At 44.9% G+C, this 56089-nt stretch carries 61 protein-coding genes and 1 tRNA gene (2 of these 62 only partly in view); 24 read left to right on the top strand and 38 right to left on the bottom strand.

Features of this window, described 5'->3' with window-relative positions; translation table 11 throughout:
• From ACLWOR_RS08990 to ACLWOR_RS08975, 4 genes are all read left to right on the top strand, one after another.
• Positions 1–801: the 3' portion of an ABC transporter ATP-binding protein gene (locus tag ACLWOR_RS08990; RefSeq protein WP_413940364.1), read on the top strand. Its footprint begins 168 nt before the window's first position; the window shows 801 of its 969 coding nt (coding positions 169–969); its start codon lies beyond the left edge, outside the window; its stop codon occupies positions 799–801.
• Positions 802–852: 51 nt separating this feature from the next.
• Positions 853–1740 (top strand): PilZ domain-containing protein, encoded by an 888-nt coding sequence (locus tag ACLWOR_RS08985; protein WP_413940363.1) that lies wholly within the window; start codon positions 853–855, stop codon positions 1738–1740.
• Positions 1741–1830: 90 nt separating this feature from the next.
• A complete protein-coding gene (locus ACLWOR_RS08980) occupies positions 1831–2970 on the top strand; it encodes a hypothetical protein (protein WP_413940362.1) in 1140 nt (379 codons plus the stop codon).
• Between the two features lie 54 nt (positions 2971–3024).
• Positions 3025–3834 carry a hypothetical protein gene (locus tag ACLWOR_RS08975; protein WP_413940361.1) on the top strand — a complete coding sequence of 270 codons (810 nt, stop codon included), beginning with the start codon at positions 3025–3027 and terminating at the stop codon, positions 3832–3834.
• Here the strand turns inward: ACLWOR_RS08975 and ACLWOR_RS08970 are convergent, their stop codons facing one another.
• Both ACLWOR_RS08970 and trxB read right to left on the bottom strand, forming a co-directional pair.
• Positions 3835–4332, bottom strand: a complete 498-nt coding sequence (locus ACLWOR_RS08970; RefSeq protein ID WP_413940360.1) for a response regulator — start codon at positions 4330–4332, stop codon at positions 3835–3837. It lies immediately after the preceding gene.
• A gap of 9 nt (positions 4333–4341) precedes the next feature.
• Positions 4342–5286, bottom strand: a complete 945-nt coding sequence (gene trxB / locus ACLWOR_RS08965; protein WP_413940359.1) for a thioredoxin-disulfide reductase — start codon at positions 5284–5286, stop codon at positions 4342–4344.
• A gap of 101 nt (positions 5287–5387) precedes the next feature.
• Between trxB and ACLWOR_RS08960 the strand changes: the two genes are divergently transcribed.
• Positions 5388–5675, top strand: coding sequence for a 2Fe-2S iron-sulfur cluster-binding protein (locus ACLWOR_RS08960; protein ID WP_413940358.1), 288 nt, complete (start codon positions 5388–5390; stop codon positions 5673–5675).
• Positions 5676–5678: 3 nt separating this feature from the next.
• Here the strand turns inward: ACLWOR_RS08960 and trmB are convergent, their stop codons facing one another.
• The 3 genes from trmB to ACLWOR_RS08945 are packed head-to-tail and all read right to left on the bottom strand — an operon-like array spanning position 5679 to position 8436.
• Positions 5679–6380 carry a tRNA (guanosine(46)-N7)-methyltransferase TrmB gene (trmB, locus tag ACLWOR_RS08955; protein ID WP_413940357.1) on the bottom strand — a complete coding sequence of 234 codons (702 nt, stop codon included), beginning with the start codon at positions 6378–6380 and terminating at the stop codon, positions 5679–5681.
• Entirely contained in the window at positions 6358–7389 is a 1032-nt protein-coding gene (locus tag ACLWOR_RS08950; RefSeq protein WP_413940356.1) for a cation diffusion facilitator family transporter, read from the bottom strand. Before ACLWOR_RS08950 ends, trmB begins: the two co-directional genes overlap by 23 nt.
• A gap of 45 nt (positions 7390–7434) precedes the next feature.
• Positions 7435–8436, bottom strand: coding sequence for a diguanylate cyclase (locus tag ACLWOR_RS08945; protein ID WP_413940355.1), 1002 nt, complete (start codon positions 8434–8436; stop codon positions 7435–7437).
• A 328-nt stretch (positions 8437–8764) separates the two neighbouring features.
• On the opposite strand from ACLWOR_RS08945, the gene leuS reads away from it, so the two are divergent.
• Both leuS and speA read left to right on the top strand, forming a co-directional pair.
• On the top strand, positions 8765–11161 hold the full coding sequence (leuS, locus tag ACLWOR_RS08940) for a leucine--tRNA ligase (protein ID WP_413940354.1): 2397 nt from the start codon (positions 8765–8767) through the stop codon (positions 11159–11161).
• Positions 11162–11220: 59 nt separating this feature from the next.
• Positions 11221–13125, top strand: a complete 1905-nt coding sequence (gene speA, locus ACLWOR_RS08935; protein WP_413940353.1) for a biosynthetic arginine decarboxylase — start codon at positions 11221–11223, stop codon at positions 13123–13125.
• Here speA and ACLWOR_RS08930 read toward each other — a convergent pair.
• The 4 genes from ACLWOR_RS08930 to ACLWOR_RS08915 form a co-directional block, all read right to left on the bottom strand.
• On the bottom strand, positions 13070–14128 hold the full coding sequence (locus tag ACLWOR_RS08930) for a hypothetical protein (protein WP_413940352.1): 1059 nt from the start codon (positions 14126–14128) through the stop codon (positions 13070–13072). The two genes, speA and ACLWOR_RS08930, sit on opposite strands and share 56 nt — an antisense overlap.
• A 196-nt stretch (positions 14129–14324) precedes the next feature.
• Positions 14325–15353, bottom strand: coding sequence for an ABC transporter permease subunit (locus tag ACLWOR_RS08925; protein ID WP_413940351.1), 1029 nt, complete (start codon positions 15351–15353; stop codon positions 14325–14327).
• On the bottom strand, positions 15350–16375 hold the full coding sequence (locus ACLWOR_RS08920; protein WP_413940350.1) for an ABC transporter permease subunit: 1026 nt from the start codon (positions 16373–16375) through the stop codon (positions 15350–15352). The genes ACLWOR_RS08925 and ACLWOR_RS08920 overlap by 4 nt, the downstream gene beginning before the upstream one ends.
• 53 nt (positions 16376–16428) lie before the next feature.
• A complete protein-coding gene (locus ACLWOR_RS08915; protein ID WP_413940349.1) occupies positions 16429–18048 on the bottom strand; it encodes a peptide-binding protein in 1620 nt (539 codons plus the stop codon).
• Positions 18049–18197: 149 nt separating this feature from the next.
• On the opposite strand from ACLWOR_RS08915, the gene ACLWOR_RS08910 reads away from it, so the two are divergent.
• Positions 18198–19277, top strand: coding sequence for an agmatinase family protein (locus tag ACLWOR_RS08910; RefSeq protein ID WP_413940348.1), 1080 nt, complete (start codon positions 18198–18200; stop codon positions 19275–19277).
• Positions 19270–19629 (top strand): arsenate reductase family protein, encoded by a 360-nt coding sequence (locus tag ACLWOR_RS08905; RefSeq protein ID WP_413940347.1) that lies wholly within the window; start codon positions 19270–19272, stop codon positions 19627–19629. The genes ACLWOR_RS08910 and ACLWOR_RS08905 overlap by 8 nt, the downstream gene beginning before the upstream one ends.
• A gap of 14 nt (positions 19630–19643) precedes the next feature.
• Here ACLWOR_RS08905 and ACLWOR_RS08900 read toward each other — a convergent pair whose 3' ends face one another.
• The 12 genes from ACLWOR_RS08900 to ACLWOR_RS08845 form a co-directional block, all read right to left on the bottom strand.
• Positions 19644–20555: a DUF72 domain-containing protein gene (locus tag ACLWOR_RS08900; RefSeq protein WP_413940346.1), complete on the bottom strand. Its 912-nt coding sequence runs from the start codon at positions 20553–20555 to the stop codon at positions 19644–19646.
• Positions 20556–20592: 37 nt separating this feature from the next.
• On the bottom strand, positions 20593–22041 hold the full coding sequence (locus ACLWOR_RS08895; RefSeq protein WP_413940345.1) for a methyl-accepting chemotaxis protein: 1449 nt from the start codon (positions 22039–22041) through the stop codon (positions 20593–20595).
• Positions 22042–22250: 209 nt separating this feature from the next.
• Positions 22251–23327 (bottom strand): DNA polymerase IV, encoded by a 1077-nt coding sequence (gene dinB / locus ACLWOR_RS08890; protein ID WP_413940344.1) that lies wholly within the window; start codon positions 23325–23327, stop codon positions 22251–22253.
• Between the two features lie 61 nt (positions 23328–23388).
• Complete coding sequence (locus ACLWOR_RS08885; protein ID WP_413940343.1) at positions 23389–24216, bottom strand: lysophospholipid acyltransferase family protein; 828 nt, start codon at positions 24214–24216, stop codon at positions 23389–23391.
• Complete coding sequence (locus ACLWOR_RS08880; RefSeq protein ID WP_413940342.1) at positions 24180–25055, bottom strand: GNAT family N-acetyltransferase; 876 nt, start codon at positions 25053–25055, stop codon at positions 24180–24182. Before ACLWOR_RS08880 ends, ACLWOR_RS08885 begins: the two co-directional genes overlap by 37 nt.
• A gap of 111 nt (positions 25056–25166) precedes the next feature.
• On the bottom strand, positions 25167–26183 hold the full coding sequence (locus tag ACLWOR_RS08875; RefSeq protein ID WP_413940341.1) for an L-threonylcarbamoyladenylate synthase: 1017 nt from the start codon (positions 26181–26183) through the stop codon (positions 25167–25169).
• Positions 26184–26188: 5 nt separating this feature from the next.
• Positions 26189–28732 (bottom strand): ABC transporter permease, encoded by a 2544-nt coding sequence (locus tag ACLWOR_RS08870; RefSeq protein WP_413940340.1) that lies wholly within the window; start codon positions 28730–28732, stop codon positions 26189–26191.
• Entirely contained in the window at positions 28733–29398 is a 666-nt protein-coding gene (locus ACLWOR_RS08865) for an ABC transporter ATP-binding protein (protein WP_413940339.1), read from the bottom strand. It lies immediately after the preceding gene.
• A complete protein-coding gene (locus ACLWOR_RS08860; RefSeq protein WP_413940338.1) occupies positions 29395–29994 on the bottom strand; it encodes an arylesterase in 600 nt (199 codons plus the stop codon). Before ACLWOR_RS08860 ends, ACLWOR_RS08865 begins: the two co-directional genes overlap by 4 nt.
• A 78-nt stretch (positions 29995–30072) precedes the next feature.
• Positions 30073–30429, bottom strand: coding sequence for an RNA recognition motif domain-containing protein (locus tag ACLWOR_RS08855; protein ID WP_413940337.1), 357 nt, complete (start codon positions 30427–30429; stop codon positions 30073–30075).
• Between the two features lie 133 nt (positions 30430–30562).
• Positions 30563–31048, bottom strand: a complete 486-nt coding sequence (locus ACLWOR_RS08850) for a YajQ family cyclic di-GMP-binding protein (RefSeq protein WP_413940336.1) — start codon at positions 31046–31048, stop codon at positions 30563–30565.
• A 26-nt stretch (positions 31049–31074) separates the two neighbouring features.
• Complete coding sequence (locus tag ACLWOR_RS08845; RefSeq protein WP_413940335.1) at positions 31075–31551, bottom strand: FKBP-type peptidyl-prolyl cis-trans isomerase; 477 nt, start codon at positions 31549–31551, stop codon at positions 31075–31077.
• A gap of 156 nt (positions 31552–31707) precedes the next feature.
• On the opposite strand from ACLWOR_RS08845, the gene ACLWOR_RS08840 reads away from it, so the two are divergent.
• From ACLWOR_RS08840 to ACLWOR_RS08815, 6 genes are all read left to right on the top strand, one after another.
• Complete coding sequence (locus ACLWOR_RS08840) at positions 31708–32241, top strand: HNH endonuclease (protein ID WP_413940334.1); 534 nt, start codon at positions 31708–31710, stop codon at positions 32239–32241.
• A gap of 71 nt (positions 32242–32312) precedes the next feature.
• Positions 32313–32690 carry a GNAT family N-acetyltransferase gene (locus ACLWOR_RS08835; protein ID WP_413940333.1) on the top strand — a complete coding sequence of 126 codons (378 nt, stop codon included), beginning with the start codon at positions 32313–32315 and terminating at the stop codon, positions 32688–32690.
• Between the two features lie 21 nt (positions 32691–32711).
• On the top strand, positions 32712–34352 hold the full coding sequence (locus tag ACLWOR_RS08830; RefSeq protein ID WP_413940332.1) for a hypothetical protein: 1641 nt from the start codon (positions 32712–32714) through the stop codon (positions 34350–34352).
• The gene (locus tag ACLWOR_RS08825) at positions 34349–35596 is read left to right on the top strand and encodes an AmpG family muropeptide MFS transporter (protein WP_413940331.1); all 1248 of its coding nucleotides are present in this window, start codon (positions 34349–34351) and stop codon (positions 35594–35596) included. Before ACLWOR_RS08830 ends, ACLWOR_RS08825 begins: the two co-directional genes overlap by 4 nt.
• Before the next feature lie 93 nt (positions 35597–35689).
• Positions 35690–36799: a 3-oxoacyl-[acyl-carrier-protein] synthase III C-terminal domain-containing protein gene (locus tag ACLWOR_RS08820; protein WP_413940330.1), complete on the top strand. Its 1110-nt coding sequence runs from the start codon at positions 35690–35692 to the stop codon at positions 36797–36799.
• A complete protein-coding gene (locus tag ACLWOR_RS08815) occupies positions 36796–37296 on the top strand; it encodes a hypothetical protein (protein ID WP_413940329.1) in 501 nt (166 codons plus the stop codon). The genes ACLWOR_RS08820 and ACLWOR_RS08815 overlap by 4 nt, the downstream gene beginning before the upstream one ends.
• A gap of 114 nt (positions 37297–37410) precedes the next feature.
• Here ACLWOR_RS08815 and ACLWOR_RS08810 read toward each other — a convergent pair whose 3' ends face one another.
• The 9 genes from ACLWOR_RS08810 to ACLWOR_RS08770 form a co-directional block, all read right to left on the bottom strand.
• Complete coding sequence (locus tag ACLWOR_RS08810) at positions 37411–38013, bottom strand: hypothetical protein (protein ID WP_413940328.1); 603 nt, start codon at positions 38011–38013, stop codon at positions 37411–37413.
• Positions 38014–38077: 64 nt separating this feature from the next.
• The gene (locus ACLWOR_RS08805; protein WP_413940327.1) at positions 38078–39262 is read right to left on the bottom strand and encodes a protein kinase family protein; all 1185 of its coding nucleotides are present in this window, start codon (positions 39260–39262) and stop codon (positions 38078–38080) included.
• 110 nt (positions 39263–39372) lie between these two features.
• A tRNA-Ser gene (locus ACLWOR_RS08800) sits at positions 39373–39463 on the bottom strand.
• A gap of 255 nt (positions 39464–39718) precedes the next feature.
• The gene (locus tag ACLWOR_RS08795) at positions 39719–39943 is read right to left on the bottom strand and encodes a DUF2188 domain-containing protein (protein WP_413940326.1); all 225 of its coding nucleotides are present in this window, start codon (positions 39941–39943) and stop codon (positions 39719–39721) included.
• 77 nt (positions 39944–40020) lie between these two features.
• Positions 40021–40176, bottom strand: a complete 156-nt coding sequence (locus ACLWOR_RS08790) for a hypothetical protein (protein WP_413940325.1) — start codon at positions 40174–40176, stop codon at positions 40021–40023.
• 151 nt (positions 40177–40327) lie between these two features.
• Positions 40328–40912, bottom strand: a complete 585-nt coding sequence (locus tag ACLWOR_RS08785; RefSeq protein WP_413940324.1) for an ImmA/IrrE family metallo-endopeptidase — start codon at positions 40910–40912, stop codon at positions 40328–40330.
• Position 40913: 1 nt separating this feature from the next.
• Complete coding sequence (locus ACLWOR_RS08780) at positions 40914–41297, bottom strand: helix-turn-helix domain-containing protein (RefSeq protein WP_413940323.1); 384 nt, start codon at positions 41295–41297, stop codon at positions 40914–40916.
• A 336-nt stretch (positions 41298–41633) separates the two neighbouring features.
• A complete protein-coding gene (locus ACLWOR_RS08775; RefSeq protein WP_413940322.1) occupies positions 41634–42032 on the bottom strand; it encodes an SRPBCC domain-containing protein in 399 nt (132 codons plus the stop codon).
• Positions 42033–42144: 112 nt separating this feature from the next.
• On the bottom strand, positions 42145–43635 hold the full coding sequence (locus tag ACLWOR_RS08770; RefSeq protein ID WP_413940321.1) for a spermidine synthase: 1491 nt from the start codon (positions 43633–43635) through the stop codon (positions 42145–42147).
• Positions 43636–43899: 264 nt separating this feature from the next.
• Here ACLWOR_RS08770 and ACLWOR_RS08765 point away from each other — a divergent pair, with 264 nt between their 5' ends.
• A complete protein-coding gene (locus tag ACLWOR_RS08765; RefSeq protein WP_413940758.1) occupies positions 43900–44481 on the top strand; it encodes a dihydrofolate reductase family protein in 582 nt (193 codons plus the stop codon).
• A 50-nt stretch (positions 44482–44531) separates the two neighbouring features.
• On the opposite strand, the gene ACLWOR_RS08760 is transcribed toward ACLWOR_RS08765, so the two are convergent.
• Positions 44532–45083 (bottom strand): GNAT family N-acetyltransferase, encoded by a 552-nt coding sequence (locus ACLWOR_RS08760; RefSeq protein ID WP_413940320.1) that lies wholly within the window; start codon positions 45081–45083, stop codon positions 44532–44534.
• A 122-nt stretch (positions 45084–45205) separates the two neighbouring features.
• On the opposite strand from ACLWOR_RS08760, the gene ACLWOR_RS08755 reads away from it, so the two are divergent.
• Together ACLWOR_RS08755 and ACLWOR_RS08750 are read left to right on the top strand one after the other, a co-directional pair.
• Entirely contained in the window at positions 45206–45475 is a 270-nt protein-coding gene (locus ACLWOR_RS08755) for a hypothetical protein (protein WP_413940319.1), read from the top strand.
• Positions 45476–45680: 205 nt separating this feature from the next.
• Positions 45681–46103: a hypothetical protein gene (locus tag ACLWOR_RS08750; RefSeq protein ID WP_413940318.1), complete on the top strand. Its 423-nt coding sequence runs from the start codon at positions 45681–45683 to the stop codon at positions 46101–46103.
• A gap of 51 nt (positions 46104–46154) precedes the next feature.
• Here ACLWOR_RS08750 and ACLWOR_RS08745 read toward each other — a convergent pair whose 3' ends face one another.
• Complete coding sequence (locus ACLWOR_RS08745) at positions 46155–46796, bottom strand: helix-turn-helix transcriptional regulator (RefSeq protein WP_413940317.1); 642 nt, start codon at positions 46794–46796, stop codon at positions 46155–46157.
• Positions 46797–46900: 104 nt separating this feature from the next.
• On the opposite strand from ACLWOR_RS08745, the gene ACLWOR_RS08740 reads away from it, so the two are divergent.
• From ACLWOR_RS08740 to ACLWOR_RS08730, 3 genes are all read left to right on the top strand, one after another.
• Entirely contained in the window at positions 46901–47428 is a 528-nt protein-coding gene (locus ACLWOR_RS08740; RefSeq protein ID WP_413940316.1) for a hypothetical protein, read from the top strand.
• A gap of 78 nt (positions 47429–47506) precedes the next feature.
• Positions 47507–47815 (top strand): hypothetical protein, encoded by a 309-nt coding sequence (locus ACLWOR_RS08735; RefSeq protein ID WP_413940315.1) that lies wholly within the window; start codon positions 47507–47509, stop codon positions 47813–47815.
• Positions 47816–47953: 138 nt separating this feature from the next.
• Positions 47954–49429, top strand: coding sequence for a nitronate monooxygenase (locus ACLWOR_RS08730; RefSeq protein ID WP_413940314.1), 1476 nt, complete (start codon positions 47954–47956; stop codon positions 49427–49429).
• On the opposite strand, the gene ACLWOR_RS08725 is transcribed toward ACLWOR_RS08730, so the two are convergent.
• From ACLWOR_RS08725 to ACLWOR_RS08715, 3 genes are read right to left on the bottom strand one after another with little or no spacing between them, the layout of a single operon-like run.
• A complete protein-coding gene (locus ACLWOR_RS08725) occupies positions 49386–49760 on the bottom strand; it encodes a DUF3565 domain-containing protein (RefSeq protein WP_413940313.1) in 375 nt (124 codons plus the stop codon). The genes ACLWOR_RS08730 and ACLWOR_RS08725 overlap by 44 nt on opposite strands.
• Positions 49761–49770: 10 nt before the next feature.
• Positions 49771–50115: an arsenate reductase (glutaredoxin) gene (gene arsC, locus ACLWOR_RS08720; protein ID WP_413940312.1), complete on the bottom strand. Its 345-nt coding sequence runs from the start codon at positions 50113–50115 to the stop codon at positions 49771–49773.
• Between the two features lie 14 nt (positions 50116–50129).
• The gene (locus ACLWOR_RS08715) at positions 50130–51395 is read right to left on the bottom strand and encodes a DEAD/DEAH box helicase (protein ID WP_413940311.1); all 1266 of its coding nucleotides are present in this window, start codon (positions 51393–51395) and stop codon (positions 50130–50132) included.
• Positions 51396–51667: 272 nt separating this feature from the next.
• Here ACLWOR_RS08715 and ACLWOR_RS08710 point away from each other — a divergent pair, with 272 nt between their 5' ends.
• Positions 51668–52387: a hydrolase gene (locus ACLWOR_RS08710; RefSeq protein WP_413940310.1), complete on the top strand. Its 720-nt coding sequence runs from the start codon at positions 51668–51670 to the stop codon at positions 52385–52387.
• 52 nt (positions 52388–52439) lie between these two features.
• On the opposite strand, the gene ACLWOR_RS08705 is transcribed toward ACLWOR_RS08710, so the two are convergent.
• Together ACLWOR_RS08705 and ACLWOR_RS08700 are read right to left on the bottom strand one after the other, a co-directional pair.
• Complete coding sequence (locus ACLWOR_RS08705; protein ID WP_413940309.1) at positions 52440–52832, bottom strand: DoxX family membrane protein; 393 nt, start codon at positions 52830–52832, stop codon at positions 52440–52442.
• A 57-nt stretch (positions 52833–52889) separates the two neighbouring features.
• Positions 52890–53921: a S66 peptidase family protein gene (locus tag ACLWOR_RS08700; RefSeq protein WP_413940308.1), complete on the bottom strand. Its 1032-nt coding sequence runs from the start codon at positions 53919–53921 to the stop codon at positions 52890–52892.
• A 136-nt stretch (positions 53922–54057) separates the two neighbouring features.
• On the opposite strand from ACLWOR_RS08700, the gene ACLWOR_RS08695 reads away from it, so the two are divergent.
• Positions 54058–54612: a Dps family protein gene (locus ACLWOR_RS08695; RefSeq protein WP_413940307.1), complete on the top strand. Its 555-nt coding sequence runs from the start codon at positions 54058–54060 to the stop codon at positions 54610–54612.
• 56 nt (positions 54613–54668) lie between these two features.
• Here the strand turns inward: ACLWOR_RS08695 and ACLWOR_RS08690 are convergent, their stop codons facing one another.
• On the bottom strand, positions 54669–55706 hold the full coding sequence (locus tag ACLWOR_RS08690) for a c-type cytochrome domain-containing protein (RefSeq protein ID WP_413940306.1): 1038 nt from the start codon (positions 55704–55706) through the stop codon (positions 54669–54671).
• Between the two features lie 255 nt (positions 55707–55961).
• On the opposite strand from ACLWOR_RS08690, the gene ACLWOR_RS08685 reads away from it, so the two are divergent.
• Positions 55962–56089, top strand: partial view of a tryptophan halogenase family protein gene (locus ACLWOR_RS08685; RefSeq protein ID WP_413940305.1) — the beginning only. The gene runs 1474 nt beyond the window's last position; the window shows 128 of its 1602 coding nt (coding positions 1–128); the start codon lies at positions 55962–55964; the stop codon falls past the right edge of the window.

The following is a 56089-nucleotide window of genomic DNA, read 5'->3' as shown; positions in this document are numbered from 1 at the left end:
ACTCTAGGTCGTTGCTTGATCCGTTTGCACGACACGACTTCTGGAAAAATCTCTTACAACGGTAAAGACATCACGCACATAGAAGGCGAAGAACTTCGTGAAATGCGTAAAAAGATGCAAATCATCTTCCAAGATCCGTTTGCTTCTTTGAATCCGCGTATGACAATCGGTGCGATCCTTGAAGAACCATTGATCATTCACAATCTCTTTACGAGCGCGAAAGATCGCCAAGACCGTATCTTGGAATTGATCGACCTTGTGGGTCTTCGTCGTGAACATTTGAATCGTTACCCGCATGAGTTCTCGGGTGGTCAACGTCAACGTGTGGGTATTGCCCGTGCTTTGGCCGTGAATCCTGAATTGATCGTATGTGATGAGCCGGTATCTGCATTGGACGTTTCGATCCAAGCGCAAGTGATCAATCTTTTGATGGATCTTCAACAAAAGTTGGGACTGACTTACATCTTCATCGCCCATGACTTGAAAGTCGTTGAACACGTTTCAACAAAAGTGGCGGTGATGTATCTTGGTAAAATCGTTGAGATGGCTGAAGCTGAAGAGCTTTACCGCAATCCGAAGCACCCCTATACACGCGCTTTGATGTCAGCGATCCCAGTTCCAGATCCAAATCGTAGAGAAGAGCGTATTATTTTGACTGGCGACGTACCGTCTCCAATCAACCCTCCGACAGGCTGTCATTTCCACCCTCGTTGCCCAATGGCGATTGAGGATTGCAAGACTATCGTCCCGCCACTTGAACTAAAGTCGCCAGACCATATCGCAGCCTGCATCCGAGTATAAAGCAGACTCTCTTTTTGTCCGATAAACTCCCTGAAGACCTCAGGGAGTCCTATGAAAGCTCGCGGAAAAGTTTGGATCATTTACGACGCTGAAAACAAAAGTCAGTCCAAGCCTTTATCCGTGGTGCAAACCCAAGTTGTTCTTCTCTCGATTCATCCACATAGTTTTGGTCGCTATTTTCTTTGGACTCCAGGTTGGGAAAAATGGATGAGCTTGCGTGAGTTTTTCGACGAAGATCAAAAATACTTCGTTCTGGCTCATCCACCAAAACCGGCTGACGAAGCTCAACCAACAGGTAACTCAAGCCTTCGCAATCAGGCTCCGAATATTTCAAGCCCTGCATCGAACGAGAGCATGACAGAAGACACCGTCACGGCTCTTATTGTTTCTTTCAGTCAGGAAAATGCATTTACAGAAGTTGAAGACGGCGACCCAGAGTTGACGAAGCAAAGTTCCGACTACGGATATTATCATCGTGATTTCCATGGCAGTGATTTAGATCTTTCTAAGATTCGTAAAATCAAACCTGACACGACGAAAAAGAAAAGTCCGATTCAACAGAAGACGAAAGAACAAAATCCGCCAGACGCAGAACGCCGCCGTCATGAGCGTCATAATTTTAAAATTGAAGTCGTGCTAGTTTCTAAGACTCGTTCTTTCAGAACTTATTCCAAAAATATTTCGGCAACCGGGACATTGCTTGAGAATGAAATTCCAAATGAATTTTTGAAAAAGCCATTTGACCTGATTATCGTAAATCCCTTTGAACCTGACGTGAAAAAATCCCGCCTCCTTTTCAAAGCCAAAATCGTGGGGGACCTTGAAGATCCACGGCGCTTGATGTTTCTTGAGCGCGATAATGAAATGGCAACAAGACTTGAAGCTCTTCTCAAGGCTTACGTCGCGTACCAAGCCCAGATGAAGAAATCTGCTGGTTAGTTTTGCTTAACTTTCCTTAAGTGTTTGCAAGGTCGATCAAGTTTTCTTAACAGCTCACCGATCTCCTTAGTGAAGCACGTGGGAGAACACATGAGTACACTGAAGTACGCTTTCGCCATTGGATCTGCTTTTACAATTTTAACTGCCTGTCAGCCCGAAGTAGAGGAACAATCGAGTAGCTCTCGGTATTTGTATGTCGCCACCGGCGCGTGCAACAATGGCTTCGGTATCACCACATACACAGGAACGAATGCTTCCAACGTAATTTTTCGTCTGAATGCCGAAAGCGGTCAATACGAAGGTCGTATCGCCGATTTTTCAACTGTGGCAGATGCTCCTGCGACTCCCGTTTCGGTGACGGATTTTGATGATGATTATCTTCTCGCTTTGATTGAACACGGAACTCTTCGTCGTGTGGAAAAAATTGAAAAGAAACTTTCTGGTGAGAGAACCACGTTTTACAACAACACTTCGGCAACGGCTCCTATTGGGGCGCTCACGGGAGTCCTTAAATCTATCATCAAAGTTTCAGATGGCTATTTGATTTCAAAAACAACAGCGATTGAAAAACTAAATACATCTTTAACACGCGTACCAGGAACAGGGACGGCTTCGTGGGTGGCCACTCCTGGTGGCGTGTGCGCCACGGCCAACATCAACTTCAACTCCTTAACGACGTATCCAACAACGGGAAATGCCTCGGGATATAACATCGTTTACACTCACTCGGCAGGTGCCTCGAATGCGACCACCAACCGTATTGGCGTGATCAATGGCTTAACCGGCTGGAATGGAACAACGGGTTGCGTATCGAATCAGTCAACTGTAGCAGCCGCAGCCACTCCAGTTGCTGCCGTCTACATGAAAAATCATCATCGTCTTGTTGTTGCTTATGCCGGAACAAATACGACCCCGCAAAACTCGCTCTACACTTATGCGATTGACGAAGCAGCAACGTCTAATGTGATCAGCGATGCTTTTAAAGGATACGATGATCCGAACGTGATCTTCGCAGCCTCGGCGATGTACTATGATGAAGAGACAAGTTCCCTTTACGTAGCAGGTGGTGCCGCTATTGCGACGAACCTCACAACAGGTAACACAGTCTATAAAATCGAAAAGTTCACGTATGATGCCACGACAAAACTGTTTACACGTGTGGGTTCATTGCCATTTTATGCAGGCAATATCGAAACTCGCTGCATTTCATCGATGTTCGTCGGCAATTAAGATTCCCTCTCACATGGACACCATCTTGCAAATAGGGCCTGCGGAGGCTCTCAAATGGTTCTTAGAAGTTTTAAGCTTGCCCTGATGGTGGCACTTTTTGTCACGGCTGTTCCTTTTTACAAAGCTCAGGCCCAATCCAGTGAGTTTTCAGCGCAAGTCGAGCAAGAACGCCAACAACTTGCCTCCTATGGGTTCTATAAATGGGAATGGCTTAAAAACGATTGCAGCAACTGCGAGCTTTTCATTCTAACGACCAAACCTGAACTCCGTACCGAAAAAGTTCAGCTTTTTATTCAATCGCTAGGTCTGCACAAATCAGAACTACAAATGCTCTACAAAATCCACGGTGCTGAATACAATCTGCTCGCCCACATGGCGATTGGAATCTTAGGACGCGAATCTGAATTTTTCACAAGCACTCGCTATCAATTTAAAGAAACTTTCCCCATTTTAGTTCGGGTTGCAAAAATTCTTCGCCACATGATGGATGATTCAGGAAAAAATGTTTCCAACAACAGCCGTGGCCCGACTCAAATTAAAATCGTTCCTAAAAAAGTAGCCGCAGCTTATGGCATAACCCCAGATGATTTGCATATCCCTGACAATGCCGCGATCGCGACAATGGGATTTTTGATCGAATCACTCAATGAATTGAAACGCCGTATTCCACTCAACAAATTAGAAAATGTAACACCGGAAACCTATGTCGACTATTTGCCGTACATTTACTTTGGATCAAGTAGAGCCTTGGTAAAGAAAACTGCGACACCAGATAAGAATCTGTATGTCCAAGCTATGAAACACTACATGTCCTGGGTCGAAGTCTACGAAAGAGAGTCAGTCATGACTCCCCTTCTGAACTAATTAAGGATTCAGTTTCAACAAAGTTTGAACTGTTTTTTTGAGCTTTTCGACATCGAATGGTTTTTTGATATAGTCGTCAGCGCCGATTTCGAATGCTTTTCGCATGTCTTCTTCAGAGGCTTTACCAGAGATGAACACCAAAGGAATCTTTTTAAGATCGCGGTGTTCTTTCAAAAGTTGAGCAAGTTCAAAGCCGTTAATCCAAGGCAAACCGACATCCGTTAGAATCAAATCCACAGCTTGATCATCTAGAGTCGTTGAAAGTTCTGTGGCATCAGCAGCAAGCTTCGTCACATAACCTTCACCTTCGAGAATTCTTTTTAGAGCCAAGCGCATCGTCTCATCATCTTCGATAACAAGAATAACTTTAGGATCAAGCTTTCTTTTTGCTTCACGAAACTGATCCAACTCCACGACATCCTGACTTGCGATGCGGGCTTTCGTCATCTTCTCAATTTTATCGACCAGATCCTTGGTGTTGATACGCTTGTTCTTCATCTGTTCCCTTTAGTGAGCGACTTGGGCTTCCAACCATCTTTCAGCATCAATAGCTGCCATACATCCTGTGCCGGCTGCTGTGATTGCTTGGCGGTAAACGTGGTCTTGCACGTCACCAGCCGCGAATACGCCTGGAATATTAGTGTACGTTGTATTTGGCTGAGTCACAAGGTAACCCGTCTCGTTCATATCCAACATACCTTTGAAAAGGTCCGTTGTTGGTTTGTGCCCGATAGCAATGAAAAGTCCTGTGACTTTCATTTCTTTGATGGAACCATCTACGATGTTTTTTACCAATGCACCCGTCATTGATTTACCATCACCCAAAACTTCCACAACTTCAGAATTCCAGATCACTTCGATCTTTGGATTCTTCATTGTACGTTCGGCCATGATTTTAGAAGCACGGAAATGGTCACGACGGTGAACCACATAAACTTTAGAAGCAAAACGAGTGAGGAATTGCGCTTCTTCCATCGCCGTATCGCCACCACCAACAACGATGATTTCTTGATTACGGAAGAAAGCACCATCACAAGTTGCACAAGCCGAAACTCCACGATTCATATAAGTCTTCTCTGAAGGAAGACCGAGGTATTTTGCGCTGGCTCCTGTCGAGATGATAACAGATTTAGAAAGGTAAAGTTTCTCACCGATCCAAATTTTAAATGGACGAGAAGAGAAATCTACTTTGGTTACGTTGCGAGTGATGAAACGTGTTCCGAATCTTTCAGCTTGTTTTCTCATAACAGAAATCAAGTCAGGACCCGTAACTCCGTGTTCGAAACCAGGATAGTTTTCGACTTCCGTTGTGATCATCAACTGACCACCGGCTTCTTCACCTTCAATCATCAAAGGTTCAAGGTTAGCACGACCTGTGTACACCGCAGCTGTTAAGCCCGCAGGACCAGATCCAATAATAATCACATTTTCAATTTTAGTTTCTTGAGACATGAGCGACTCCATCGGTCAAAGATCACCCCCAAGGCTATCACAACAGGCGCCGTTTTCATTAGTTCTTTGCATGTTTTGGACTGCGTCAGCTAGAATGAGACATGGCGAAAATCTCTTTTCAAAAAGCGAAACCCCCGATTGAGGTCGAAACTGGTGCGAATCTCATGAAATCCCTGCTTGGAGCGGGGCTTCCAGTGGCTTCGAGCTGTGATGGGGATGGCGTTTGCGCCAAATGTAGGATCCAGATCCTGGAAGGGAGAGAAAACCTCTCCCCAGAAACCGAACTTGAGCTTTTTTTGAAAGAGAAAAATAAAATTGCCAAAGATATGCGCATCAGCTGCCAAACCGCCGTGAACGGCGATATCAAAGTTGATGCGACTTATTGGTAGAAACTAAACCTTCTGCAAACGGACGAAGTTGATTTTAATCCCCTCGCGCAAAAAGATTTTTTCAAACGCTGTCTCAAAGTTTTGCGAAGCGTACTCTGAGTTATGCAGGTCTTGAGTTTCAAAAATGATTTTGTATTTCGATTGACGGATTTCATCCATCGCCCACAAGAAATAAACCAAAGAATCTGTTTTGAAATTGATGAAAGAACCCGGCTTTTGCAAACGATAAAGCAAATCTAAATTTTGCAATTGCACGAAACGGTTTTTAGGTTTTTTAGGAGACGTCCAAGGATCCGGGAAGTGAATAAACACATTGTCCAGCTCCCCTTCTTCGAACAACTCATCGATATTGAAAGCGTGGAAACGTGTGATCGCCGCATTCTTGCAACCTGCGTTCACTGCACGTCGAATTGATTGAATCAACGGTTTGTATTTAAGTTCAATACCAACAAGCATACGCTCTGGATTTGATGCCGCTTGGTGCGCAAAGAAAGTTCCGTTACCCGTTCCTACTTCCAAATCCATTGGCATTTTCGCATCGACCTTAAAAATATCAGAACGCCATTTGCCTTTGTTAGCAGGAGCGCGCTGTTCGTCGAAAGCAACGTGAGAATATTCGCCATTTAATGCCAAGGTGTAGGCATTTTGGTTCGGCAAATCAGCAGTGATATTAATTCGGCGTCTAGGAGCGAGAGTCGTTGTCATAGGGGACTTGATTAGTCTCCCGCGGTCCTCCGGTCAAGCTTTTCACGGTAAACGGCCGCAAGGCTTTAAAAGGAGCCAAACGAATCGGGCAATTTTCAACGTTGCACTCGGAACAATAGGATTTTTTACAAGGGTCTAAATGGAAAGCGATCTCCCCATCAAACACATAATCGCGAACCACGGCATCTTCAAAATCCCGAGTTTCACTATGAACTCTTGAAATATCCCAATATTCCGGCACCACCAAATGCGCATCTACGTGGTGAAAACGGCCCGAACGAATCACGCGCAATTCGTGAATATCAATAATGCCAGGACGACGATTTTTATTAAGTGCCGCGTTTAAATTCGACAATGTACTCTCATCGATTTCATCCATGAGGCCACCCATGGATTCACGGACAATTCCATAACCGACATAGGCCAAATGTAAACCGACTAAAATAGCGATCACCGGATCGACCCAGTCCCACCCCGTCAGAAGCACAAGCCCCAAACCAACCATCACACCAACAGTCGTGACCACGTCTGAAATGACATGGGATCCACTGGCTCTCAGAGCGTCCGAGTGATGAGTTTTTCCAATATGCTTAAGATAAAGACCCAGAGCGAGATTCACTAAGGCAGCGGCCCCAACAATCACAAGACCGATTTCTAGTTGCTGTGGTGGCTCGTGATAAATAAGAGCTTTGACGGCTTCACCGATGATCATCAATGAAGCAAAAAAGATCATCCCACCTTCAAATGTGGAAGAGAAATACTCCGCTTTTCCGTGTCCATAAGGATGCTCATGATCGGCAGGTTGCGAAGCAAAACGGATCACAAAAAGGGCAACAACCGCAGCCACAACATTCACGATACTCTCAAGAGCATCGGATAAAACCGCTGCCGAATTTGTCATCCGGTAGGCGGCGATTTTGAGAATGAAAATCAGCAAACTTGCGATGGCGGAAAGCCACGCAGCTCGATTGCGGATTTTATCGCTGGATGTTGGTGCACTCGTACTCATAAGAGCGTTTTATCAATCAGAAAAATTTCGTCAATGAATTATTAATTACTCGCCCGCGACTTTTTTGCGTTGTCGGGCTGCAGGCTGAAGTTCTACGACTTTGTTCGTTTCTGGACGAGCAAAAGCCACACTATTACGGCCACCACGTTTGGCGTCGTAAAGCGCATGGTCCGCACGACGAACCAGCTCACGAGCCGTGATGTTTTCACCAGGAACTGTGATTGCAAAACCCAATGAGGCTGTTAATTGAATAGAGTCCTCACCACTGCGGAATGTCGTTTTAGCGATGGATTCGCGCAAACGCTCGCAAAAATGCATAGCTCCCGCATGATTGGTCTCTGTCAAAACCACCAAGAACTCGTCCCCACCGTAGCGGGCAGGAATATCGATATTACGAGTATTGGCTTTTACAATCTTACCAATTTCAGAAAGGACGTAACTTCCGAACAAATGATCATGACCATCATTCACAGTTTTAAAATAGTCCATATCCATCATGACTACACAGACGTCACGACCAAAACGACGACCCCGCTCAATCTCGAACTCAAGTTTCTGATAGAGCGAACGCATGTTAAAGAGGCCCGTCAAATCATCAATATCGACAAGTTCTTTGAGCTTGGCGTTGGCGAAAACCAACTGCTCATGCAGGTCACGGATACGAAGTTGTGAACGAATACGAGCCAATAGCTCAAGCGGAACAAATGGCTTTACGATGTAATCGTCAGCACCAGAGTCGAGAGCTTCAATAATGGCTTCAGTGCTAGAGTTTTCAGAGACGAAAACACAGGATACATGTGACAGACGCTCACGAATGGCCTTCAAAACTCTCAGACCCGCCATTGACGGCGCCATCCAATCCAAGATCACGACATGTGGAATCCAGGTTTCAATCAGGCGATGAGCTTCAGTATCAGTCGTTACTCCGCGCGCGTCGTAACCTTCCCAACGAAGGGGCTCCATCAAAATTTCAAGGCTGTCCTTGTCATCATCGATAACAAGAATTCTTCTATTAATGGGTTGTTTACTGCTACTTTCGAAACTCATCCTACATACCAGTGTAACGTGTTCTCTACTTCTCGGTTAATTTCGAGAATTGTTGAGTCCACATTTCTGACCTATGGGCGAGTCTAGGCACTCTCGTCTCACTCTGAGACACTGACAAGAGCCGCAATACAACCGCACAATTCTGGTAAGCCCGGACCTGCAAATTGCGCCCGACCAAGATCCATGACGCTTGCTTGAGACGCCAATTTGCCTGCCAAACCGAGCACCAACTTCTATACTATCCCCCTGCATTGAAAGTTGAAATGCAGGCTGTTTTTAGGTATTCAAAAGTTCGCCGATGGGCACGTGAACAACGAAGGAATTATCTATGAGTTTGAACTTCTCTGAAATCGAATCGAAGTGGCAAAAAAAGTGGGAATCGTCCAAAGCTTTTAAAGCAGAAGCAAAGTCCACAAAACCGAAATACTACGCTCTCGATATGTTTCCTTATCCGTCAGGTTCAGGCCTTCACGTAGGTCATATTGCTTCTTACACTCCTGCCGATATTATCTCTCGCTATAAACGTGCGATGGGTTTTAACGTTCTTCACCCAATGGGTTACGATGCGTTCGGTTTGCCAGCGGAGCAATTTGCGATTCAAACTGGTATCCACCCTGCGATCACAACGGCGAAAGCGATCGAAAGTTTCGGCAATACATTGCGCAACTTTGGTTTCAGCTTTGATTGGGATCGCCAGATCTCAACTTGCGAACCGAAATACTACAAATGGACTCAGTTTATTTTCTTGAAACTTTTCGAGCGCGGCTTGGCTTATCAAAAAGAAGTTCCTGTGAACTGGTGCCCGGCTTTGAAAACAGTTTTGGCAAACGATGAAGTTATCGATGGCAAATCAGAGCGTGGTGGTCACCCGGTGATCCGCGTTCCGATGAAACAGTGGATGCTTAAAATCACCGACTACGCTGAACGTTTGTTGCAAGATTTGGACACTGTCGACTGGCCAGAGCGCACAAAAGAAGCGCAAAGAAACTGGATTGGTAAAAGCGAAGGCGCGCGTGTAACATTTAAAGTGGATGGTCACAATGAAACTTTTGAAGTCTTCACGACTCGTCCTGATACTCTATTCGGTGTGACTTTCATGGTGATGGCACCAGAAAATCCATTAGTAAAGCAGATCACAACGGATCACCAAAAACGCAATGTGGAAGAATATGTTTTGGCCACTTCGAAAAAATCAGAAGTCGATCGCAAAGCCACAACTGAAAAAACCGGCGTTTTCACTGGGGCTCACGCGATCAACCCTGTGACTGGCGAAAAAGTTCCAGTGTGGATTGCCGACTATGTTTTGATGGATTACGGAACAGGTGCCATCATGGCCGTTCCGGGCCACGATGCTCGTGATCATGAATTTGCAAAAAAATTCGATCTACCAATTAAACGCGTTCTGGAAGGTGGCGATGAGTTGCCATTTGAAGGCGAAGGCAAATTGGTGAATTCTGATTTCTTGAATGGTCTTTCTAAGTCTGAAGCAATTCAAAAAATGCTTTCACATTTGGAAGCGAAAAAAATTGGCGTGCGCGAAGTTCAATACAAACTTCGTGACTGGTTGTTCAGCCGTCAACGCTATTGGGGTGAACCGTTCCCGATCGTGCACTTCCCGAAAGCCGGAATGAAAGGCGTTCCAGTAAATGAATTGCCAGTTTTGTTGCCTGAAGTGGCCGAATACGAACCATCCGATAAGGGTGAGGCTCCTTTGGCCCGCAATACGGACTGGGTTCGCTATGAAGCAAATGGTGAAGTCGGCGCCCGTGAAACAGACACGATGCCAGGGGCTGCGGGCTCTTCTTGGTACTTCTTGCGTTACACAGATCCTCATAACGACAACGCGCCGTTTGATTTCGAAGCACAAAAATATTGGATGCCAGTTGATTTGTACGTCGGTGGCCCTGAGCACACAGTGGGTCACTTGTTGTACTCTCGTTTCTGGCAAAAAGTGATGTTCGACGTAGGATTGGTTTCTCACCAAGAGCCATTTAAAAAATTGGCGCATCAGGGTATGGTTTTGGGACCTGATGGCGAGAAAATGTCGAAATCTCGTGGCAACGTGATTCCAGCTGAAGAAATCGTGAAAACTCACGGTGCGGATGCTGTCAGAACGTTTGTGACGTTTATGGGACCTCTCGACAAGGATAAACCTTGGTCTCCAACAGGAATCGATGGCGTGAAGCGCTTCTTAGACCGCGTTTCTCGCTTGGTTGTGAACGATGACGGTCAATACGTAGCGACGAAAGAGGCCCCACCTCTTGAAATCGAGAAATTAGTTCACAAAACGATTAAAAAGGTCACTGAAGACATCGAGTCTATGAGCTTTAACACGGCCGTGAGCGCCATGATGATCCTTGTAAACGAGCTTTATAAGGCAGAATGCCGCTCTGAAAAGGCTTTGAAACCGCTTGTACAGATCTTGTCGCCATTTGCTCCTCACATGACGGAAGAATTGTGGGAAAAAATGGGCGGAGAGGGACTTTGCTCTTTGGCTCCGTGGCCAAAATATGATAACACCCTCGTCGCTGATGACACTGCGACAATCGGCGTGCAGGTGAATGGAAAAATGCGCGGCACGATCGAAATTGGAATCGCGGCTTCTGAACAAGAAGCGGTGGCGGCAGCGATGGCTGTTGCGGGTGTTGCTTCAGCTATGGGCGGAAAAAATCCTGATAAAGTGATTTATAAAGCCGGTAGAATTTTGAATATTATTGTGAAGTAAATTAACAGGGGTCGACGTCTTTTTAAACTAAGACCCCATTAAAGTGAGGGTCTGAAGAGATGTCGACTTGGAGTCCTGAAAAAAGCGCAGCGCTTTATGGGATCAACAACTGGGGTAATGGATATTTCAGAGTTAACGGTAACGGCAATGTTGCTGTCACACCCATGGGAGCTGAAGGCCCATCTGTCGACCTTCACGAGTTAACACAAGATCTTTTGGACCGCGGTATCCGCGTTCCAATCATGATCAGATTCCCTGACATCATCAAATCACGTGTTGAGCTTCTCAACGGTTGCTTCCAAAAAGCATTCGCAGATCATGGTTACAAAGGTAACTACTGCGGCGTTTATCCAATCAAAGTAAATCAGCAACGTCACTTGGTTCAAGAACTCGTGAAATACGGAAAAGGTTTCCGTATGGGCCTTGAGTGCGGCTCAAAACCTGAGTTGTTGGTTGTTCTTGCGTTGATGAACACTGAAAACGCTTTGATCATCTGTAACGGCTTTAAAGATGCTGAATACATTGAAACAGCGATCTTGTCGCAAAAACTAGGTCGCAACACAATCATCGTTGTGGACCGTCGCGAAGAGCTTAAAATGATCGTGGACTGCGCGAAGAAATTCAACGCTCGTCCAAAAATCGGTTTCCGCGCAAAATTGAACACGCAAGGTGCGGGTAAATGGGTTGATTCATCTGGTGCTCGTTCTAAATTCGGTTTGACGTCAGTTGAAATCGTGGAAGGTGTTGAGTACTTGAAAAGCGAAGGCATGCTTGATTGCCTTGAGCTTCTTCACTACCACATCGGTTCTCAAGTTCCTTCTATTCAATCAATCAAGTCTTCATTGAAAGAAGGCGCACGTTTCTATACTGAACTTCACAAAATGGGTGCAGGCCTTAAATACATCGACGTCGGTGGCGGTCTCGGTATCGACTACGACGGTTCTGGCCACTCCGAAAGCTCTGTGAACTATTCTGAACAAGAGTATGCGAACGACATCGTGTCTGTGTTGCAAACTCTTTGTGATGAAAAAGGCATTCCACATCCAAACATCGTAACAGAGTCGGGCCGCTTCTTGGTGGCGCATCACTCGGTATTGATCTTTAACGTGATGGGTATCAACAACCTTCACCGTTATGAGCCACCTCGTCCTGCAACGAAGGCAGATCCTTCGATCATGCAAGACATGCAGTACATCTTTGAAAAGGTGAACAAAGACAATATCAATGAGTGCTTCAATGACCTTGAGCAAGCTAAGCAAGAGACATTGCAACTGTTCACTTACGGCGTTTTGAATCTTGAACAACGCGCGTGGTGCGAAAGCATGTACTTCGCCATCGCAACGAAAATGAATAAACTTGCGAAGACAGTACCTGATACAGAAGACATCGTTGCTGCATTATCGAAAGAGCTTTGCGACACTTATTTCTGTAACTTCTCTGTATTCCAATCAGTTCCAGATTCTTGGGCTGTTGGACAATTGTTCCCGGTTATGCCGATTCACCGCTTAGGTGAAGAGCCTTACCGCGAAGGAACATTGGCCGATTTGACGTGCGACTCTGACGGCGTGATCGAAAAATTCATCGACACTGAATCCGGCGAGCCAAAAGAAACAGTTCGCATGCATGATTTTGAAGAAGGTAAGCCATACTACTTGGGGATCTTCCTCACAGGCGCGTATCAAGAGATTTTAGGCGACTTGCACAACTTGTTCGGTGATACAGACGCAGTTCACATCTCATTGAACGGCGTTGGCTACACGATCGACCATTACGTTCCAGGCGACACCGTAACGGAAGTTCTTTCTTACGTTCAGTACGGCCGCTCTGAGATGGTGGACAACGTTCGTCAAGCCACTGAAGAATCAATCCAAAAAGGTTCGATCACAAAACAAGAAGCAAAATTGTTGATCAAACACTACGAAGAAGGTCTTTCAGGTTACACATACCTAGAAGAAGCCGAATAGGTACCTGCTTACTTTCGTATCGAAAAGGTACCAGCAAAGTAAGCAGGTACCTATTGAAGTTCGATGCGTTTCTTTTTCGTTGCGATTTCCATGTGTTCGCGTCGGAGTTGCAAACGCTCTTTGCGCTTGTCGTCGGGATCAGGTGTGTTGATGTTTTGGATGTATTGAGCGAGCATGATGACGTCGACGTAAAACCCGCCTGGCAGCGGGATGATCGGCGGAACGTACCGGGTAAAGAACTTTTTTCAACCTTTGCCACCGCGAGTGGTTTTACATAACGAGCACGGACGAAGTTCAGTTCATTTGCCTGAAAGAAGTTATCGTTTTGCATTTTTGTTTCTGCAAACTCATACGTTGAGAATTTCACGTGAATCGTGATCGGGATTTTGTCTTCTTTCGCCCATAGATTTTCTGGCAATGGTTCTTTGAGCAAAACCAACAACGCTGAAGTCACATAGAGATTCAGCAAAGTCTCTGGTCCTCGGATCAAATGAAAGTCACCTTGGATGCGACCTTTGCGATCGACATACAAATCAACTCGCACATCACCGCGGATTCTTTGCACGGCCATGTCTTCTGGATAATCAAGACCACGATCGATGCGCTCTTGGATTCTTTGCAAGAAGGCTGTAAGCTCAATGCCCTTTTCAATTCCGATTTGCTCAACCCACGCGCCGGAACCTTTTGATCCTGTGGAGCCTTCTCCGAAAATCGTTTCGCCGGCGACTGAGGTTCCCGCTTTGTCTAAATTAACTTTGCCACCATCACGCAAAATATCTTCCGGCGTTGCTTCTGCCGTTTTTTGGGTTCCTGGTTTGGTGCCGCGAGTTTTCCCCTTGGGACCCATTCTTCCCTCTTGGCCTTTTTGCGCAACCGCAGGTTGCTCGGGAAGAACTTCAAATTCGATCGTTTGTTCTGGAATTTCTGGTTCAGATCTTTTCAAAAATAAGAACAGCCCCACGAGAATGTGGAGACCGAATGACAGCGCTAGAAAGAGAATCAACTTGCGATTCTGACTGCTAAGCATGTCCTAACAGACCAAAGCGCAACCGACTTGTCACGCGCCTATGCATATCAATAGAAACAAAGTGAAGACTGATGCTTTTAAGACATAAAAAAACCCGACTCTTTGAGAAGTCGGGTTGAAATCGAAACGAAAAGAACCTGGTACCTTTTCGACACGAAAGTAAGCAGGTACCTTACATTTTTGCGTCGAAGGCGTCGCGGACTGCGATACCGATATTGATCAAAAGGATCAACGTCACAAGAAGTGCTGTCAATGGACCCCAAACGAGCCATTCCGCGATTGTGAACCACTTTTGTGCTTGAGACATCAACTCACCCCAAGATGGAGTTGGCGGCGTCAAACCAAGACCCAAGTAATCCAAGAATGAAAGCGTGTACACGTTTCCAGAGATTACAAATGGAGAGAACGTGATGATCGGAGTCAAACCGTTCGGCAAGATGTGCTTACCGATAATGCGGTTGTGACCGGCACCAATAGCTTTCGCTGCTTCTACGTACTCACGTTTACGCAATGACAGGAACTGCGCACGCATGTACGAAGAGATTCCTGTCCAAGCAAACAATGAGTAGAACACCACAAGCAAAGGCAATGATGGTGTAAAGATCGAAATCATTGTGATCAAAACGAAAAGGATTGGAATCGACTCAACAACCTCAACGATACGTTGGCCCACAAGGTCAGTTTTACCACCCAAGTAACCCATCGCCGCACCCGTCATGATACCGATTGCGTAAGCAACAATCCAAGCACCCAAAGAGAACAACATCGTGTAACGGAAACCGTAAAGAAGACGAGTCATTACATCACGACCGCTCTCATCAGTACCGATCCAGTTGCTCTTTGTAGGAGGAGATGGATAAGTGTCGACAGATTTATTGCTCTCGTATGGATCCCACTGAATGATTGGCCAAATAGCCCAATCACCTTCACCCATTTCAAGTGAGCGATAGTCAGTCACGTAAGCATTCTCAATACCCAAATCAGTTGGATGGTAATCCACCACCAATGGGAAATAGAGTTTGCCATGATATTTCATCACGTGAGGACGATTGTTTGCCCAAAGACCTGCCGTAAAGCTAAAGAAGAACATCGCAAGCAAGATCCAAACCGAAATAACGGCAACCTTGTCACGCTTAAAACGTTTGTAGCGTTTTAAAGTCAGCTCATTAGTAATAAGGTATTTTTGAATTGGGTCGATCATTTGAAATCAATCCTTGGATCAATAAGCACGTAAATGACGTCGGAGAAAATACGACCGAACATCAAAAGCATGGAAGAAATAAACGTCAATCCCATGATCACGTTATAGTCACGAGAAAGAACGGATTGATAACCCAAAAGGCCGATACCATCCAAGTTGAACATTTGTTCAATGATAAGAGAACCTGCCAAGAAAGCTCCGAAGAAGCCACCAAGACCTGTTGCAATTGGAATCAAGGCATTACGAAGAGCATGTTTGAAAACAACAACTCTTTCAGAAAGACCCTTCGCGCGCGCTGTGCGAACGTAATCAGATTTGATCACATCAAGCATCGAGTTACGCATCAAAGTCGAAAGCTCTGTAAAGCCACCGATCACATAACAGATCAAAGGAAGAACAAAGTGATGCAAGCGATCTGTGAAGCGACCCCAAGTCGTCAATGACTCATAGTCATCGGACTGGAATCCCCCGATTGGGAAGAGATTCAATTTACCCGCAAATACCACGATCAAGAAGATACCAAGTACCAGCGGCGGAATCGAATACGTAAAGTTCAGAATCAACGTCGTAATTCGGTCAAAACCAGATCCCGCACGCGTCGCTTTACGTACACCAAGCGGAATACAAACAAGATATGTCAGGAAAAGAGAAGCAATACCGAACTGCAAAGAGACAGGGAATTTACTCTTGATAACGTCGATAACTGGTTCTTGATAAGTGAAGCTTTCGCCGAAATCTAAGCGCGAAAGATTTTTCAACCAAATCCAGTAACGGACATGCATAGGTTTATCAAAACCGTATTGTTTTTTAAGGGCCTCAATAACTTCTTCATTCACGCCGGTATCACCGCGGCTGTGAGTGGCGCCACCGCCACCCCCGCCTGCTGCACCGAAACGGATTGCTTGAAGTTTTTGTTCAATCGGGCTGCCCGGAGCCAAATTAATCAAGGCAAATGTAACAATCGTGATCCCCAAGAATGTCGGGATCATCAGTAGTAAACGACGAATCAGGTAGACGATCAAAGTCCTACTCCCACGCTCAAGTGTGTTGGTTCAAAGAAAAGGGGGAAAAAGCCTTACGGCTTAATCCACCAATAGTCTGTACCAATTTCGTACTTAAATGTCTCTGCTGGCATACCCATGCGTGAAGAATTTGCATAGAAATCGAACTTGTCGTTGAAAAGGAACGCGTATGGAGCGTCTTCAGCGATCTTTTTGTAAACTTCTTTTAGGAGTTTCACTCGTTTTGCCTTGTTCGGCTCAACACGAGCTTCGTCGATCAACTTGTCAACTTCAGGGTTTTTGTAGTTGATGAAGTTAGAACCACCAGCCACTGCGCTTGCAGAGTGCCAGATTTGTTTTGGATCTGGATCAACAGTACCGCCGCCCCAAGCAAGAGTAACAGCGTCGAAGTTGCCTTCATCCAATAGTTTCAAGAAAGAGTTCCACTCAAGATATTTCAACTCCATATCGATACCGGCCTTTTTGAGGTCTTCACGATACATAGTCCAATATTTCTCAGTGTCTTTATTTGGGTAGATCAACGTGAATTTGAATTCAGTTGGTTTACCGTTCACAACTTTTTCCAAGATGCCGTTTTTGTCTTTGTCAGTCCAACCCGCTTTAGCCAACAACTCTTGGGCTTTTTTCGTGTTGAATTCGATCGCTTTGATGTTTGGAGCGTATTCGCTCTTTACGTAGATCGCGCCAGTCGCAAGGTCTGACATGTTGTAACGGAATTTTTTGTTCATTTCTTCGCGATTCAAGAGATGAGCCAAAGCAACGCGAACATCGCGGTCTTTGAATAGATCTTTACGTTGGTTCCAACCTACGAAGCCGTATGATTTCGGAGAGCTGTTTTCAACTTTGTGCTTGATTACAGTTTTGCCCCAAGGAGCGCCTTCTGTTTTCTTCATGAACGCTTCGATACGAAGATCGATGTAGTCCAATTCACCTTTTTTAGCGCGCTCAAGAGTTGCATTTTCGTCTTTGAAGAAACGAAGAGTGATTGTGTCGAAGTTGTACATGCCCTTCCACTCAGGAGCTGTGTTACCCCACCACTTATCGAATTTCTTCAATTGGATCATTTGACCACGATCGAACTTCGTCATTTGGTAAGCACCAGAACAAACGATCGAACGGTTCATTTTTTTAGATTTTTCAACATCGCCGTAAACGTGTTTTGGAATCACGTTCAAAGTGGCAGCTGATTCAAAGTTTTTGAAGTAAAGGTCTTTAGCTGTGAATTTCACAGTGTGAGTGTCGATCACTTCAACTTTTTCGATACCTTCAAAATAAGGGCGCAAGTGAGCCGCTTCATATTTTGGTTCAAAAATCGCGTCAAAAGAGAATTTTACGTCTTCCGCAGTTACTGGAGAACCATCGTGGAAGACTGCGTTTTTACGGAGGTGGAAAGTGAAGACTTTGTTGTCTTTAGAAATTTCCCATTTTTCAGCAAGCTGAGGTCTCCAATCATAAGTCTCAGAATTACGCTTAGCCATGCCTTCGCAGACCATGAGTTGTACATTTTGAGAGTACAAGTCAGTAGCTGTAATCGGATGAACTGTTGGTGGTTCGCCACCCAAGTTCAAAACGAAATTGCCGCCTTTAGGTGCGTTTGCATTGGGTGCAGCTGCCATTGCTGGAGCTACCAAAGCTGAACTCAAGATGAGTGCCAGGAGTGCCTTCATTTTCATTGTCATTCCTCCAAAGGATTTCGCAGGGAATCTAAGTAGTTCCCAAAGTGGGCCTAAAATGGGTTATGCGGTAAAAATAATCAAGTTATTGCTCGATTGACGCCGCGCTTAAATGCTATATAACCAGGGATATTTTGAAGGAGAAAATCATGACCGACAAGAGTCAGAACAAGAGCCCAAACTCAGGTCCTAAGTTCGACCCACAAGCCGCTATTTCCGCTGAATTTGGTATCTTTGGAATTCCGGTGACTGAAGAAGAATCCAAACTTGTTTTGGTGCCGGTTCCTTGGGAAGTCACGACTTCTTACGGTGAAGGCGCTTCTCGTGGTCCACAGATTATCCGCCAAGCTAGCGAACAGATTGACCTTTTCGACATCGAAGTCGGCAAAGCATACGAAGCAGGCTACTTCATGCGTGATTTCCCTGAAGACCTTTGCGCGATGAACGACAAATATAAAGCCATCGCTCAAGAGCTCATCGAAATGCGAACAAGTCTCAGCGAGGACGAAGCCAAAATGGAGGCGTTGGCAGCGGAAGTAAACCAAGCTTGTGAAAAAATGAGCCAATGGGTTTACGATCAGTGCACTGACGTTTTGAACAAAGGCAAACTTTTGGGTCTAGTCGGTGGCGACCACTCCACTCCGTTAGGCGCGATCCGCGCTGTTAGCGATAAGTTCAAGGGCGACTTTGGTGTTTTGCATATCGATGCCCACGCAGACCTTCGTAACGCTTACCAAGGCTTCAAACAATCGCATGCCTCGATCATGTACAACGTGATGACCGATGCTAAGAAACCAAAAAAGTTGGTTCAAGTCGGTATCCGCGACTTCTCTGAAGACGAACATGACTTCTCGGCTTCTCGCGAAGACATCAAAACATTCTATGATATGGATTTAAAGCGCCGCATGCTTAAAGGTGAAAGCTGGGCACAGGTGTGTAAAGACATCATCAAAGAACTTCCACAAAACGTTTACATCTCATTTGATATCGACGGTCTTGATCCTGCGTTCTGCCCTCATACTGGAACTCCAGTTCCAGGTGGCATGAGTGTTGATCAAATCTTCTTCTTGTTCCATGAGATCCATTCTTCGGGCAAAAAAATAATCGCCTTCGACTTAAACGAAGTTTCAACAGGCGGACTTCCTGAACACGAAGTGGAATGGGACGGAAACGTGGGCGCTCGTATCCTTTATAAAATGTGCGGTTGGTTGGTGAAATCAAATGCTTAAGGTTTACGAATACGCAAAATGCTCGACTTGTGTAAAAGCTTTGAAGTTTTTGGATGCGAAGAAGGTAAAGTACGACAAACTTCCGATTGTCGATAAGGCTCCTACGCAAAAAGAACTTAAAGAAATGCTCGCGGCTTTGAAAGAAAACGGCGGCAGCATTCGCAACCTCTTCAACACATCAGGCGTGATGTACAAAGAGATGAAATTAAGCGAAAAACTTCCAAGTATGTCAGAAGCAGAAGCGATCAAGCTGCTCTCTGAAAACGGCAAATTAGTGAAACGTCCGTTTGTTATCGGTGATGACACTCATCTTGTTGGCTTTAAAGAAGACGAGTGGAAGAAAAACTTCTAAGAATCAAAACCCGCCTAAAGCAAAGAGCGTTGGGCGGGAGTCGTATCGACCCACTTCATGGGCGACATTTTCGCGTCGCAGTTTTTGTTTAAATGTTTGATCACGATCTCTGCGAGTTCCGGGGCTTTGATGTCGTCCGGCTCGTGAGCGAAGAAAAATACTTTTTTGATTCCGGCCTCCTGCCATTGACTGAGTCGTTGTGACCAGTTTTCTGCGCGCGGTTCATCGCTGGGATGCAAATCGTTTCCGATAAATCTTAGAACTGTGAATGGCGCCGTGAGGGACGTGTGTAAGAGATCGCGTCTGCCGGCTACATCTAAAATGACAGAGCCTATCTTTTTGCCGCGCAGATAGTTTGCCAGCGCTGGGAGAATTTGTCGGTCTTGAAACCAAGTGGGGTGACGGAACTCCAATGACAACTCAAATTCTGCAGGCCACTCTTGCAAAAAATTAAACAGCACAGCTTTGCGTGAATAATCAAAGTGCGGTGGAAACTGCATAAAGCAAGGACCACGGTGATCTTTAAGACTCTCAAGAAAGCGGAACCATTCTTTCAGCAAAGACTTATCCAGCATTCCTGTTTCTGAGTGCGAGATTCCTTGAAAAAGTTTGGGACAGAATAAGAATTCGTCCGTCACTTGTGAAGTCCACTTTTCTGCCTGCTCAGACGTAGGAATACGATAGTGAGAAGTGTTGAGTTCGATCGTATTAAAATTCTGAGAATAGTAGGCTAAATAATCCGCCGCCTTGGTTTTGGGTGGATAGATTTTTCCGACCCACTCTTTATGACCCCATGCTGGCGTCCCAATATAAAACTGCGCCCTCTCCATTTTTGGTAAAGACTGAAGATAAGACAGGGATTGTGAATCTTCTGGTGGTAAAGTCCAATCGACCTTATCGACAGAAGGCAGTTTTCCGAACTCCATAAGAATTCATTTACAACTGCCTTCGGGTAACTGTCAATTAAGCGGCGTGTTTGTTGTGGCCGATGATGGAGCGCAAATTACGAATGGACTCTTCGACTCCACGAGATTTACTCATGAGATCATCGGCCGTGGCAGAAACCTTCACCGAAGCCTGCGCATTTTTCTGTGTTGTGGAATCCAGGCTTGTCATCGCAACACCGATTTGTGACACGCCGACGTTTTGCTCTTCGCTACCTTGCGAGATCTCATGATTGAACGTGTTCACGTTATTAATCGTTTTCACAAGTTCGGTTAGAGAAGATTTTGACTCATCCGCGCGACGACTGCCTTCTTCGACCAGTGAAAGACTATGCTGAATCAATGAAGAGATTTCTCTGGCTGAAGTCGCGCTTCTCCCCGCCAAAGAACGAACGGCTTCGGCGACAACCGCAAAACCTTTTCCCGCATCTCCCGCGCGCGCTGCTTCGACAGACGCATTGAGTGCGAGCAAGTTTGTTTGGAACGCAATATCGTCGATAATATCGATGATCTCACTCATCTTGCGCGAGCTTTCTGAGAACTTATTCATAGATTCGATCAGTGATGAAACCGATTTTTCTCCACGGTCGGCGGCTTGCAAGCTCTGCTCAGCGACGATGCTAGCGGATTTTGCTTTGTCTGTATTGATTTTTACCATCGCTGCAACTTGGTGAACGGCGGCCGAACTTTCTTCAATTCTTGCAGCAGCTTCACTCGCGCCCTCGGAAACGCTTTGGCTGACCTCTACAAGGACCGATGTGGCCTTGCGAACTTCATTTGAATCATTTGCAAGACGATTGGCAATTTCCGAGATCAAGGACACCAGGCGTGTCGCAAAGAAATAGGCAAAGACAAGCGACATGCCGATTGCTGTTAGCAGAAATGAAATTGTCCAAGTCTTAGAGGTGCCTTCACTCTTTACGGCTCCAGTGACGGAGGTGTCGATACTTGCAAGATAGTTACTCGTTTCTGCAGACAGAGCTTTATAAAAGGCATCCGCTTTTTTCGGGCACACATCGCGAATGAGTTCCGTGATTTCGGTTTTGTGAGCTTCGTAGTTTTTGGATTTTTCAATTAGAATAGTCCCAAATGCCTTGAAGTCGGACCACGAAGTCTCAAGATCGCGAAAAGATTGGCGAGATATTACTGAAGGGTCCGCTTTCTTATAGGCTTCCATTTCTTTTTCGACATTATTAAGTTCTTGGAGTGCGAGTTTCACATAGAAATCGACGTCAGCAGGTGTTGTTCCAATAAAAGCGATGCTGCGAATTTGAATACGCAGTTCGCGAAAGGAACCTTTCAAATCACCGAGCACGCGAATTTGCGGAAGATCGTTTGTGACAATCACGTTGTATTTCGCAGAGACGACATCTAGGAAGTAGTAACCAACAGCACCACTCGCTGCACCCATCACGGCTACTGCCAAACACATTCCCATCAACTTCGTTTTCAGATTCCACTTAAACATACAGTGCGCCTCCGAGTTTCAATTTCGGAGTTGATTCACATAACTAAAGGTTCAAATTCAATACCAGAGCCGCTTTCACACAGATCTGGACCGTACACATAAGACATCTGATCGATTCGTTCAGAGTACGAAGGAAAGATTTCTCATAAAAGTGTGAGAGAAGATTAAGCTTACAAACGAATGTTCGTAAACATGCTTAACAATAGAAACTAAATTGCAAAACGCATTTGTGGAGACGAATCATCGTCTTCTTTAGATCCTTTGTTCGTAGTGCCCAAGCGCACACCCAAACCAACAAGTCGCACGGGTTCCCCTCTGCGATTCCAAGCTTTTTCAAGCAAACGCTCAAAATCTTGAACCGTCGGAACAGAGTGAATCACCTCTTCATGTGTGGTTTGTTTGAAATCGAAGAACTTTAATTTCACCACCATGCCTTTGATACTTTCTTGATAGCCGCCTCTTTCCAGACGACCTAGGAAGTCTTCGTACAAGCCAGGAATTTGTTTGCGACACTCTTCAAATGAAGTGAGATCCTTGTTGTAGGTTTCTTCCACCGTCAGAGATTTGCGTTCCCACTCCGTGATGACTTCACGGTTGTCGATACCTCGAGCGAAATTATAAAGCTCTTGCGAACGAGAACCCCACCATTGTTGCAATTCAAAAACAGAATATTTTTGAATGTCGCTGCATTTATGAAGTCCTAAATTGTGCATCTTTTGCGCGGTCACTTTACCAACACCGAAAATTTTTTCGACGGGAAGATCTTTTACGAAAGCTTCGACATCCTGTGGGCGCACCACAAATTGCCCGTTTGGTTTATTCCAGTCGCTGGCGATTTTCGCGAGAAACTTATTGGGAGCTATCCCGGCTGAAGCGGTGAGGTTGAGTTCTGTAAAAATCAAACGACGGATTTCTTGCGCAATCAAAGTCGCACTGCCGCCGAATTCCTTGCAATCCGTCACATCAAGATAAGCTTCGTCCAAAGACAGAGGCTCAATTTTTTTGGTGAAACGCTCAAAGATTTCGCGAACCTTGCGGCTTTCCGCTTTGTACAAATCAAAATGTGGTGGAATTAAAATCAACTGCGGGCACAAGCGCACCGCTTGCGAAGATGGCATCGCCGAGCGAACGCCGAACTTGCGAGCTTCATAGCTTGCCGTACACAGAACACTGCGCGTGTTCGGAGGACCGCCGATTCCCAAAGGTTTTCCCTTGAGTTCCGGTCGGTATTTGACCTCAACTGCTGCGTAAAAGCAGTCCATGTCGATGTGTATGATCTTCTTCATTTACACATTATTTACATATCAAAATCAGAATAGCAAGTCCGGAAATGTCCTCAGATCGATTTTATGTCGTTTCCATGGACGGAACCGGTTCGGGAGCCGGAAGTCCTTTGACCGGAACAAACTTCGCAGCGATCGCCGCATGCGCACGATCCGCCACCAGTCCGCGGTCTTCATCTTTATCGACCATCATCGGTTCTAAGAATTCGATTTCCGCATCGATGTATTTCAAAGTCAGAGCTTTCCACATAGAAGTCGCAAACGGAATGTCGCCATACCAGCAAACATGATCACGCCACTTCAATGAAAACTCTTCGCCATTGATTGAGCGGTAATTGAAAACTACAGGTTGAATCGGAACGCCGGCGTGAGCTGCTGCCATCATCAAAGTTCTTTTGAAGGGCAACACTTGCTCGCCATTTGTTGAAGTCGCTTCCGGATAAAGCACCACCCGCAAACCGTTTTGCATGGCCTTCACAATGTTTTTCATTTCATCGAGGATCTTTGTGCGACTGCGACGCTCAACATACAAACAGCCACCCATTTCTGTGAGCAAACCCAAAAATGGCGTCTCGCGCATCTCGTGTGAAGTCACGAACAACATCGGATTCACAGATGCCAAACACAAAATATCCAGAAAGCCCATGTGATTGCTGACCAGAAGACAGGGCGTGAACTGCGTAGGTCTGTTGACGACTTTTAAACGAATATCGAAAGCGCGAATAATCCAGCCGCAAACACGCGTTGTGTTTTCGGAGAACTTGCGATGTCTTGTCGTTTCATCACGATAGATCAAATGACAGACGAATGACCACGCCAAGAAAAAGAGGACGATCGCGATAAATATAAAAAGTCTTATGACTCCACGGAGTCCAGCTTGAATTTCTTCCACAGAGTTCTATTTAAATCTTCCCTCTGAAGAATGGTCAAGAAATCAATGCACTGGAAGTCTCGATCCCAGGCTGGCTCCCCACCAATAAGCGCACCCGCTTTCAGATAAGCCCGACACAAAGGCGGCAATAAGTCTTCAGCTTGCTGCTTTTGTTCCGGGCTAAGAGGAGTTCTCACTTCGTCTAAGAAAAAACTAAGAAGAGGCATCGTAAAGCCCAAAGTCGGTCGAGTCCGTAAGTGCGGCACAATACGACCTTCACTTTCAAAGTAACGAGTCAAAAGAGCGGCGTCGCGAGGATCTTGAGTTTTCACTGTCGCACAACCAAAAAGCATCTGGGCTTCGCTGGCTGCCATATACTCGGCAATTCCGCGCCACAAGAGAGAAATCAAAACACCTCTGCGAAAATCTTTATGGATACAGGCTCTACCCAGCTCAAGCTTTACACCTGGTGTGTTGAAAATCTTGTTCATCAAGAATTCTTTGGCAGAATAAAAATTGTCTGTAAAAAGAGAACAATTCATACGGTATGTACCGATGATGCGATTGGATCTTTTTTCGGTGATGATCAAGTGGTCGCAGTCAAAATCATGTTCGTCAACGTCATAGCCGCTTGGATCTTTTTTACCGATCATCTCGCGATGAAAAACCTCAAAACGAAGTGCCAGGGCTTCCTTGAGTTCTTCGGCATTGGAAACTGTTTTAATAACAAAAGGACCTACTTCAGTGCGGAGTTCGATTTTCGGTTTGAATTTGTGAACCCTATGTAAGCGCAACTGATAGAAAGATTGAATATTCAAAGATACTTTCTCTAAACTTGCCGTCGCAATCGCTGTGAACATAAAGAGCCCCCTCCTTGATGCACACCCCAAGTCTACGAGATTTAAATTGTCAGGATTGTCAGAAGAAGATCAGGAAAGCGTTAAAATAGAGATCTCTGGTTCGGGAAAATCTTAAAGGATAAGACTCGCCGCTTTATTGAGGCGATCAAAAAGCGATTCCCACCGTTCACCGACCTGTGAATCTTCACGATAGAACAAAATGCAGTCTTTGCCACGAGCGGCGACTTCGCGAAGTTGCGCATAGAATTCACGCGTGGCCAAAAGAGGGTCGGCTGAAAGCTTCAAAAGCTCGTAAGAATGAATTCCGTTTTTCGGCTTTTGGATTTTTACGCTTTCGATTTCTTCAGGAAGCTCCGACATCTTGTTATTGATGAGTTTCAAAGCCTGATCCGGCTTTAAATTTGGCTCCGTCACGACAATCAATGGGATCGGCGGCATATAATGGTGTTTCATATGACCCGGTGATTCGCGCTTGTCGATTTTTTCGAGGAACTCAAAGGTAATGCCCTTTTCGTTCAAAACACGTTCAAGATCGGATCTGAGAATATGCCCGCGACGTAGAATCGACAACTCTACTTTGTCAGCACGATGGCGAACCAACAAAACTGTCGATTCAATCCCGATATCACAGTCCCCGCCATCTAGAACAAAAACATTTTCGTTTTTAAACTCCACACGAACGTGACCTGCTGATGTCGGAGACGTTTTACCGAATTTATTTGCACTAGGAGCGGCCAATGGAACTCCGACTTCTTGAATCAACTCCAGCGCCAACGGGTGATTCGGCATGCGAATCCCAACCGTTTCAAGGCCCGAGGTGATCATCGTGTTCACCGAAGGGTCACGCGGCAAAACCATCGTCAATGGGCCCGGCCAAAAGACTTCGGCAAGCGCTTCGGAAGCAGGTCCCCAATAAGCCGTTACTTTTTTGGCCATATCAATAGATGAAACATGCACGATCAACGGATCAAAGAAGGGACGCTCTTTTGTCGTAAAGATCTTTTCAATCGCCGAGGGGATATCAATACGAGCTGCCAAACCATAAACAGTCTCTGTCGGAAGGCCGATCACGCCACCTTCCTCTAAGATAATTTGTGCTTTCTTTAAAGCTTCGTTGATAGCCTGCATGAAACCTATTTTTCCTCGCGTAGAATACTGAGCGCGCTTTCTTTTACAATATCACGACTAGCAAGGAAAGAAATCAATACACTTATTGCGGTGATCACAAATACCGAAATCAGCGGGGTTTTAAGAGAAAACTCGAATCCACCCTCAAATAGGTACTGATTCAGGCCGTAACTAACGCCAACACTGAGGAACGCACCTAGGAATGAGCTAATAAACGCAAGGAACGTAAATTCCGTAAGGATAAAGCTTGCGACTTCTCCCCATGAGGCACCCAAAATTTTCAACATATTGAGCTCCCAGCGGCGAAGTTTCATTTGGCTGCGCACGATAGAGAATAAAACAATATATCCCGTGACCAAAGTGAGCGCCGCCATCAGTTCAAGCGACCAACTCATTTTTTCGGCGGTTTTAAGTACATCATCTACGGCACGAACCACGTCGACGACGGAAACATTCCCGAACTGTTTTGCAATATCGTTTTGAATTTCTAAGCGTGTGGCTTCGCTTACGGATGGGATTGCCGCGACAAATGTTTTAGGCGCTTCATTTAAAACGCCATTTTGGAACAAAATAAAGAAATTCGGCTGGAAGCTTGTCCACGTGACTTTACGAAGATTGATGATTTGGCCTTCAACTTCGACACCTTGAACATCAAAAATAATCTTATCACCGATTTTAAAGCCCATGCGCTCGGCGAACTTTTGTTCCACCGAAAGCTCTGCCGGCCCTTGTGATTCTTTATAATCACCAGAGAACGGCTTCCCATCAACGATAAGTTCCGAGTCTGAAAGACCCATACGATAAGAAAGATTGACACCACGATTACGGAAACGTGCTTCTCTTTCTTCCTCGCGCGTTTTAAATCCTTGAGCTTCGATCTTACGCTCGTAATCTTGTCCATTGACCTTCAGGATTCTTGCCCGAACTAACGGTGACACATTTAAAGCTTCTAGGTTTTTACTCTTAAGTGTGTCCTGAACGCCTTGAATCTGTTCGTCCTGAATATCAAACATAAAGAGCGAGGGAATTTTACTGCCTTCTTTGACTTGGAATTCTGCCTGCAAAGAATTTTTAAGCTGTGGCAGAATATTGATCAGCAAAGCACCTAGTCCTAAAGCAACAAAAACCGCAAGGCTTGCGCCCGCTCTGCGGGATAAACTTAAAAAACTGTGACGCATAAACCATCGCTGCATTTTTGTGAAATAATTCGCGCCTGTGACTGTGAGGTATCCCACAAGCAACAAGATCAAAAGAACGACAACAAAAGCAGCGACAAAAAGCGAACCAATCTTCCACGAGTGGGATTGATGAACTGCGAGGAAATAGAAAAGAAATAGACCCGGAATAAACGGCCACACGCGAATCTTGGTTTCACCTATAGCAAACTTTTCTTCACTAAAAAGTTTAGCCGCCTTCAGATCAAAGATTTTAACCAAAAACGGAAGACTTACAAAGAAGCTTCCCAGAACAGCCATCAACACACAGATCACAACTGTTTCAGCAGAGATAAATGGTTTAAGGGTGAATGGAGTAAAGCTTGAGAGCAACTCTTGTAAAACTGGCAAAATACCTTGGGTCAAAAGAAGTGATGGGATACTCGCCATAAGTCCCAACATCGAGGCTTGTAAGATATAAACGCCAACAGCTTGCGCACTTTGCAGCCCCAGAGTTCTTAAGATTGCAATTTCCTTCATGCGACTTGCTAGAAAGAGTCGATAGATATAAGCCGCACCCAGTGCCGACATAAAAAGAGCCACGATTGCAACAAGGCCGAGATAATCTGATAAATATCCCAGTTGTCGCCCGGAATCTTCACCAGCTGATTCAGGTGTATCAACTCCAATTTGCGGGTCGATCAATTTCGTATACAAATTATCACGCAACAGAGACAGATCCGTTTGCGGAGGTAACTTAAACAAGTACGCCATTGAGTAAGTACTACCGAATTGAATCAATCCAGATTCTTGCAAGAAATCGCGATTGATGAAAATACGAGGGGCTAAAGAAGCCGCACGGAAAGTTTGCGTGACGTCTTTGGCAATCACATCATCGATTTTTAGTTTCAGTTGGCCTAAAGAAAACTCATCGCCGGGCTTTAAACCTAACTGCGCCCGAAGTTCAGGATAAATCCATGCGGTTTTTGATTTCAGAATTTCTTTTTCATCGCCTGCACGAATAATTTTTTTAGATTCTAGTTCGAGTTCGCCATAAAACGGATACGATTGGTCGACGGCTTTTACTAGGACCAGTCGCGAACCTTTATCAGAACTCAGCATCGCAAAGAACTCGTAGGTTTTTCCTTCGGTTGTTCCCGGAGGCAAAACACTGCGCATGTCTGTCACTTCCTGATCCGTCAATTCACGACGAGCGGAAACGGCAAGGTCCGCGGATAAGATCGACTTCGCATTGGCTTTTATTTCCTCATTCAAAGCACCGTTAAATGCCTGTAAAGCCACGAAGCCGGTTAAACCCAAACTCAGATTAAATATAAAAAAAAGACCAAAGCGCCAACTGCGCAGAAGTTCTCTGATCGCCAACTTGAATAACATCTAAGCGTCCCTCAATTGACCTTCATTGAGTCTTAAAATGCGCTCACAACGAGCCGCCAGTTGTTCACTATGAGTCACAAGCAAAGTTGTGATCTTGTGCTTTTTCACGATATCAAAAAAGACATCCATGACTTTATCACCGGTATGCGTATCCAAGTTTCCGCTTGGTTCATCGGCTAACAAGATCTTCGGTTTCACAACTAACGCACGCGCAATCGCCACACGCTGACACTCGCCACCACTCAATTGGCTGGGAAAATGATTCAAGCGATGACCAAGCCCCAATTCGCGAAGAGCTTCTTCGGCGCGCTCGCGTGGTTTTTCGAGTTTTAGAATTTCAAGTGCGAGCATCACATTTTCAAGCGCAGTTAGATGCGACATCAAATGATATTGCTGAAAAACGATGGCAATATTTTGGGCACGGAAAAGGGTGAGTTCTTGCTCTGTCATGGGTGCCAAATTTACTGAATCAACAAGAATGGAACCGCTGTCGGGCCTTTCTAATCCTGCAAGCAAAGACAACAATGTCGATTTACCGCTTCCCGACTGACCGACGATGGAAACAACTTGTCCTGGTTCAACTTGCACATTGAGTCCTTTAAGAACTTCAATTTGCGTGTCACCTTGATGGAAGCCTTTTTTTAAATCTTTTAAAATCAAACTCATAAAGCCCCCTTTAGAACCAAGAAAACATTGTCGGCGATAATTTTATGACCTTCTTCATTGGGATGAATACCGTCGGCTAAATTGTATTTTGGATTGCCCGCGACTTTATCTAAGATAAATGGAATGAAAGTGACCTTGTATTGTTTGGCGAGCGACTCATACATTTTTTTAAATTTGTCGGTGTAGTCCTTGCCATAATTAGGAGGCATATAAAGTCCACCCAAGATCACGCGCACTTTTTGTTCTTGTGCATATTTGATGGCTTGAGAAAGATTTTTTTGGCTTTCTTCCACTTTCAATCCACGCAAGCCATCGTTCGCACCCAGCGCTAACAACACGACATCGGGTTTTGACTTAAAGAGCCACTTCATGCGCGAAATTCCTGAAGCAGTTGTCGAACCACTGACGCCAGCATTCACAACCGTCCATTCTTTTTTTCCGGCTTCGTGCAATTTCTTTTCAAGCACGGCAGGGAAAGCGGCGTCCTTTGCGACACCGTAGCCTTCGGTCAACGAATCACCAAGAACGATTAATTTTTTTTGCGCAAATGAGAAGGAAGAGAAAGTAAGAAGGAGAACAAATAAAAAAGGTCTCATAGGGTTACTATGAGACCTTAGATAATCAGACTTAGACAAGTCCTAGTTCGTCAAACTTAGTTGACTAGGCTTAGGATATTAGCGAGGACCGCGTGGGCCTCTGTCTCCGCCGCCGAATCCACCGCGACGAGGCCCTCTGTCACCGCCACCACCGAAACCACCACGACGAGGGCCACCCTCGCGAGGAGCTTGTGGACGAGCTTCAGAAACATTCAATGCACGACCATTCAATTCTGCACCGTTTGATTTTTCGATAGCAGCATCCGCATCGCTGTCTTGAGCCATTTCAACGAAACCGAAACCTTTTGAACGACCAGACTCGCGATCCATGATCACTTTTGCTGATTCAACAGTTCCGTATTGTGCGAAATGAGAGTGTAGAGCTTCATCGTCTACTGAATAAGGCAAATTGCCTACGTAAAGTTTCTTAGCCACAAAGACCTCCTTAAATGGTTGGGCTGTATTACCCGAGGAAGCCTTCGAACTGAAACCGGAGAAAACTTAGCGCACGGGACCTTTTAAACTAAAAATAGGCTAGCATAGCCTATTTTCCGTGCAAGCCCAAAAGTTACGACCTCATATTAATAAATTGCAAGGCTTGGGCGAAGTTTCCACCACGAATTAAACTGATTGTGGACTGTAACTCATCGATACTTTTAGAGGTTACACGAACTTTGTCATCAACGACCGCAGGCTGGACTTTGAGCTTGGAATCTTTGATCGACTTCACAATATCTTTCGCAAGCTCGCGGTCAATTCCCTGCAGCAAAGTGACCTTTTGACGAAGCAAGCGACCGCCTGCTTCTTCGACTTTTTCAAACTTCACGGACTTGATATCAATTCCGCGACGATGCAACTTCGTTTGCAAGATGCTTCCCATTTGCTCGACTTTATAATCATCTTCCGCAATGAGAACGATCTCTTTTTTGTCCCACTGAATTTCAGCTTTGCTACCTTTGAAATCATAACGACCTTCAACCTCTTTACGAGCTTGATTGATCGCATTGTCGACTTCTTGCAAATCTACTTCAGAAACAATGTCAAACGAAGGCATCTTCAAATTCCTTTTTCAATCACCGACTAGTGGTGACCAGAGTTACCATGCAAACCGTGTGGATGTCCGTGCAAAACTTCTTCAGTTGTTGCTTCGCGGATCAACATCATCTCGATATCAAACTCAAGAGCTTGACCCGCAAGAGGATGATTTCCATCAAGTGTTACGTGTGTGTCTGTGATTTTGCTTACGCGCACGATGTGTGCACCTTCACCAAGTTCCAAACGCAAGTGAGCGCCTACTTCAAGTTGTGGCAAATGTGCCAATTCTTCTTTAGGTACGTCCATAAACATGTTGTCACGAACTTCGCCGTAACCGTCTGCAGCAGAAAGTTTAACAACTTTTTTGTCGCCCTCTTTCATGTCTTTTACGGCTTCTTCAAGTTTTGGAAGAATTTGGCCAGCACCTTCCAAAAATGGTAGTGGTTGCCCTTTTTCAGATGCATCCAATACTTTGCCGTCAGGTCCTTTTAAAACGTAGTTAAACGCCAAAACTCTTTTCATCACTGCCTCCAATTGCAATAGGCATCGGTATCCCAGAAATATCATTATGAGGCAAACGAAAAGGACCTGTTCTTCTCGATATTTAACGAGGGACTTGAAATTGCCTCATAGCATTCGATATAATTGAGTTTAGGATCGCACTTAATGGGGGATTGCATGAAGCATATGTCCTCGCTAAGGTCGCTACTTCTTAACTCATCTTACGAGCCTATGCGGGTGGTGAGTTGGCAGAAGGCCTTGGTGTTGTGGTTTCAAGGTAAAGTGGAAGTTCTCGAATATCATTCGGCCTTCGCAAGGTCGGTTCACCGGAGGTTCCAGCTTCCGAGCGTCTTACGGCTGAAAAGCTATGTCAGACCACGAACCGCCGGAGCTGTGAGGTTCTGCCGAGAGAATGTTTATATCCGCGATAATTACACCTGCCAATACTGTGGCAATCGTTTCCCTGCCAAGGCACTCACCCTCGATCACGTCGTTCCCGCTTCGCAAAATGGTCCCAAAGATTGGAAAAATATCGTCTCCGCTTGTCGAGATTGCAATCAACGCAAAGCCAATCGCACTCCGAACAAAGCAAATATGCCTTTACTAACAGAACCTGGTGCGCCAGGATGGTTGCCAACTTTACAGCTGGAAATCAGTGAGGACCATGTTCCTCCTGACTGGGCACCATACTTGCGACTGAGCACAGGATGACGAACTTTCACGTAGAATTAATAACCACCACACAAACTCTTCCTCTACGGAAGCGCGTGCTCAAACCTTTTTTGTCTGAAGCTGAATGTGTTAATCCCGGCGATGATTTGCCAACCACCTTCCACTTTGGTCTAGTTCACAACAACGAAATTATTTCGATTGCAACGTTCATTCAAGAACCTTTCGCTGAGTTACCAGCCACATTTCCTTATCGCCTGCGCGGAATGGCTAGTGATAAACGTTTTCAGGGTCAGGGTTTTGGTCGCGAAGTTTTGCTCTATGGTCTGGAATTTTTGCGACAAAAAAACTGTGATCTTGTTTGGTGTAACGCTCGTGAAATCGCTTTTCCCTTCTATGAGAAATTAGGATTTTCATACTTGGGTCCGCTGTTCGAGATCAAGGATATCGGTCCCCATAAAGTCATGTACAAGAGACTCATTCCCCGATAACCTCGTCAGAGGAGGATCGCGGTGAATAAGGACATTCACAGTCAGCTGGTCGAGGCCCTGACTATCATCATTAGCGAAACCAACGGGATTTCGCTTTCTGACACTCTAGATTTATTACTGACATCTGATTTGCGTGAGAGGCAGCCTGAAGCGTTTGCCTGCATTTCTGAATTTCATCAACTGCTCAATAAATTTCAAATTAATGAAGTGACGATCAGTGCTTTGTTGAAACATCCAGTTTCTGCAGCTCTCACTGATTTTTTCAAAAGCTTTCCGCTGAAATACAACGAAGAGCATATTCATTTAACCGGCGCGCTCACCGCTGAATTTATTTTTCCTCGGTTGAAAAAGCTTTTAGAAGGACCAGATAAGGAAATTTACGAAGCAAAGATTCGCGAAGTTTACGGCCCAAGTTCGATTCCGATTAAAACGGTTGAAGACGTGGACCGCCTGATTCGACTCAAAGAAAACGAAGGCTTTTCCCAGTATCTTAAAATCCTTTATCTCCCGAAATTAATCTTTATCTCTCGCGAAGCCCACGAAGCAGCTGCTTATCACATGGCTTATGAGCAATATCATAAGTACAACGTAGGCCGAGTTCGCTTGAAGTTCTCTTTGTCCCGTTCAACTTCAAGTTCTTCAGAGCAAATTCCCGGGATTGATGATGTGACAGCCGAAGACGTTGTCTTGGGCCTGTACGACGGATTTAAAAAGTTTCAGGAACAGTATCCGAAATTTGAATTCATCTTGTCGCCTTCTTTCAGAAAAGAAAAAGCGCATTTTGATGCCGAGAGATTTAAAACTCGCCAAGAGCACTTTATGGATCAGATCAATGAGATCTGTGGCTTGTTAGACAAATATCCCTTCCTTGTTCCCCATATGACGGACGTTGACACCGTCGGTGACGAGCGAGAGCTTTACCGCAAAGAGCATTTCAATGAAATGCAAATGGGTTTTAGAAAACTCCAATATCGTGGATTTAAAATCCGTTCGCATCACGGGGAAACTTGGTTCACTCTGAAGAAGGGCATTCAAGCTGTCGACAACGCCATGAACATTTGGCATATCGACACCCTTGAACACGGCATTAGCTTGGGTATTAATCCCAATAAATATTTCCAACGTATCTACCAAGATATCCACAAGAAAAACCAACAAGGCCAGCCGATCGGCGAAAAAGATCCACTTTATCGCGAGTTGTGTGAACTTGATTGGGCGGGAAATAAGTTTGTGCTTGAGAAACTCTTGAATGGTACAAAGTTAACTGCGGACGAAGATATTTTGTTTGTAAAAGCAAAATTCCATACCGCACGCGAAGTGGAACACTATCAGCATGACGTTTTGAATCGTATGATTCAAAAGGGCGTGACGCTCGTGTCGCTGCCTTCCTCGAATAATAAACTCACTGGGAAATTTGAAGATTATAAAGATCATCCGTTTTCTTGGTGGGAGAAAAAAGGCGTTCAACTGGGAGTCGGAACAGATAACTACGTCACTCTGAACACCCATTTCTTGCACGAAATGCTAATTCTTCTTTACACAGATTCTGTAAACCTTAAGATCACAAAACTCTTGATGGTGACAACTGGTGAAATTAGAAGACCTTATATCAGTCATCTCCTTTGGAAAATGCGCAAACAACTTAAGAAAGAGCAACGATGAAGCCTGGCATCCTTAAGGAACTTTTCAGTAAAAACATGTTCATTATTTTAGTTCTGGGTTTTTCAAGCGGTCTGCCGTTTTTAATGACGGGCGGAACGCTCAAAACTTGGTTATCTCGTGAACATGTTGATATCAGTACAATTGGCTATTTTAGCTGGGTGGGTTTAGCTTACTCGTTGAAATTCCTGTGGGCTCCCCTTCTGGATCGTTTTACGATTTCGAAAGTGGGTCGTCGTCGCAGCTGGATGCTTTTGTCGCAGCTTTTGATTGCGGGCTCTTTGGCATTTATGGGAACTCTCAATCCACAAACGAATCTAGCATTGATGGCAGCGGTTGCGGTTTTAATTGCGTTCTTTAGTGCAACTCAAGATATCGCGATTGATGCTTATCGTAGGGAACTTCTTTCCAATGAAGAGCTCGGTCTTGGATCCTCTTTGTCGATTTATGGTTTCCGCGTAGGGATGTTGCTTTCTGGCGGTATTGGTCTGAGTTTTGTCGATCCGGCGACTTTGGATCTGAGCTGGGGTCAGCTGTATTACTTAATCGCTGCGTGTATGGGTGTTGGGATTATCACCACACTTTTGGCTCCAGAACCGAAAGTCGATACCCCCCCACCTCGTTCGTTAACGGAAGCTCTTGTTGGACCTTTTAGTGAATTCTTAAAACGAAATGGCGCTTACTTTATTTTGGCGTTTGTTTTCCTTTTTAAACTTGGCGATGCGCTTTCAGGCGCGATGCTCAATCCTTTTTATGTTGAGATGAAATATTCAAATCTCGATATCGGGTTGGTCGCAAAAACGTTCGGTATGGCCTCATCACTTTTGGGATTATTCTTTGGTGGTGTGACGATCTATTACATCGGCATCTATAGATCTCTTTGGATCTTTGGTGTTCTTCAAGCTCTTTCAACTGCGGCCTTCGCTTTGTTAACCTACACCAACGGTGCTATCTGGTCCTTTGCTACAGTCGTGGTTTTTGAAGATGTCACTTCCGGTATGGGATCGGCGGCATTTGTCGCGTACATGGGAGCTTTAACAAATAAGAAGTATACGGCCACTCAATACGCGATCTTCGCAAGTATCGCCACTTTAGGTCGCAACTTTTTCTCGGGATTCTCAGGAGATATGGTGAAGGCACTGGGATGGGAAGGATTTTTCTATACCTGTGCGCTGATCGCAATTCCGGGTCTTTTGATGTTATTTAAAATGCGCCAGTATCAAGGCGACGACAAAGCTCTCTCGTAACAATTCGTTAAACAAATCAGGCTTGATGGTTTCGAGCCTGATTCCTAACACTGGATCTACTCAATATCTAAGTCGCTCAACTAGCCTTTGAGCATGTACTTACAAAACTTCCACTCAATTTTACCGCCTTACTTAAGAACTCAATCTGAATGTTTGCAATGGCTGTCTGCAGCCCATAAGACGGCGCAGGAGCAGCAAGACTACTCGCAAGAGGATTATCTAAAGATGCTCAATCGAGTCGGTTGTTCGGAAGCGCAGATTGAAAAACGTTATTTTTTTATACCCGATGTTGAGCACCAAGATTGGGAACAGCAAAAAATATATCCCGTAAATACCCAACGTCATGGAGTGAGCATGCATCACCGCCATGAGTTTTATCACGCCACCGTGACGAAACTGTTTGATCGTATTTATTCGGAACGGGAATTCCCCGATGACTTAATACATGTGAGCTGCACCGGCTATGTTTCACCGAGTGCAGCACAAATGGCAGCCGTTCGCGCTCCGAAACCTGTCACCGTCACTCACTCGTATCATATGGGTTGTTATGGCGCTTTCCCTGCCCTGCGGATGGCCTCAGGTTTTCTAGCGAATGAAAATATTTTGGGTCGGAAAAAAAGTGTCGACCTTGTTCACACCGAGCTTTGCAGTCTGCATTTAAATCCGCAAGATCCATCTTTAGAGCAAATGGTGATTCAAAGTCTTTTTGCCGATGGCTGTATTGCCTACTCGATGAGTTCGCAAGTTCCAGAAAAAGGCTTTAAGATTCATTCTTTATACGAAGAACTTATTCCTGACACCGTTGGCGCGATGGAGTGGATGGTTTCGGATTGGGGAATGAAAATGACCTTGTCCAAAGACGTTCCGATGATGGTTGGAAAAAAAATCCGAGACTTTACAACTCGATGGTTAAGCTCGCGCGGATATGATCTGGCCGATATCGCCGATCGCGCGATTTTCGCCGTTCACCCCGGTGGTCCAAAAATTATTGATCAAGTCGTCGAGCAACTTCGTTTGAAACCAGAACAAGTCAATGCCAGCCGTGCGCTGTTACGCAGTCGCGGAAATATGTCGTCGGCAACATTGCCACATCTATGGGAAAAAATCTTGAACGATCCTGAAGTCCCATCAGGTACACCAATAGTAAGTTATGCCTTCGGTCCGGGACTGACTGTGTGCGGAAGTTTGATGGAGAAATTATGAGTGCGTTTGTTGTGGTTTCAATTATCCAAGGTGCAGCAATCATCGCCGACGAAATGATTTTTCATAGAAAACGCGGACTCCCCCGCTGGGAGCGCATTGGTCATCCGATTGATACGTTTACTGTGATTGCATGCTTAATGTTTTTAGCTCTTACGAATCGAACGCCAACAACAGAAATCATTTATTATGTGATGGCAGGTTTTAGTTGCGTGTTCGTGACGAAAGACGAATGGGTTCATAGAAAATTCTGCTCCGCTGAGGAAATGTGGCTGCATGCGATTTTATTTATGATGCATCCATTGCTCTTGTTCACAGCGATGAATGAGTGGGAATCGATTCGTGGAACTTTGACGATGGTATCAACCGGGATTTTTGGTTTTTTGGTGTATCAAATCGTTTATTGGAACTTTATTGATGTCAAAATCCGCAAAAACCGCCAGGAACGCCACTATAAGAAACTTTCGCGCGAAGATCTGTACGAATACTTCAGCGAATAATTGTCGTAGCAATAGAAGGTCAAATTTAGCGGGCACTAGTAGATAACATCACAACTTAGCTGCGTCAAAAAATTATCTGTATCGAGGACTGCCCCAGCGAATATACAGCTGTGATCAACTTTTTGAAGATTTGGTGATGGCGTCTAAAATTGACTTTCTGACAGAGTCGTTTTGCAAGACATATGAAAGCATAGCTATAACTGCTGAACCAATTGAAGCGAACAAGATTTTAAAATAGGAATCGATTCTCTCAACATCCTTGCTGATAATGTCCAGCGCATTACGCATTTTTACCTCTGCAAGCTCCATATCTTTTCGCAATATAGGGATCGCTAAAAGTTTCTCAGGGTCACTTCCCATAGTTTTTTCATACATCTCTATTTTTCTATTTAAGGTTTCCAATCGTTTCGACATTTCAAGCTGGCTTGACGACGGCGCCTTGGGTGTTATCTTAACGATTTCACGCAGGCTAGCCACTTCCATTTTTAGTTCCCGAATTTCATCATCTTGGTATGTCATTGGTACGCGGACGACATCACGCTTTTCTGTAGTAAGAAATAAACCGGAAACCGACAATAGCATTGCCACCAGTGTGCCAACAGCCATGGTGAACGTAGTCCACAAACTAGAACGTCTCTTCAGTGCAGTCCGTAATGCGGCGACGTCTATATCGCCAGTTTTTTCGTCATCGATCAAATTTGGATCGTTATTTGCCATAACCAATTATCGGATTAAATAGTTTTTACTTTAGACGAGTTACTCTTAAAATGTTCGACTAGCCCTAAAAGCCCATCTTCCTACATAGTTCCCTGAATGCCTCGGTTATTTCGTCGATATTTTGGTATCTTTTGTTAGTTTGGGGATGCAAACCTGTGGTTACGAAGGCATTCATATGAGCATTAGGAATTTTTACTGTATTTGTTTTCCCTGTCATAATGTAAAATATTAGCTTCGTTAAAGCGTAGGTCTCGTGAATTACTTTGTAGCTGTCAAAGCCTTCAGTTACTAAAGCCGGATCGTTGAAATATCCTTTCATCTCCGTACTTGCGGAAGTCAGAGTGCTATCTGGCGTTTTGACCAAGCCAAAGTCTGATATTTTTACAACGAGAACATCATCGTATTTCTTAAGTAGTACGTTCTTGGGGCTAATGTCTCGATGGACTAGGTTTTTGGAATGCAGATACGCGAAAGCTTTCAGGACCTGAAGCACAACGCTCTTACGCACTTCCACTTTAATCTCAGAATTGAACTTTTGGATATATGTTTCAAGCGAGTAATCCATGTATTCCATTACGTACTGAAATCTACTTTCGTCAAAGCTATAGACCTCAAGTATATATGGTGAGCAAAGGTTTTTCATTTCAGTGAACTCTCTTTTAAAGCGCTCCCGTTCTTTTGCTGTTAAGTCAGGTTTAGCCCTCTTTAAGGCGAAGTTATGTTGGAAGAAGTCATCGTGAAATTTGTAGATGTTTGCGTATGAACCTCCACCAATATGTTTGAGTGACGCGTGAAAAGCATGGTCTTTTCTTAAGATCTTTTGCGAAGAGGAGGGCGTGAAAATCGGGAGAGTATAATAGAGGTCGACTTTTTCGGTGTTTTCGGGAATAATGCTACCGCCGCCCGAGCGTAAGAAGGTCATGCACTTGTCGAATAATTTGCTGTAGTACTCGTCAACTTCAAATGAATGCTCGGAACTCTTGAGTGCGCGCTGTAAGCTTGTCGTCATATCTATAGCGGAAATTAGATTTCGGCTTGGGTCTGCCCAAAAGTGTGCGGTGTGCTCACGCGTTGGAAGTCGGTCATTCATTAATTTAAATAGTCCGATGAATCGAGAATGAAGTGATGCTAGGACTGTCTTCAAAGCACTGTGTTTGATATTTGAATATAGATCACTATATTCAGGGCTAGTATGTCCGTTCTCTTGAAGTTCGCGTAATTGAGCCGCAATAAAGTTGTCTACAGTCATGTTAAAGCTTTATGGTTTGAAGTTTCTTTGAAAATCCCATGTAAGTTCGTATCGGACTAAACTTGAGTTTCTTTGAGCGAGAAGTGCCTGGCCGAAATTAAGCAAAAAACTGGCGGAGAGAGAGGGATTCGAACCCTCGTTAGGCTTTTGACCTAAACACGCTTTCCAAGCGTGCGCCTTCAGCCACTCGGCCACCTCTCCGCATTCAAAACGAAGAGCTAAGATAGCACAGCTAATTGCTTCAAAGCAAGCCACTCACCTGAAATTTGAAACGGGAGGCTCTTACCTTGTACAGATGAATAAGAACATCAGTCACTGAAGAAACAACTTGCTGACTAGTTTAAATATTCCTGAACACCGCCAGCAAGTTGTTAACTCAACATCAACCGTCCAGATACAATACATAAACCCCCTGCGCAGCGCGGAGTGCGAACTGCGCAGGGGGTTTTAAAAGGATCATCCTTTAATTTTTCTCGGATCGTTACCGTAACTGTTTTTCTCGCGAATTTTTCCGTCGCGACCATGAATTACCACTTCACTGCGATCACTTTTCGCCATGTTGGTTGCGGTTGAAATTGCAGCTTTCTGAGTCGGCTGGCGTGAGACCGTGTATCCCGCAGTTTTGACAGCCCAGCCATTTCCAGAAGGGACGACGTGTTTGTTATTGTTGTTCTTTGCCATGATATTTAACCTTTCTGATCGATGTAATTATCTATGAATTAAGTAAGTATTGGTGGAGTTCGTGCTCCACCATTTGCTTACGCCTTGTCAGGCGCTACACAAAAAACGAAACATGATCCATTGCGTGGATAGACCGTTTTGCCGTTCTTGGTAATACTTGGCGTGAATACGCGCTTCATTCCCACTGGACATTCACGATCTGCCATTTGATTGCATTTTGGACACAATTTCATAGGTACCTCCTTCCCATGACGGGGGAGGACTCGACCCGAAAAGAACCCCTTGCCTTGCACAGCACGAACTGGCAAAACAAAGTAAACAACCTAGTCTGGGTCGATCCTTGATCCCGGCATAAAACTAGCAGCTCTCGCAAAGCTGCTTTTTTTATTTCATAAATTCAGTTTTTAACTGTGTAACACGTAACTTTGCCGCTGGTTCAGACACATGAAACGTTTCCATAACGTTTTCCACTGACATCAGACCCTGCTTATACAGTAACCTCATCATTGGATAAGGCATCAATACCGCCGCTCCAAATGCATTCGCTTGCCATTCTGGATCCTCAAAGGCTCTTAGCTGTGAACGTCTCGCAAACATCACGCTATCTGCCGAAGCCAGGTCTTGCGTTAATGCCAAATTTCCGTGGAGGATCATATGGCCAAACTCGTGCGCCAACGTAAAGCGCGCACGACAGTCGCCATTCTCAAGGCGCTTGTATGTAGCGCTGGGAAGTGTAACCTCACGTTTCGTTACGTTTGTAACTCCATCTAATCCTTTGATGTTTTTTCCGACCAATGCTTTATAGTCGAAAACATCAAGACGGTCCTCGAAAATTTCCCTTACAGGCACAGGCACCGGCGCCTCGAGGCATTCCGGTGCTACAATCAATAAAAACTCCAGTGCCGATTGCTCGATCTGCTTCCTTGAAAGCCCCGGTACGACAGGAACTGGCATTTCTGTAAAATCCATCTTACCCCTCTTTATTATTCAAGATATCTCTAATCTTGATCATCTGTGCCTCAGTGAGATCCTTCTTATTTATTCGTCTGCCAAATGCGACAGCAAGATCCGCGTACTCAGCTTCACATTCGAAAGCCCTTGTTAGCTTTCGTTTTTCACGATCAGCTTCTGCTGTTATTCTCAATAGCTCCTCTGAAGTACCTAACACTTCAGCAAGTAACGACATCGCTACTTTTCCTGGAGGAAAAGCCGACTTCTTTCCACTTTCCACTTCCGACCAATAAACCGTGCTGATTCCAAGCTCACGAGCCACTTGGCCCATTGATTTTGCAGCATTGATCCTGAGGCTTCTTATACATTCACCAAAGGTCCCAAATGTTAAAATGTTGCTCATAGTCTCATCCCTCGTTTTTTTGACACCCAAACCATTAGCTAATATTAGCTAACGATTGCTTATATGAAACGAAATTGTACAGCGAACGGCAAGAGGAAATTTAAGATTACTTCACTATTTTTAATGCGTAGCGTCTGGCGATATAAAGGGAAAAACGGCGATGATACTAATGCGTCTTCCGCAAACTAGATTATGCTTTTTCAAAGCCAAGATCGATCTATATTTATTCGATAGGCAGTGCAAACCAAGGAACTTTTTTTCGATCCTTGATCCACTGTCATCTCTTTAGCACTATGTCCCCTGTCGGAATATGTCGACGGTGAGCCAGCTCTGTTCCTACTCGTGCTTTTCCAAATAGCTTTTAATAGGATCCCAGTTGTACTTGCGCCACCCGAGCTCAATAGAAGGAATCATTTCCTTGGGCACTCCTCGATGGATCAAAACAAGCTCTGTGCCGTTCTTAGTAGTCGGCTTCAAGTTGAAAGTTGCCATTGAGAATATGCCTTCAGGAAAGCTATGCCCTCTCCAAGCCTGGACAATTCTTTTATTGCGAACAAGCTCCACAATTATTCCTGTCGCCTGCCCACCATAAACTGAAAATGGAGCTCCAGCCGACTTTCCAATCTTGGCTTTTTTACCCGTTAAGGCCGCATACTTTTTGGAATCTGTGAGCAAACTGTAAATCACCTCGGGGGGAGCCTTAAAATGGACCTTTTGTTTTATCGTCTTGCACATCTTATCCCTCCCGAACTTCGCAAAGTTTTGTAAATACATTAGATGCAACGATACTTGAAAATACAAGTTATTGAGGAGTCCTTGTGGAGCTTAGCATGAGGTTTCTTATCAATTACCGAGCGGCTTTCATCTCGTTAGGCTCAACATTTCCAGCGGGAATATGCATAACCTTATTCACATCAAAATACCGCGGATAAGGATTATTCGTCACGGTTGCAATTATATCCAAAGGCACGTCTTCGATTTCTTTTCTGCGATTCAAATCAGTAACTTCACTGGCATCTGGCAGTTCATTATCAGAGGCAAAATACACCAAAGACTCCGCGATCGGATAAACCGCAGCGTACTTCCATTGCTTCCGCATCGTATTCAAAATAATTTTTGCCGTTTCTTTCTGATCAAAAGACCACAGGCCGAAAATGCCGTCTTTTGCGAGTCGCTGCTTTGCAAGCCTCATCCCGTCTTCGGTAAACAGGGCACTACTTTGAATGATCGTGGGTTCTTCGATATCAATAAAGATGCGGTTGTAAGTTTTAGAACTTGTTTTCAAAACGTTATAACCATCCTCAATAATAAGTCGAACGCGCGGATCTTCTAAGACAGCATTGTTTTCTTTACGGAAGTAAGTAGCTGTTCCCTTGGCAACCTTTTCGTTGATTTCGGCAATATCCAAACTTAGATCCGCATAGCTCTTCAAAACAGTCGAAGCCGTAAAACCGCAGCCTAAACCTATATTAAGGACATTCATATGAGGCTGCTCGACCTTACGGAAAGAAAGCGACGCCAAACTATCCTCGGCAAGACGAACACTCGTGCGACACATGATTCGATAGTTAATGAAAAGCTCTTTGTTCTCGTTCATCCCGATATTGTTTTTTACAATTGTGACTTTACCGAATTTTGAATCTTCTTGATAAAGAATCTCGGCGCTTGGATTCGTTACGCTGACGTACTTCGTTTCATAAACGCTTTTAGCAAACGGAGCCAAAACTAAAAACAAAACAAAACTGGCAACTTGATATTTGCGGCTGATCTGCCCTGAAATCAAAAAGGCTACAAAGAGACTCACAAAACTTACCAACGCAAAAGATCGACTCACGCCGAGATAAGGAATAAACACAAAACCGGTCAGCAATGTTCCCGCAACCGCACCGATCAAATCGACAAGATTCACTTTCCCCGTCGAAATTTTTAGCTTCGACAACTTGTCATTCGCTAGCGGAAACAAAATTCCAATAAGAACAGCTGGAATAAAAAGATAAAGGAAGCATAAGACACCAAAACCAATATTAAAAAAGTTATGAGATCCACTGATGCTCGAACTCAATCGAATCAAATTCAGCTGCAAACTATCGAAGTGAGCTAGAACGATTCCCACAAAAGTGGAAAGCACAAAGAGAGTCCACACCATCAGCTTTTCAAAAGTTCTCAGAAAGGTTTCGTTGTAACGATGAGAAAGCCAACTTGCAGTCGCAAGACCGGTCAGAAATGCGCAGAGGCTGACCGCTAGTGCTTCTGAAGAACTTGCGTAAAAAGAAAAAGCAATTTGTGTACCTAAGACTTCGATCGAAAGGGAAAGAAAACCCGCGATGAATGCTAGCAAAAGAGCATAGTATTTTTGAGACCGCGATGAAATGTTCAAGAGTGTTCCCAATTGGTTTTCTAAATGATCCTACGAGGATTTAACAGTGTCCATATGCCCTTAATTAAACAATACCAAGCGCGAGTGCGAAGCGCGTACTGTGTATCGAAGTCCAACGACCTCACCCACGGTTACTGTCTCATGTCCGACTTTTACATAGTGACCACTTTTGCGAAGAGTACTAACGTTTATTAATCAACCTCTCGGAGATCTATCTCTATGCCTATGCGAAAACTCATCGTTATATCATTCCTCACCCTCGACGGGGTCATGCAAGCTCCGGGTGGCAAGGACGAAGATCCTGAAAACGGATTTAAATACGGCGGCTGGCAAGTTCCATTCTTCGGGGATGATGACGCCGTTTCCAAAGAAATGGAGAAAGCAGGAGCGCTTCTCATCGGCCGCAAAACCTATGATATCTTTGCCGCTTACTGGCCGACTGTCGGGCGAGAAGTTCCCGTCTTTGGTGATTTTATGAATAAGATCACCAAGTACGTGGCTTCAAGAACCTTGAAAAAAACAGAGTGGGAAAATTCCATACTACTCGATCTGGATATCACAAAAAGTATTAAAAAAATCAAAGCAGAGCCGGGAAAAGATATTTACGTCTTTGGCAGCGGAGACTTTTGTCAAACGCTGATGCGCGAGAATCTCGTCGATGAATATTTTTTGATGATCCATCCCTTAGTTCTTGGTGAAGGTAAGCGCTTCTTCCGAGAAGGCAGTCGCAAACAAGATCTCGAAGTGATTTCTTCGAGCACCGGCAAAAGCGGTATTCTCTTTGTCAGATACAAAGTGAAAGGATAGATCATGAAATTCAAAAGTAAAACGATGAGAAAAGTCCCTGCACGGGTACTTTACTTTATCTGTCCCGGTTTAATACGATAAAGAACATGACGACGTAACGGATGACCCGCTTCAACGCTTGGATGATCAAAGTCATCTTTCGGGTTATAGGTCATTCCGATTTTTTCCATCACTTTTCGAGATTTCAAATTTTCAACCGCTGTCATTGCGACAACTTCTGGAGCCTTTAAGACGTCAAATGCATAATGCAAAACTGCGCGAGCCGCTTCGGGAGCAAACCCTTCGCCCCAATGCTTGCGAGCTAGGCGCCAGCCAATTTCAAAACTCGGTGCGAACTGATCGTCATGAATAATATCTGACATTTTCAAACCAACAAACCCGATAAACTCACCGGTGTCTTTGCGATCACATGCCATAAAGCAGAGGCCGTCTTTTTTATGCATTTCCACCATACGACCGATCATTGCCGCGGTTTCTTCGCGAGTGAGCGGAGCTGGAAAATACTCCATCACCTCAGGGTCTGCGCATAGGGCGGCGAAAGGATCGAGGTCCTCAGGTCTCCATAAACGTAGAATCAGGCGATCGGTCTCGAGAAAAGCCATATATACTCAAAAATATCATAGCTTTAAGAGCAAAAAAACTACAGAAACGGCACAAGCCGCTTGCCCCTCTCCCCATCCTATGGGATCTTCCGCGCTCGACTCATAACGATCAGGAAATCCGTATGCAAGACTTTGTACCTCCTCAACCACCAAAATCCTTCCGTATTGTTTTGGAGCTTAACAGATCTGCTAAACGCCTGGATTCAGTTCTACTTGCCGCCATCAAAGCTCAAAATGAAGATTTGAATCTTCGCGAGATTTCTCGCACAGAATTTAAAGAACTTTTCAATTCTGGAAAAATCCAAATCAAAGGCCAAAAAGCCACGCCTTCTTCTGGTGTTGCTAAAGGTATTACTTACGTAGACATCTTAGGCTTTAAAAATAGCAAATAGTCTTCAAAAGCCCTCGGACTAGCACCGAGGGTAAAGCTGTCTGATCCCCTTCCTACCTTAAGGGGCCAACAAGGCCTAAAATGGGTATAGCGACAGTTCCTCGACAGTTTCAAGAGCTCCAGCATGCTTTACAGCACGTAGAGCATGGCCTATTGGTTGCAATCGCTAAAGGATGATAAAGAACCGATCAATCGAAAGGACATTTATGAACAAAAGAGCAATCCTTCTACTTTCTCTCGTAGGTCTTTCTGTATCGGCTCACGCTGATCAGAAAGCGACAATCACTTGCACTGGAAAAAACGTAGTTCTGACTGAAAAGTCCCCTTATTTGGGTGAAGATACAAAATTCGCTCAGTCGTTATTTGTCTTGAAATCAACAGACGCAGCCGATGAATCTGCGTACACAGCGTACTTCCTTGATGTAGATGTTGAAGGTGATGTTGATTCTAACGGCCAAATTTGGACTGTAGGCAAAAACAGCCAAGGCGGAAACTTTACTCTTAAAACAAATTTCTGGCGCGATGTTGGTGACGGCACGATTATCAACCAAGAAACAGAAGGCACACTAACTTATAGCCACGGTCCTCTTCAGGGAAAGAACGAAACTGTTAAGTGCACAAAAAACTAATCGCAATTGAGCTCTAAAAATAAAGGCTCAGCTCCGGCTGGGCTTTTTATTTTACTTTGCGAGTTTTCGAATACAGAACCGACAAACCGCTCCCCCTCGCGCAATACAGCTCTCGAGCTTTACATTCATTCCACCCGATGCACTCTCAATAAATTTCGTATCGAAACGACAGAGTTCTGGATGAGCTTTCGCAACCGAATGGTACACACAGTTCGTCGCCTCGATCACCGCTCCTTTACGGAGATCGCTCTGCTTTAGCTGTGCACGGTAACCAAGTTCATTGAGAGCCTTCGTAATTTCCACTAAAAGATCTGCGGTGCTTTGTCTCTTTTCAAACCTTGCCTTCATGGATTCACTGACACGCTTTGCAAGACTCTCCATCATCCGAGAGAGCGAAGCCGACCCCACGTCTTCCGCCAGAAATTCCAAAAGTACATTTGAGAGCCATGAATACTGTCGGGGGAAAACTTCGTGTCCTTCCGAAGATAGAAGATAGTGACGTCGCGGACGCCCCACTCCACCCTTGATGTCTTCATACGACAGAAGGCCCAAGTTCTCTATTTTGATCACGTGTTCTTTAGCAGCTGTTTTGGTAATGCCCAGGTGCTTCGCTATTTCATCTAACGTCGCTCCTGACGAATGATCTAAAAGATATTCCAGAATCTTCTTTTGATTCGCATGAAGTCCAATCATAGATCCCCCCGCTAATTTAAACAATTTAAACAGTATTTACCATTTTAACATACGGACTGAAACTATGACCAGAATGAAGTGAATTACAAAACTAGGAGGAACATATGGAGCACACTCTCAAATCAACGACATCGACACCAACATTTACGCATGAAAAATTTCGTCCTATTGTGACTGGTATTATCACCGGACAAATAGCAGGCCTCATCATGGCAGTTGTCGTGATGATTGTTTTTGCCGTGTTTCTTGGAAAAAGTCCGCTCTATCCCGTGCAAGTCATTGGCTCTGTTCTTTTTGGTGAACAAGCACTCGAAGGTTTTCATTTAGGAGCATTCGTCGCCGGTCTCGTACTTCACCAATTGGGACCTTCACTGCTTTGGGGATTTTTGTACGGTGTGCTTGCTTCGAAGCTTCATCCTGCAACTCCGATGGCAGCTCTGGCAATTGGACTTGGAGTTGGCGTGGTTGCAATGGTCGGGCCGTACCTTTTAATTCCAGCAGTGATGAACATGATGCAAGGAACAGATATCTGGAACAGAGAAGTTCCTATGTTCTGGGACTGGGCTGCACACATTGTATTCGGAGCTTCATTTGCACTTTATCTGATCGTCGGTGAAAAGTTGAGAAAGTAAAATACACGACGGCCTTTTGCTGTTGAAAGGCCGTCTTCCATTCCTAGACAAAACCCAGTCAGCGATAGACAATATGGTATGAGCAAAACCTACGACACTCCAGGCCCGGCAATTAACGGTTACTTAAACCAAGAGCCGTATGCGCCTGTGGAGTGCGAGTTCACTGATGACCTTGAACATTTGTCGGTGAAAAAAATTGAAGTTGAAGTTTTTCACTTCGATGAGAATGGCAATCGCACACAAGACAGCGGACTCATTACGGACATTAAAATCGTGAACAAGGCTGATTATCTTGTGCTTTCAACAGGAAAAGAAATTAGATTAGATCGAATTCAATTTATTCGCTCGAGCTTTCAATCGCAGCGCCAGAGCGGCTTTCGCTGCTAACAGCCATTTGTTTAATGCCTCACCTTTCAGCAAAATCCCGGTCATTTGTGGGGTTCCATACTAGTTTGAAGTACTGAACATGATGCGTTGTTGAATGTATGTGTTGAGACATCCTTCGCACACCGATAGATTGCAAACATGAAACATATTCATCCAATTGTAATTCAAGGCGGCATGGGCATCGCGGTTTCCGACTGGAAACTGGCGAAAACAGTATCTCAAACAGGCCAGCTTGGTGTGGTTTCTGGAACTGCGATCAATTCTGTGATGGTTCGCCGCCTACAAGATGGAGACATGGATGGACATGTGCGCCGTGGGCTTCGTGCGTTTCCTTCGCAAACTATCGCCAATAAAATTTTGGAAACATATTTTATCGAAGGCGGTCGCGCCGCGACTCAACCTTACAAGCGCGCCCCTTTGTATTCCGTAGAATCGCCAAAAGCGCTTTTGCAGTTAACAGTAGCTGCGTGCTTTGTTGAAGTCTGGCTTGCGCGTGAGGGTCACGATGGCGTGATTGGTTTGAACTTGCTTGAAAAAGTTCAGATGCCAAATCTTGCGTGTCTTTATGGTGCGATGTTAGCTGGCGTTGATTACGTGATCATGGGTGCGGGCATCCCTCGTGAAATCCCAGGCGCTTTAGATTTATTGAGCGAAAACAAAACAGCAACTCTGAAAATTCCAGTAGCAGGTGGCGAAGACGCTATTATGTCTTTCAACCCACAAGAAGTGATGGAAGACACTGTTCTTGTTCCATTGAAGCGTCCTTACTTCTTCCCGATTGTTTCCTCAGCAGTTCTTGCTATGAACTTGAAAAAAAAATCCACTGGCCGTGTTGACGGTTTCATCGTTGAGGGACCTCTTGCTGGCGGACACAACGCTCCTCCACGCGGTCCAATGAAACTCAATGAACGTGGCGAACCTATTTACGGCGTTCGTGATGAAGTTTGTCTTGAAGAAATGCGTGCGCTTGAGTTGCCATTCTGGATGGCGGGATACTACGCAACTCCAGAGAAATTGTCTGAAGTTCGCGCGATGGGTGCTCACGGTGTTCAAGTCGGAACTCTTTTTGCATTCTCGAATGAATCAGGTGTGAAAGACGAACATCGCAAAAAAGCGATTCATGATATTTTAACAAAACCAGCTCCAGAAGGCGGATGGATTTTCACAGATCCTCGTTCTTCACCAACAAACTTCCCGTTTAAAGCGGCTCGTTTGCCTGGAACAGTTTCTGAAGAAGCTCTTTACCTCTCTCGTAAACGTATTTGTGACTTAGGTTACCTTCGTCACGCTTACAAAAAAGAAGACGGTACTGTCGGCCAACGTTGCCCGGCGGAACCAGTTAAAGACTACGTTAAAAAAGGTGGTCTTGAAGAAGACACTGTCGGCAGAAAATGTCTGTGCAATGCTTTGATGGCTGATATCGGCATGGGACAAATCCAAGCCGGTGGCGCAGAAGAAATGCCGCTTTTGACTGCGGGAGATGACTTGAACAACATCGCACGCATGATGAAGCCAGGACAGACTTCTTACAGTGCAACAGATGTTATCAACTATCTATTGTCACAAGAAGCTACGGCGATGAAGGCTCCTTCGACTGAAGCGCCTCTTTTATAATTTTATTTAGATCGAGCATTTGCAGGGAGCCGACAGCGGCTTCCCAGCGCCCCTCATCACAAAGTCCGCTTAATCCAGCTATCTCGTAGCTTTCGGAGAGTGCTTTTTTGCATTCGTCTATGAGCAATTTTGCGACCTTCATTCCTGCTTCATCACAACGCACGCAATTGAGTTTTACACCGAGATGATTGTTGCGACCTTCTTCTGTTGTAACCCAGGGTCTTTCCATCCAAGGAGGATCGTGACGAACGTGTTGCGCATGACCGCATTCCAATTCCGCCACCCAATGGTTTTCAAAGTCTTTATGGTAACCCGTAATACTTTGTTCCACTTAAAGCTCCTTAAAGGATTTCTTTTAATAACTCCGTCGGTCTTGCGATGATCGCGACGTTGTCTTTGATCACGATAGGTCGTTCGAGCAATTTCGGATGTTTTGCTAGGTTTTGAATAATCGCTTCAGTTGAGCCCAAATTAAAGTTTAAAGCTTGAAAGATTTCTTCTTTCGTACGAACCAAACTTGCAGCAGGAACTTTGAGCTTCTGAATGATGGATGACAATTCTTTTTCCGTCGGCGGTTGCTTCAAATACTCTATCACTTCCGGTGCGATGCCTTTTGCTTGCAGCATCGCCAAGGCTTCACGAGATTTTGAACATTGTGGATTGTGGTAGATGGTCCATTTCGCCATAGAACTCTGCCTGATTATTTTTTCTTTTTCTTGCGCTTCATAGATTCGTAGCGCTCATCTTCCATGGCGATCAATGCTTGAAGCTCGCCAATTCCATCGTCGTCTTTTTTTACAGCAGGAGCTTGTCGCTGCGCTACGATTGTTTCGTAGTCACCTTTGCTGACTTTGATCACTTCGATTTTTTTACCTAAAAGTGCCTCGATATCTTCAAGCAGTGGTTTTTCATCGGCACTACAGAAAGAAACTGCGATGCCTTTGTTAAAACCACGACCTGTACGACCGATACGATGAACATAGTTCGCAGGTTTTTCGGGAAGGTCATAGTTAATCACATGAGTGACGTCTGGAATGTCGATACCACGGGCGCTGATGTCAGTCGCAATCAAGATTTTGCATTCGCCGCTGCGGAAAGCCTTCATCACTTCATCACGGTTGGCCTGGTCTTTTTCACCATGCAAAGTCAGAGATTTGATTTCAACGCGTTCTAATGCTTTCGCCACGCGCTCTGCACGAACACGAGTACGAACGAAAACCACAAACTTTCCGTCTGGATTTTGATTCAAGTATTCAGCCAGGAAAAAACGTTTGTCATCCATTTCAACGTTCATCATAAAGTGCGACACGTTTTTAGAAACTGGATCATCTGGAGAAATCTGAATACGAATCGCGCTGCTGCGAACTTGAGAGTACGCAAGCTTTTTAATTTCCGGATTGATCGTAGCCGAGAAGAACAATGTTTGATGATTGCGATGCAATTTGCGCTTAATGGATTCGATATCTTCGATAAAGCCTAAATCCAACATGTGATCGGCTTCATCGAGAACCAAAGTTTCAAGGTGGCTGACATTGATAAAACCTTGAGCAATCAAGTCGAACATACGGCCTGGAGTCGTGATTAAGATATCAATGCCGTCTTGAAGCTTTTTGATTTGCGCTTCTTGTTCAACACCACCGTACAATGCAAAGGCTTTTACTTTTGTGTGTTTTGAAAGTTTAAAAAACACTTCGCCAATCTGTTGTGCCAATTCACGTGTCGGCACCATCACCAAACACTTAATGCCGTTCACACGTTTGCTGGTTTTATTTGAATGGATCATATCGATGATCGGAATCGCAAACGCTGCTGTCTTACCCGTGCCCGTTTGCGCAATGGCCAAAACGTCTTCGCCTTTGAGGATCGAAGGAATCGCTTTGTACTGAATGTCGGTTGTACGGAAAAAACCATTATCATTCAGATTGCGAAGAAGGTCTTCTGACAGGTGGAACTTTTCGAATTTCAAAGTAAACCTCTATTTCTTATCGATAGAAAACCCTCTTTTTAAGGGTAAAATCGAGGACCTTCAACTCAAATTCTAAGAGTCCAACCGACCTCCCCTTTAAAGCCATTTAGTCCGTTCTGGAGTCTTAGGTTGAACTTAATTACATCATCCGAAACTGCCAAGCTCGACCGATCCCCCATAAGGGCCCATTTTTTTTGACAGTTCGGAGGGGCCGTCTTTGAAAAAGCACCACGGGTTCATTGATAGTAAGCATGTACTCAAAGGAGAACCATATGAAAAGCACACCTGTTCGTGACCCCGCAAATGATCATCTGCTGACCCCACAAAATTGCGCCCTGATTATTATCGACTATCAGCCACCTCAAGTCTTCACCACCGTGTCGATGGATCGGCAAGTGATGATTGATAACATGCGCGCGTTAATCAGTACGGCGAAAAATTTTAAGTTGCCGATTATCTTAAGCACGGTGAATAACTCAAACGGACGAAATCCCGACACTATTCCACAGCTGAAAGAAGTCTTAGGCGATATTCCGACAATTGATCGCACGTCGATTAATTCCTGGGAAGACGAAGAGTTTGTAAGAGCTGTAAAGGCAACCGGCAGAAAAAAACTTTTGATTGCAGCCCTCTGGACGGACGCTTGTTTGCTGTTCCCGACTTTGGATGCTCTTAAAGAAGGATTTGAAGTTTTTCCGGTAGTTGATTGTGTTGGAGCCAATTCCCATGAAGGCCACCGGGCTGCCCTCCAACGCATGATCCACAAAGGAGCACAGCCAGTGGGTTGGAATTCCGTTGCATGCGAACTGCAAAGAGATTGGGCGCGCACGGCGACGGTTCCTGGATTTGTGCAAACGGCTGTCGATCAAGGTGGCGCTTGGGGCTGGTATTTGACTCTCGAAGGAGAGATAGCTGCCTATCATAACTACAAAGGTGGCGCCGAACTGCGAGCCGCCGACAAAAAATCAACGACTGAAAACAGACCTCACTAAAATAAAAAGCCCCGTGATGAGCGGGGGCTTTTACTTCAAATGCTATTTAAAATTACTTTTTGCGGAACAACTGTTTAATCGTAGCCGAATACGGCTGCGCAAAAAACGAAAGGTAAATCATCAAAAGCCCCAAGACAATTGCCAGCGGCAAACCACTTGGAGCCAAGAAAGCGTGAACCAGGAAAATGTTCAAAACAACTGGAGCCAAAATCACAAGCGCCAGTGGAACAAAGAAGCCAATCATTAAAAGCAAACCGCAAATAGTTTCAGTCAACTTCAAGAGTGGGAAAAAGTAAACCGAAGCCATAAGCCCCGTATTAAAAGTGATCAACTTCTCTGGAAGATCTGCTGGAGGTGGAATCAAATTCAACAAACCCATAAGGCCTGAGGCAAAAAAGATAAAACCTAAAAGTATACGCGCGATCATTGGTAGCTTAGCTTTCATGTTGCAAATCTCCTTTCCTCTATCCCAACGTATTATTTAAACGCACGCAAGTTTTATCTATTCAACCGATCCATCCAAAAATTCAAACTGTGCTGTCTGTCCCTCTGCCGTCAAACGGACCGGTGTCATTTGCGGAATAGAGATCATCGGCACCGTGTGAGAACAGTCAAAGTTGGAAACGATTGGATACTTTCTGGGGCCGACGACCTCTTTGATTAACTCATCATATCCAAATGGTGCTCCCTCTTGATCATAGTTCTCTGGCTTTCCGACGATTAAGCCTCCGATCTGATCCAAACCACCCACAAGCTTGAGATGCTGCAACAGTCGTTCCGTGCGACTAAGCGGTGCGTACATATCTTCGATCAATAAAACTTTTCCTCTAAGATCGGGCCAGTAGGAAGTACCAGCAGCCGTCATCAGGGTGTTGAGGTTTACAGCGAGCACAGGAGCTTCCACACGTCCCGGATTTAGCACTGTCCAACCTTCGTTGGTTTTCCATTCGCGCGGGATATTCTTCCAATCCCCATTATCCCAACGACGCAGGTGATTGCTCCAACGTGCGGGCGACACAACCACCCGCGAACCCTGCTGATGTTTCATCACGGCTTCTAGCCACCAATCGGTGCTTTCCGAAATTCCCTCCCAGTCGCCAAACCAACACATCACACTGGGGCCGTACACTGTGACTAGGCCTGAATATTTGAGTATGGCCAAATGCAGTGACGTCACATCACTGAATCCGCAAATGATTTTGCGTTCTTGGCGAATGCGTGCGAAATCCAAATGCGGAATCATGCTGGCAGAATTATTCCCACCTATAGTTGAAATCAAACACCGAACTTCCGGATCTTGGATGAGGGCCATAAATTCCTTGGCGCGTTCTTCTGGAGTTCCTGAGCGATAACCTTGGCTGTTTCTCTTTTCAGTCAAAGATCCCAGCTTGATTTTGAATCCCTGTTTTTTCAAAGCCTCTAAGCCATTTGTAAAAAGCTCGTCATTACTCGTGTAAGAAGGAGCCGAAGGCGTGAACACGCCAATGGTATCGCCAGGTCTTAAAGCCTTTGGTTTAACAATGGAAGCTTGCATATGTGGGTCCTCAACAGGAAGAATTTCTAGATTCGGAAATACTCGCAACTACTTCACTGTAGATTAACATCCAACGAAATTAAACAAGTAATATCTAGATTCAATCGTCGTATAATAGGTGCGGATGGAGGTCTCTATGTCGTCACATACACATGAGGATAAAGAAAAAGCTCGTCGTCAGTCCGCGACATCTGCGCGAATGGCTCCCCTGCGCACACCAACGGATTTAGGCGAACAAGCGACAAAAGATATTTCAGCAGTCTTAAACTTGGCCCTGGCCGACGTTTATGCACTTTATTTTAAAACCAAAAACTTCCATTGGCATATGAGTGGTCCGCAATTCAGAGACCTTCATTTACTTTTGGATGAACAAGGAGAACAAATCTTTGCAATGACCGATGATCTAGCAGAACGAGTGCGCAAAGTCGGCGGCACCACTCTGCGCTCAATAGGTCACGTGTCCCGCTTGCAAAGAATATCAGATAACGACGCAGATTTCGTAACCCCACAAGATATGCTGTCGGAACTTCGTGAGGACAATCTTTCCTTAGTTGCTTCACTCAGAGAAGCCCATGATATTTGCGATGAACATCGCGATATTGCGAGTGCCAGCCTGATTGAAGTTTGGATTGACGAAACTGAAAAACGTGCTTGGTTCCTTTACGAAGCCACGCGACAACTTCATAGTTAAATAAAAAAAAAAGGAGAAGCCGCCGCTTCTCCTTTTTCTTCTTCTCTTCGCCAAAATTAGTTGTTTTGCGCTCCATTTTGGATCCAAGTTAAGATCAATCTTAACTGTTCCGACGTTAATGGAGTGCCTGGACGAGGTGGCATTGAGCCATCTTCTGGTTCTTTATAAAGATCACTATCTGTCGGTCTTGATTTATCAACAGCTCGCAGAACCGCCGTGTAGGTATCAAAAGCATAACCCCCGTTGCGAGTCGTAGCATTGTGGCAGCTTACGCATTTTGGCGTTAGGATTTCACTTGAGATATACTTAAATGTTGGCTCTGGTTTTGGAGCTGGAATAGGTTGTGGGTTGGGACTTGCTGAAAATTCAGTGTCGATCCAACGACGAATCACATCTTGATCAGCCGCTGCGAGCACACGGCCCACTGGCATTTTTCCTGACTGTATAACCGTATACAAGCGAGAACCTGCTGAATTTCCAGGAACCACAAGTCCTGTTGAAACCAGTCTCTCCGTATTTGTTAATCCGTAAATTCCTCCCGAACCCGAAGTTTCCCCATGGCAAGCTGTACAGTTTTGAGAAATAATTCGCAAAGCCTGACCTTGCAAGTCGGTAGGCATAGGGCCTGGTGATGGAGAAGGTGTTGGTGTCGGTGAAGGACCACTTGTCCCACCGCCTGTTGAACCTCCGCTGCCAGTGTTACCGCCGCCGGCCACCCATTGGCGTAATGTTTCTTTGTCAGCTTGAGACAATGGACCACTTGGAGGCATTGAACCGCCGTTGATCACATTTAATAAATAAGACTGATCAGGAGCGCCTGGAACTATAAGCCCCGTAGACACCAAGTGATTCACGTTGGTCAATCCATAGATGTTGCCTGGGCCCGAATTATCAGTGTGGCAAGCCGTACAGTTTTGAGAAAGGATCTGCATGGCAGAGGCTTGAAGTTCTGGATTCAGCGATGCTGACGAACTTTCATCCATCCCAGATTGATCTTGATTCCCCAAACCGACTAAACCCATCGGATAGCTGCAAGAAATTAGAAGAGTCGCAAAAGAAGATACTAAAATGATGTTTTTAAACTGTGTTTTCATACCTATCGTACCAAAGCAATGTCTGAGCCAGACTCAGTACTGGTATAAAATGCAAAGCAATGGAAAAACTTTGCCTAGCTTAACGAATTTGACTGTTACCTTAACACCGACCCTTCAGGTGGAAACGCTTTATAGCGAGTCACCACCCAATTACCGTTAAGTTTTTTCAGAACACTCTTTGTAGCAAAAAAGATCATTTACCTCGACGGGCAAAAATGATTCTATAGCGCCTCATTACCAAGACAGGACAGTTCCATGCCTTCTATTTCTGATACTATCGAAACCGCCTTTGATTTAAGTTATCTTGAATTTCCAAAATACCCACCGACTGAAATTAAAACGATTGGTATTCTTGGTGGCGGTACGGCTGGTTACCTCGCAGC

This window comes from Bdellovibrio sp. HCB2-146 (assembly GCF_047345725.1).
Classification (GTDB): domain Bacteria; phylum Bdellovibrionota; class Bdellovibrionia; order Bdellovibrionales; family Bdellovibrionaceae; genus Bdellovibrio.
This window is presented reverse-complemented; position numbering and strand designations above follow the sequence as displayed.

What these genes read in the sequence shown, in the direction of transcription:
- ACLWOR_RS08790 (WP_413940325.1), bottom strand. Translation starts at nt 40,176, where the DNA reads ATGAAATTGTGTCCAAAATGCAATCAAATGGCAGATCGTGAATGTCCA.
- ACLWOR_RS08850 (WP_413940336.1), bottom strand. Translation starts at nt 31,048, where the DNA reads ATGCCTTCGTTTGACATTGTTTCTGAAGTAGATTTGCAAGAAGTCGAC.
- ACLWOR_RS08870 (WP_413940340.1), bottom strand. Translation starts at nt 28,732, where the DNA reads ATGTTATTCAAGTTGGCGATCAGAGAACTTCTGCGCAGTTGGCGCTTT.
- ACLWOR_RS08795 (WP_413940326.1), bottom strand. Translation starts at nt 39,943, where the DNA reads ATGGCAAAGAACAACAATAACAAACACGTCGTCCCTTCTGGAAATGGC.
- arsC (WP_413940312.1), bottom strand. Translation starts at nt 50,115, where the DNA reads ATGGCGAAATGGACCATCTACCACAATCCACAATGTTCAAAATCTCGT.
- leuS (WP_413940354.1), top strand. Translation starts at nt 8,765, where the DNA reads ATGAGTTTGAACTTCTCTGAAATCGAATCGAAGTGGCAAAAAAAGTGG.
- ACLWOR_RS08735 (WP_413940315.1), top strand. Translation starts at nt 47,507, where the DNA reads ATGAGCAAAACCTACGACACTCCAGGCCCGGCAATTAACGGTTACTTA.
- ACLWOR_RS08820 (WP_413940330.1), top strand. Translation starts at nt 35,690, where the DNA reads ATGTACTTACAAAACTTCCACTCAATTTTACCGCCTTACTTAAGAACT.
- ACLWOR_RS08860 (WP_413940338.1), bottom strand. Translation starts at nt 29,994, where the DNA reads ATGAGACCTTTTTTATTTGTTCTCCTTCTTACTTTCTCTTCCTTCTCA.
- ACLWOR_RS08760 (WP_413940320.1), bottom strand. Translation starts at nt 45,083, where the DNA reads ATGGCTTTTCTCGAGACCGATCGCCTGATTCTACGTTTATGGAGACCT.
- ACLWOR_RS08915 (WP_413940349.1), bottom strand. Translation starts at nt 18,048, where the DNA reads ATGAAAATGAAGGCACTCCTGGCACTCATCTTGAGTTCAGCTTTGGTA.
- ACLWOR_RS08750 (WP_413940318.1), top strand. Translation starts at nt 45,681, where the DNA reads ATGAACAAAAGAGCAATCCTTCTACTTTCTCTCGTAGGTCTTTCTGTA.
- dinB (WP_413940344.1), bottom strand. Translation starts at nt 23,327, where the DNA reads ATGAAGAAGATCATACACATCGACATGGACTGCTTTTACGCAGCAGTT.
- ACLWOR_RS08925 (WP_413940351.1), bottom strand. Translation starts at nt 15,353, where the DNA reads ATGATCGACCCAATTCAAAAATACCTTATTACTAATGAGCTGACTTTA.
- ACLWOR_RS08690 (WP_413940306.1), bottom strand. Translation starts at nt 55,706, where the DNA reads ATGAAAACACAGTTTAAAAACATCATTTTAGTATCTTCTTTTGCGACT.
- ACLWOR_RS08780 (WP_413940323.1), bottom strand. Translation starts at nt 41,297, where the DNA reads ATGAGCAACATTTTAACATTTGGGACCTTTGGTGAATGTATAAGAAGC.
- trmB (WP_413940357.1), bottom strand. Translation starts at nt 6,380, where the DNA reads ATGACAACGACTCTCGCTCCTAGACGCCGAATTAATATCACTGCTGAT.
- ACLWOR_RS08900 (WP_413940346.1), bottom strand. Translation starts at nt 20,555, where the DNA reads ATGGAGTTCGGAAAACTGCCTTCTGTCGATAAGGTCGATTGGACTTTA.
- trxB (WP_413940359.1), bottom strand. Translation starts at nt 5,286, where the DNA reads ATGTCTCAAGAAACTAAAATTGAAAATGTGATTATTATTGGATCTGGT.
- ACLWOR_RS08810 (WP_413940328.1), bottom strand. Translation starts at nt 38,013, where the DNA reads ATGGCAAATAACGATCCAAATTTGATCGATGACGAAAAAACTGGCGAT.
- ACLWOR_RS08775 (WP_413940322.1), bottom strand. Translation starts at nt 42,032, where the DNA reads ATGTGCAAGACGATAAAACAAAAGGTCCATTTTAAGGCTCCCCCCGAG.
- ACLWOR_RS08785 (WP_413940324.1), bottom strand. Translation starts at nt 40,912, where the DNA reads ATGGATTTTACAGAAATGCCAGTTCCTGTCGTACCGGGGCTTTCAAGG.
- ACLWOR_RS08710 (WP_413940310.1), top strand. Translation starts at nt 51,668, where the DNA reads ATGAAAAGCACACCTGTTCGTGACCCCGCAAATGATCATCTGCTGACC.
- ACLWOR_RS08695 (WP_413940307.1), top strand. Translation starts at nt 54,058, where the DNA reads ATGTCGTCACATACACATGAGGATAAAGAAAAAGCTCGTCGTCAGTCC.
- ACLWOR_RS08740 (WP_413940316.1), top strand. Translation starts at nt 46,901, where the DNA reads ATGGAGCACACTCTCAAATCAACGACATCGACACCAACATTTACGCAT.
- ACLWOR_RS08745 (WP_413940317.1), bottom strand. Translation starts at nt 46,796, where the DNA reads ATGATTGGACTTCATGCGAATCAAAAGAAGATTCTGGAATATCTTTTA.
- ACLWOR_RS08985 (WP_413940363.1), top strand. Translation starts at nt 853, where the DNA reads ATGAAAGCTCGCGGAAAAGTTTGGATCATTTACGACGCTGAAAACAAA.
- ACLWOR_RS08865 (WP_413940339.1), bottom strand. Translation starts at nt 29,398, where the DNA reads ATGAGTTTGATTTTAAAAGATTTAAAAAAAGGCTTCCATCAAGGTGAC.
- ACLWOR_RS08805 (WP_413940327.1), bottom strand. Translation starts at nt 39,262, where the DNA reads ATGACTGTAGACAACTTTATTGCGGCTCAATTACGCGAACTTCAAGAG.
- ACLWOR_RS08815 (WP_413940329.1), top strand. Translation starts at nt 36,796, where the DNA reads ATGAGTGCGTTTGTTGTGGTTTCAATTATCCAAGGTGCAGCAATCATC.
- speA (WP_413940353.1), top strand. Translation starts at nt 11,221, where the DNA reads ATGTCGACTTGGAGTCCTGAAAAAAGCGCAGCGCTTTATGGGATCAAC.
- ACLWOR_RS08880 (WP_413940342.1), bottom strand. Translation starts at nt 25,055, where the DNA reads ATGTTCACAGCGATTGCGACGGCAAGTTTAGAGAAAGTATCTTTGAAT.
- ACLWOR_RS08700 (WP_413940308.1), bottom strand. Translation starts at nt 53,921, where the DNA reads ATGCAAGCTTCCATTGTTAAACCAAAGGCTTTAAGACCTGGCGATACC.
- ACLWOR_RS08980 (WP_413940362.1), top strand. Translation starts at nt 1,831, where the DNA reads ATGAGTACACTGAAGTACGCTTTCGCCATTGGATCTGCTTTTACAATT.
- ACLWOR_RS08825 (WP_413940331.1), top strand. Translation starts at nt 34,349, where the DNA reads ATGAAGCCTGGCATCCTTAAGGAACTTTTCAGTAAAAACATGTTCATT.
- ACLWOR_RS08970 (WP_413940360.1), bottom strand. Translation starts at nt 4,332, where the DNA reads ATGAAGAACAAGCGTATCAACACCAAGGATCTGGTCGATAAAATTGAG.
- ACLWOR_RS08765 (WP_413940758.1), top strand. Translation starts at nt 43,900, where the DNA reads ATGCGAAAACTCATCGTTATATCATTCCTCACCCTCGACGGGGTCATG.
- ACLWOR_RS08945 (WP_413940355.1), bottom strand. Translation starts at nt 8,436, where the DNA reads ATGAGTTTCGAAAGTAGCAGTAAACAACCCATTAATAGAAGAATTCTT.
- ACLWOR_RS08730 (WP_413940314.1), top strand. Translation starts at nt 47,954, where the DNA reads ATGAAACATATTCATCCAATTGTAATTCAAGGCGGCATGGGCATCGCG.
- ACLWOR_RS08975 (WP_413940361.1), top strand. Translation starts at nt 3,025, where the DNA reads ATGGTTCTTAGAAGTTTTAAGCTTGCCCTGATGGTGGCACTTTTTGTC.
- ACLWOR_RS08910 (WP_413940348.1), top strand. Translation starts at nt 18,198, where the DNA reads ATGACCGACAAGAGTCAGAACAAGAGCCCAAACTCAGGTCCTAAGTTC.
- ACLWOR_RS08905 (WP_413940347.1), top strand. Translation starts at nt 19,270, where the DNA reads ATGCTTAAGGTTTACGAATACGCAAAATGCTCGACTTGTGTAAAAGCT.
- ACLWOR_RS08755 (WP_413940319.1), top strand. Translation starts at nt 45,206, where the DNA reads ATGCAAGACTTTGTACCTCCTCAACCACCAAAATCCTTCCGTATTGTT.
- ACLWOR_RS08960 (WP_413940358.1), top strand. Translation starts at nt 5,388, where the DNA reads ATGGCGAAAATCTCTTTTCAAAAAGCGAAACCCCCGATTGAGGTCGAA.
- ACLWOR_RS08875 (WP_413940341.1), bottom strand. Translation starts at nt 26,183, where the DNA reads ATGCAGGCTATCAACGAAGCTTTAAAGAAAGCACAAATTATCTTAGAG.
- ACLWOR_RS08845 (WP_413940335.1), bottom strand. Translation starts at nt 31,551, where the DNA reads ATGAAAAGAGTTTTGGCGTTTAACTACGTTTTAAAAGGACCTGACGGC.
- ACLWOR_RS08950 (WP_413940356.1), bottom strand. Translation starts at nt 7,389, where the DNA reads ATGAGTACGAGTGCACCAACATCCAGCGATAAAATCCGCAATCGAGCT.
- ACLWOR_RS08895 (WP_413940345.1), bottom strand. Translation starts at nt 22,041, where the DNA reads ATGTTTAAGTGGAATCTGAAAACGAAGTTGATGGGAATGTGTTTGGCA.
- ACLWOR_RS08705 (WP_413940309.1), bottom strand. Translation starts at nt 52,832, where the DNA reads ATGAAAGCTAAGCTACCAATGATCGCGCGTATACTTTTAGGTTTTATC.
- ACLWOR_RS08840 (WP_413940334.1), top strand. Translation starts at nt 31,708, where the DNA reads ATGAAGCATATGTCCTCGCTAAGGTCGCTACTTCTTAACTCATCTTAC.